At 71.5% G+C, this 55,621-nt stretch carries 54 protein-coding genes and 2 riboswitches (1 of these 56 cut by a window edge); of the genes, 17 read left to right on the top strand and 37 right to left on the bottom strand.

Annotated features, from left to right (window positions below; translation table 11 throughout):
* Positions 1–549 carry the 3' portion of a DUF4126 domain-containing protein gene (locus tag ACWDYJ_RS20500; protein ID WP_451566993.1) on the top strand. Its footprint begins 78 nt before the window's first position, so 549 of the gene's 627 nt are visible here — the last part of the coding sequence; its start codon lies beyond the left edge, outside the window; its stop codon occupies positions 547–549.
* A gap of 43 nt (positions 550–592) precedes the next feature.
* On the top strand, positions 593–2,035 hold the full coding sequence (locus ACWDYJ_RS20495; RefSeq protein WP_451566992.1) for a phytoene desaturase family protein: 1,443 nt from the start codon (positions 593–595) through the stop codon (positions 2,033–2,035).
* A gap of 28 nt (positions 2,036–2,063) precedes the next feature.
* Here the strand turns inward: ACWDYJ_RS20495 and ACWDYJ_RS20490 are convergent, their stop codons facing one another.
* The 5 genes from ACWDYJ_RS20490 to ACWDYJ_RS20470 all read right to left on the bottom strand — a co-directional run bounded on the left by ACWDYJ_RS20490 (position 2,064) and on the right by ACWDYJ_RS20470 (position 6,425).
* On the bottom strand, positions 2,064–2,993 hold the full coding sequence (locus ACWDYJ_RS20490; protein ID WP_451566991.1) for a hypothetical protein: 930 nt from the start codon (positions 2,991–2,993) through the stop codon (positions 2,064–2,066).
* 51 nt (positions 2,994–3,044) lie between these two features.
* Complete coding sequence (gene metF, locus ACWDYJ_RS20485) at positions 3,045–3,959, bottom strand: methylenetetrahydrofolate reductase [NAD(P)H] (RefSeq protein ID WP_451566990.1); 915 nt, start codon at positions 3,957–3,959, stop codon at positions 3,045–3,047.
* Positions 3,960–4,028: 69 nt separating this feature from the next.
* Positions 4,029–4,667, bottom strand: a complete 639-nt coding sequence (gene thiE / locus ACWDYJ_RS20480) for a thiamine phosphate synthase (protein WP_451566989.1) — start codon at positions 4,665–4,667, stop codon at positions 4,029–4,031.
* Positions 4,668–4,739: 72 nt separating this feature from the next.
* Positions 4,740–5,105, bottom strand: coding sequence for an Rv2175c family DNA-binding protein (locus ACWDYJ_RS20475; RefSeq protein WP_451566988.1), 366 nt, complete (start codon positions 5,103–5,105; stop codon positions 4,740–4,742).
* A 99-nt stretch (positions 5,106–5,204) separates the two neighbouring features.
* Positions 5,205–6,425: an NAD(P)/FAD-dependent oxidoreductase gene (locus ACWDYJ_RS20470; RefSeq protein WP_451566987.1), complete on the bottom strand. Its 1,221-nt coding sequence runs from the start codon at positions 6,423–6,425 to the stop codon at positions 5,205–5,207.
* Positions 6,426–6,527: 102 nt separating this feature from the next.
* Positions 6,528–6,640, top strand: a riboswitch (TPP riboswitch).
* Between ACWDYJ_RS20470 and thiO the strand changes: the two genes are divergently transcribed.
* The 6 genes from thiO to ACWDYJ_RS20440 all read left to right on the top strand — a co-directional run bounded on the left by thiO (position 6,638) and on the right by ACWDYJ_RS20440 (position 12,720).
* Positions 6,638–7,825 carry a glycine oxidase ThiO gene (gene thiO, locus ACWDYJ_RS20465; RefSeq protein ID WP_451566986.1) on the top strand — a complete coding sequence of 396 codons (1,188 nt, stop codon included), beginning with the start codon at positions 6,638–6,640 and terminating at the stop codon, positions 7,823–7,825. (Overlaps the previous riboswitch by 3 nt.)
* A complete protein-coding gene (gene thiS / locus ACWDYJ_RS20460) occupies positions 7,822–8,022 on the top strand; it encodes a sulfur carrier protein ThiS (protein ID WP_451566985.1) in 201 nt (66 codons plus the stop codon). Before thiO ends, thiS begins: the two co-directional genes overlap by 4 nt.
* Positions 8,023–8,027: 5 nt before the next feature.
* Positions 8,028–8,822, top strand: coding sequence for a thiazole synthase (locus ACWDYJ_RS20455; protein ID WP_451566984.1), 795 nt, complete (start codon positions 8,028–8,030; stop codon positions 8,820–8,822).
* Positions 8,823–9,308: 486 nt separating this feature from the next.
* Positions 9,309–11,222 (top strand): Stk1 family PASTA domain-containing Ser/Thr kinase, encoded by a 1,914-nt coding sequence (gene pknB / locus ACWDYJ_RS20450; RefSeq protein WP_451566983.1) that lies wholly within the window; start codon positions 9,309–9,311, stop codon positions 11,220–11,222.
* Positions 11,223–11,231: 9 nt separating this feature from the next.
* The gene (locus ACWDYJ_RS20445; protein ID WP_451567002.1) at positions 11,232–12,110 is read left to right on the top strand and encodes a deoxyribonuclease IV; all 879 of its coding nucleotides are present in this window, start codon (positions 11,232–11,234) and stop codon (positions 12,108–12,110) included.
* A gap of 40 nt (positions 12,111–12,150) precedes the next feature.
* Positions 12,151–12,720: a DUF4396 domain-containing protein gene (locus ACWDYJ_RS20440; RefSeq protein ID WP_451566982.1), complete on the top strand. Its 570-nt coding sequence runs from the start codon at positions 12,151–12,153 to the stop codon at positions 12,718–12,720.
* A 13-nt stretch (positions 12,721–12,733) separates the two neighbouring features.
* Here ACWDYJ_RS20440 and ACWDYJ_RS20435 read toward each other — a convergent pair whose 3' ends face one another.
* Positions 12,734–13,366, bottom strand: coding sequence for a sulfite oxidase-like oxidoreductase (locus ACWDYJ_RS20435; RefSeq protein WP_451566981.1), 633 nt, complete (start codon positions 13,364–13,366; stop codon positions 12,734–12,736).
* A gap of 173 nt (positions 13,367–13,539) precedes the next feature.
* Here ACWDYJ_RS20435 and bfr point away from each other — a divergent pair, with 173 nt between their 5' ends.
* The gene (bfr, locus tag ACWDYJ_RS20430; RefSeq protein ID WP_451566980.1) at positions 13,540–14,016 is read left to right on the top strand and encodes a bacterioferritin; all 477 of its coding nucleotides are present in this window, start codon (positions 13,540–13,542) and stop codon (positions 14,014–14,016) included.
* A gap of 19 nt (positions 14,017–14,035) precedes the next feature.
* On the opposite strand, the gene ACWDYJ_RS20425 is transcribed toward bfr, so the two are convergent.
* The gene (locus ACWDYJ_RS20425; RefSeq protein ID WP_451566979.1) at positions 14,036–14,302 is read right to left on the bottom strand and encodes a (2Fe-2S)-binding protein; all 267 of its coding nucleotides are present in this window, start codon (positions 14,300–14,302) and stop codon (positions 14,036–14,038) included.
* A 164-nt stretch (positions 14,303–14,466) separates the two neighbouring features.
* Positions 14,467–15,831: a class II 3-deoxy-7-phosphoheptulonate synthase gene (locus tag ACWDYJ_RS20420; RefSeq protein WP_451566978.1), complete on the bottom strand. Its 1,365-nt coding sequence runs from the start codon at positions 15,829–15,831 to the stop codon at positions 14,467–14,469.
* 262 nt (positions 15,832–16,093) lie between these two features.
* On the opposite strand from ACWDYJ_RS20420, the gene ACWDYJ_RS20415 reads away from it, so the two are divergent.
* Positions 16,094–18,034 carry an anthranilate synthase family protein gene (locus ACWDYJ_RS20415; RefSeq protein WP_451566977.1) on the top strand — a complete coding sequence of 647 codons (1,941 nt, stop codon included), beginning with the start codon at positions 16,094–16,096 and terminating at the stop codon, positions 18,032–18,034.
* Here ACWDYJ_RS20415 and ACWDYJ_RS20410 read toward each other — a convergent pair.
* From ACWDYJ_RS20410 to ACWDYJ_RS20385, 6 genes are all read right to left on the bottom strand, one after another.
* Positions 18,031–18,357 (bottom strand): hypothetical protein, encoded by a 327-nt coding sequence (locus ACWDYJ_RS20410; RefSeq protein WP_451566976.1) that lies wholly within the window; start codon positions 18,355–18,357, stop codon positions 18,031–18,033. The genes ACWDYJ_RS20415 and ACWDYJ_RS20410 overlap by 4 nt on opposite strands.
* A gap of 72 nt (positions 18,358–18,429) precedes the next feature.
* Positions 18,430–19,428 carry a 2-hydroxyacid dehydrogenase gene (locus ACWDYJ_RS20405; RefSeq protein WP_451566975.1) on the bottom strand — a complete coding sequence of 333 codons (999 nt, stop codon included), beginning with the start codon at positions 19,426–19,428 and terminating at the stop codon, positions 18,430–18,432.
* A gap of 107 nt (positions 19,429–19,535) precedes the next feature.
* Entirely contained in the window at positions 19,536–20,564 is a 1,029-nt protein-coding gene (locus ACWDYJ_RS20400; protein WP_451567001.1) for a 6-phosphofructokinase, read from the bottom strand.
* Between the two features lie 156 nt (positions 20,565–20,720).
* Positions 20,721–21,401 carry a response regulator gene (locus tag ACWDYJ_RS20395; protein WP_451566974.1) on the bottom strand — a complete coding sequence of 227 codons (681 nt, stop codon included), beginning with the start codon at positions 21,399–21,401 and terminating at the stop codon, positions 20,721–20,723.
* Positions 21,398–22,615, bottom strand: coding sequence for a MacS family sensor histidine kinase (gene macS / locus ACWDYJ_RS20390; protein WP_451566973.1), 1,218 nt, complete (start codon positions 22,613–22,615; stop codon positions 21,398–21,400). Before macS ends, ACWDYJ_RS20395 begins: the two co-directional genes overlap by 4 nt.
* Before the next feature lie 59 nt (positions 22,616–22,674).
* Positions 22,675–23,412 (bottom strand): lysophospholipid acyltransferase family protein, encoded by a 738-nt coding sequence (locus tag ACWDYJ_RS20385; protein ID WP_451566972.1) that lies wholly within the window; start codon positions 23,410–23,412, stop codon positions 22,675–22,677.
* A 175-nt stretch (positions 23,413–23,587) separates the two neighbouring features.
* Between ACWDYJ_RS20385 and ACWDYJ_RS20380 the strand changes: the two genes are divergently transcribed.
* A complete protein-coding gene (locus tag ACWDYJ_RS20380) occupies positions 23,588–24,367 on the top strand; it encodes an alpha/beta hydrolase (protein ID WP_451566971.1) in 780 nt (259 codons plus the stop codon).
* A complete protein-coding gene (locus ACWDYJ_RS20375) occupies positions 24,360–24,941 on the top strand; it encodes a hypothetical protein (protein ID WP_451566970.1) in 582 nt (193 codons plus the stop codon). The genes ACWDYJ_RS20380 and ACWDYJ_RS20375 overlap by 8 nt, the downstream gene beginning before the upstream one ends.
* 251 nt (positions 24,942–25,192) lie before the next feature.
* Here the strand turns inward: ACWDYJ_RS20375 and ACWDYJ_RS20370 are convergent, their stop codons facing one another.
* The 6 genes from ACWDYJ_RS20370 to ACWDYJ_RS20345 form a co-directional block, all read right to left on the bottom strand.
* The gene (locus ACWDYJ_RS20370) at positions 25,193–25,972 is read right to left on the bottom strand and encodes an endonuclease/exonuclease/phosphatase family protein (RefSeq protein WP_451566969.1); all 780 of its coding nucleotides are present in this window, start codon (positions 25,970–25,972) and stop codon (positions 25,193–25,195) included.
* 75 nt (positions 25,973–26,047) lie between these two features.
* Positions 26,048–26,989, bottom strand: a complete 942-nt coding sequence (locus ACWDYJ_RS20365) for an ROK family glucokinase (protein ID WP_451566968.1) — start codon at positions 26,987–26,989, stop codon at positions 26,048–26,050.
* Positions 26,990–27,050: 61 nt separating this feature from the next.
* Positions 27,051–27,524 (bottom strand): DUF5304 domain-containing protein, encoded by a 474-nt coding sequence (locus ACWDYJ_RS20360; RefSeq protein WP_451566967.1) that lies wholly within the window; start codon positions 27,522–27,524, stop codon positions 27,051–27,053.
* 79 nt (positions 27,525–27,603) lie between these two features.
* The gene (locus ACWDYJ_RS20355; RefSeq protein WP_451566966.1) at positions 27,604–28,737 is read right to left on the bottom strand and encodes an ArsA family ATPase; all 1,134 of its coding nucleotides are present in this window, start codon (positions 28,735–28,737) and stop codon (positions 27,604–27,606) included.
* Positions 28,738–29,312: 575 nt separating this feature from the next.
* A complete protein-coding gene (locus ACWDYJ_RS20350) occupies positions 29,313–29,750 on the bottom strand; it encodes an SRPBCC family protein (RefSeq protein WP_451566965.1) in 438 nt (145 codons plus the stop codon).
* An 82-nt stretch (positions 29,751–29,832) separates the two neighbouring features.
* Positions 29,833–30,615, bottom strand: coding sequence for a metallophosphoesterase family protein (locus ACWDYJ_RS20345; RefSeq protein ID WP_451566964.1), 783 nt, complete (start codon positions 30,613–30,615; stop codon positions 29,833–29,835).
* Positions 30,616–30,869: 254 nt separating this feature from the next.
* On the opposite strand from ACWDYJ_RS20345, the gene ACWDYJ_RS20340 reads away from it, so the two are divergent.
* Positions 30,870–32,666: an AMP-dependent synthetase/ligase gene (locus ACWDYJ_RS20340; RefSeq protein WP_451566963.1), complete on the top strand. Its 1,797-nt coding sequence runs from the start codon at positions 30,870–30,872 to the stop codon at positions 32,664–32,666.
* 134 nt (positions 32,667–32,800) lie between these two features.
* Here ACWDYJ_RS20340 and ACWDYJ_RS20335 read toward each other — a convergent pair whose 3' ends face one another.
* The 6 genes from ACWDYJ_RS20335 to ACWDYJ_RS20310 form a co-directional block, all read right to left on the bottom strand.
* The gene (locus tag ACWDYJ_RS20335) at positions 32,801–33,943 is read right to left on the bottom strand and encodes a glycosyltransferase family 4 protein (protein WP_451566962.1); all 1,143 of its coding nucleotides are present in this window, start codon (positions 33,941–33,943) and stop codon (positions 32,801–32,803) included.
* Positions 33,944–33,966: 23 nt separating this feature from the next.
* Positions 33,967–35,091, bottom strand: coding sequence for a hypothetical protein (locus ACWDYJ_RS20330; RefSeq protein ID WP_451566961.1), 1,125 nt, complete (start codon positions 35,089–35,091; stop codon positions 33,967–33,969).
* 34 nt (positions 35,092–35,125) lie between these two features.
* A complete protein-coding gene (locus ACWDYJ_RS20325) occupies positions 35,126–36,184 on the bottom strand; it encodes an NlpC/P60 family protein (RefSeq protein WP_451566960.1) in 1,059 nt (352 codons plus the stop codon).
* Positions 36,185–36,473: 289 nt separating this feature from the next.
* Complete coding sequence (locus ACWDYJ_RS20320; RefSeq protein ID WP_451566959.1) at positions 36,474–37,520, bottom strand: NlpC/P60 family protein; 1,047 nt, start codon at positions 37,518–37,520, stop codon at positions 36,474–36,476.
* Positions 37,521–37,778: 258 nt separating this feature from the next.
* Positions 37,779–39,143 carry an NYN domain-containing protein gene (locus tag ACWDYJ_RS20315; RefSeq protein WP_451567000.1) on the bottom strand — a complete coding sequence of 455 codons (1,365 nt, stop codon included), beginning with the start codon at positions 39,141–39,143 and terminating at the stop codon, positions 37,779–37,781.
* Positions 39,144–39,182: 39 nt separating this feature from the next.
* Positions 39,183–39,422, bottom strand: coding sequence for a hypothetical protein (locus ACWDYJ_RS20310; RefSeq protein ID WP_007263676.1), 240 nt, complete (start codon positions 39,420–39,422; stop codon positions 39,183–39,185).
* Positions 39,423–39,546: 124 nt separating this feature from the next.
* Between ACWDYJ_RS20310 and ACWDYJ_RS20305 the strand changes: the two genes are divergently transcribed.
* Complete coding sequence (locus tag ACWDYJ_RS20305) at positions 39,547–40,269, top strand: rhomboid family intramembrane serine protease (protein WP_451566958.1); 723 nt, start codon at positions 39,547–39,549, stop codon at positions 40,267–40,269.
* On the top strand, positions 40,266–40,547 hold the full coding sequence (locus ACWDYJ_RS20300) for an Lrp/AsnC family transcriptional regulator (protein ID WP_451566957.1): 282 nt from the start codon (positions 40,266–40,268) through the stop codon (positions 40,545–40,547). The genes ACWDYJ_RS20305 and ACWDYJ_RS20300 overlap by 4 nt, the downstream gene beginning before the upstream one ends.
* Positions 40,548–40,550: 3 nt before the next feature.
* On the opposite strand, the gene ACWDYJ_RS20295 is transcribed toward ACWDYJ_RS20300, so the two are convergent.
* The 7 genes from ACWDYJ_RS20295 to ctaE all read right to left on the bottom strand — a co-directional run bounded on the left by ACWDYJ_RS20295 (position 40,551) and on the right by ctaE (position 48,330).
* A complete protein-coding gene (locus tag ACWDYJ_RS20295) occupies positions 40,551–41,081 on the bottom strand; it encodes a ferredoxin (protein ID WP_451566956.1) in 531 nt (176 codons plus the stop codon).
* Positions 41,082–41,094: 13 nt separating this feature from the next.
* Positions 41,095–42,483 carry an aminotransferase class V-fold PLP-dependent enzyme gene (locus ACWDYJ_RS20290; protein WP_451566955.1) on the bottom strand — a complete coding sequence of 463 codons (1,389 nt, stop codon included), beginning with the start codon at positions 42,481–42,483 and terminating at the stop codon, positions 41,095–41,097.
* Positions 42,484–42,703: 220 nt separating this feature from the next.
* Positions 42,704–42,820, bottom strand: a riboswitch (SAM riboswitch).
* Positions 42,821–42,910: 90 nt separating this feature from the next.
* Positions 42,911–43,975 carry an anthranilate phosphoribosyltransferase gene (gene trpD, locus ACWDYJ_RS20285; protein WP_451566954.1) on the bottom strand — a complete coding sequence of 355 codons (1,065 nt, stop codon included), beginning with the start codon at positions 43,973–43,975 and terminating at the stop codon, positions 42,911–42,913.
* A 165-nt stretch (positions 43,976–44,140) separates the two neighbouring features.
* Positions 44,141–45,772, bottom strand: a complete 1,632-nt coding sequence (gene qcrB, locus ACWDYJ_RS20280; protein WP_451566953.1) for a cytochrome bc1 complex cytochrome b subunit — start codon at positions 45,770–45,772, stop codon at positions 44,141–44,143.
* Positions 45,769–46,827: a cytochrome bc1 complex Rieske iron-sulfur subunit gene (gene qcrA / locus ACWDYJ_RS20275; RefSeq protein ID WP_451566952.1), complete on the bottom strand. Its 1,059-nt coding sequence runs from the start codon at positions 46,825–46,827 to the stop codon at positions 45,769–45,771. The genes qcrB and qcrA overlap by 4 nt, the downstream gene beginning before the upstream one ends.
* The gene (gene qcrC / locus ACWDYJ_RS20270) at positions 46,824–47,633 is read right to left on the bottom strand and encodes a cytochrome bc1 complex diheme cytochrome c subunit (protein ID WP_451566951.1); all 810 of its coding nucleotides are present in this window, start codon (positions 47,631–47,633) and stop codon (positions 46,824–46,826) included. Before qcrC ends, qcrA begins: the two co-directional genes overlap by 4 nt.
* 76 nt (positions 47,634–47,709) lie before the next feature.
* Positions 47,710–48,330, bottom strand: coding sequence for an aa3-type cytochrome oxidase subunit III (gene ctaE, locus ACWDYJ_RS20265; RefSeq protein WP_451566950.1), 621 nt, complete (start codon positions 48,328–48,330; stop codon positions 47,710–47,712).
* 198 nt (positions 48,331–48,528) lie between these two features.
* Between ctaE and ACWDYJ_RS20260 the strand changes: the two genes are divergently transcribed.
* Positions 48,529–48,930 (top strand): hypothetical protein, encoded by a 402-nt coding sequence (locus tag ACWDYJ_RS20260; protein ID WP_451566949.1) that lies wholly within the window; start codon positions 48,529–48,531, stop codon positions 48,928–48,930.
* A gap of 84 nt (positions 48,931–49,014) precedes the next feature.
* Here ACWDYJ_RS20260 and ACWDYJ_RS20255 read toward each other — a convergent pair whose 3' ends face one another.
* The 4 genes from ACWDYJ_RS20255 to ctaC form a co-directional block, all read right to left on the bottom strand.
* Positions 49,015–50,262 (bottom strand): Ig-like domain-containing protein, encoded by a 1,248-nt coding sequence (locus ACWDYJ_RS20255; RefSeq protein WP_451566948.1) that lies wholly within the window; start codon positions 50,260–50,262, stop codon positions 49,015–49,017.
* A gap of 118 nt (positions 50,263–50,380) precedes the next feature.
* Positions 50,381–50,779 (bottom strand): cytochrome c oxidase subunit 4, encoded by a 399-nt coding sequence (locus tag ACWDYJ_RS20250; RefSeq protein ID WP_451566947.1) that lies wholly within the window; start codon positions 50,777–50,779, stop codon positions 50,381–50,383.
* Positions 50,776–52,512 (bottom strand): aa3-type cytochrome oxidase subunit I, encoded by a 1,737-nt coding sequence (gene ctaD / locus ACWDYJ_RS20245; RefSeq protein ID WP_451566946.1) that lies wholly within the window; start codon positions 52,510–52,512, stop codon positions 50,776–50,778. The genes ACWDYJ_RS20250 and ctaD overlap by 4 nt, the downstream gene beginning before the upstream one ends.
* Positions 52,509–53,483: an aa3-type cytochrome oxidase subunit II gene (gene ctaC / locus ACWDYJ_RS20240; RefSeq protein ID WP_451566945.1), complete on the bottom strand. Its 975-nt coding sequence runs from the start codon at positions 53,481–53,483 to the stop codon at positions 52,509–52,511. Before ctaC ends, ctaD begins: the two co-directional genes overlap by 4 nt.
* A 283-nt stretch (positions 53,484–53,766) precedes the next feature.
* On the opposite strand from ctaC, the gene ACWDYJ_RS20235 reads away from it, so the two are divergent.
* Positions 53,767–55,152: an aminotransferase class V-fold PLP-dependent enzyme gene (locus tag ACWDYJ_RS20235; RefSeq protein ID WP_451566944.1), complete on the top strand. Its 1,386-nt coding sequence runs from the start codon at positions 53,767–53,769 to the stop codon at positions 55,150–55,152.
* Positions 55,153–55,621: the final 469 nt, after the last annotated feature.

Below are 55,621 nucleotides of genomic sequence, written 5' to 3'. Positions count from 1 at the left end.
ATCTTCGGCGCGACGGGCCTGACCGACGAGGTCCCGGCCTCCCTCCAGCGCACCGACGTCCTGATCGTCGCGGCCGTGCTGTTCCTGTGCGAGGCGGTGGCCGACAAGATCCCTTACGTGGACTCGGTGTGGGACTCCATCCACACCGTGGTCCGGCCGGTGTCCGGAGCGGTGGTCGGCGCCCTCCTGGCAGGGCAGAGCGGTTCCCTCTCCGACATCACCGCCGGCGCCGTCGGCGGCTCCACCGCGCTGGCCAGCCATTTCGTCAAGGCCGGCACCCGGATGGCGATCAACACCTCGCCGGAGCCGTTCAGCAACGTGGTGGTGAGCCTCGCCGAGGACCTCGGCGTGGGCGCCCTCGTCACCTTCGCGATGTTCAACCCGGAGGCGGCTGCGATCATCGCGGCCGTTCTGCTGGTCGCCGGGTTGGCCCTGGTCATCTTCATATGGTCCCGGATCCGCCGCTTCCTGCGCCGCCGCGCCCAGCGCCGCGAGGAGAAGCGGTTGGCCGCCGAGGCCCGCAGGGTCACCTCGCCACCACCCCCCTGACCCCCGCCGCGCCCGTCCGACCTCGCTCGATAGGCTCGGCCGCATGGCACGAATTGCGGTGATCGGCGCCGGGATGGGCGCGATGGCGTCGGCGGCCCGGCTGGCCGTGGCCGGCCACCAGGTGACGGTGTACGAGCGCGGGTCCACGTACGGCGGTTCCGTCGGCCGGTACGAACGCGACGGCTTCGCCTTCGACACCGGGCCCGGACTGCTGCACCTGCCCGCCGTCTACCGCGACCTGTTCGTGAAGACCGGCAAGCGGCCACTGGAGGACTGCGTCGACCTGGTCCAGGTCGATCCGGCCCTGCGGCACGTCCTGGCCGACGGCCCGGACGGCACCGACGGCACCACCGTCACCCTTCCAGGGGCTTCACGCGGCGGAGTCGCCGCCGCCCTCGACGCGGCCTTCGGCGCGGGCTCGGGCGCACGCTGGAACGCCGTGCTGGGCCGCGCCCGCGACACCTGGGACGCCACCCGGCGCCCCCTGCTGGAGGAGCCGCTGCGCCCCGACTGGCAGGTGCTGGGCCGCGACCCGTACCCGGCGCTGCGCGGCAGCGGCCTGCTGCGCCGCCGTCCGCCGACCGTGGCCGAGGTGGCGCGGCGCGAGCTGGGCGGCGGGCTCGGTGAACTGCTGGCGGGCCGGGTGCGGGCGTACGGGGTCGACCCCGGCTCCGCGCCCGCCTCGGCGGCCACGCTGCCGTACATGGAGCAGACCTTCGGCAGCTGGTACGTCCGCGGTGGCATGCGGGCCCTGGCCACGGCCCTGTACGAGCGGTGCCTGGAGCGGAAGGTGTCCTTCGCCTTCGGCGCGGACGTACGGGAGGTCCTGGCGCGCGACGGCCGGGCCGCCGGGGTGCTGCTGGCCGACGGCACCGCGGCCGGCGCCGACCGCGTCGTCTGCGCGATCGACCCGAGGCAACTTCCGGGCTCCTCCGTGCCCCGCCCCCCGGACGGGGTGCCCGCCCGGGGGGCGGGGGTGCCCAGCCGGCTCACGGTCCTGCTGGCGCTGCGCGGCGCCCGCCCGGCGGACGCCGTCCACCGCACCCTGGTCCACTCCTCCGGCTCCGCCGCCCGGCTGGTGACCGTACTGCGGCCCGACGACCCGGCCACCCGGCCCGACGCGGACCACGAGGCGGTCACCGTGAGCGCCGTGTCCGGCCCGGACACGCGGGCCGGGGCCGAGGAGCTGCTCGCTCTCGCCGCCCGCGCGGTCCCGGACCTGCGGGAGCGGCTGCTGTGGCACGAGGTGCGCACCCCGGCCGACGTGGAGGCGGCCACGGGCGCGGTGGGCGGCTCCGTGCCCCCGCCCGCCCTCGCGGGGGCCGGCGGGCGGCTGCTCCACCCCGCCAACACGACGGCGCTGCCCGGCCTCTACCTCGCGGGCGGCTGGGCGCATCCCGGCGGCGGACTGGCGCACGCCGGGATGACCGGGGCCCTGGTGGCCGGTCTGATCGTGGAGGGCGCGGAGTTCCGGGGCTCCCAGTGAGCCCGGCCCCGCACCACCCCACCCCGCGTCAGTAGCGGTACTGCTCGTACTCGCCCGTGCCGCCCTGGTAGGGGTACCCCTGGTGCGGCGGCTGTTGCTGCGGGTCCTGCTGCTCCTCGGGCCCCGGGTAGTGGGCGTCGTTGGCGCGCTGCTGGGGGACCCAGACCCCGCCGGGCGGGGTGTCCATGGAGTACTGCTGCTGGGTCTGGTCGGCGTACGGCGTGTGGGACGTGTAGGACGTGTAGTCGTAGGAGGGCGCCGGGGCGACCGCGCCGCCCGTGCCGATGTACGGGTCCGAGTAGGCGGCGTAGACCTGCTGTTCGCCGGTCTGGTAGCCGCCGGTGTAGTCGTAGGCCCCCTGCCCCTGGGGGTCGTAGTACGCCGCGTACTGGTGGGCGTCCTGTTCGGCCGTGGTGTACGGCGAGGCGAAGGACGCCGTCCCGTCGGGCTGTTGGGGGACGAAGCTCTGTATCCCGTAGGAGCCGGTCTCCTCGGGCACCGGCCCGGGGGTGAAGACCTCATCGGAGCGGTCGTCGGCCTCGGCGGCCCGCGAGGCCCGGTCGTGCGGGTCGTTCCGGTCGTCCTGGTCTTCCCGGTCGTCCTGGGATCCGTACTCCAGCGCCGTGACCTCGAGCCCGGCGTCCGGGCGCGGTGCGCTCCCGCCGCGACGGCGTCGGCTCCGCTGCTGGCGTACGGGCTCTCCGCCGCGGCGCAGCGCCCAGCCGGCCACGAAGCCCTTGCGGAAGGAGAGCGTCACCAGGGTCTGGCCGAGGGCGAAGGCGGTCGCGCCGGCGGCGATCACGAGGACCGAGGGCAGCAGCACCCCCGCGACCACGCCGACGAACCCGGTGAAGGCGAGCAGACGCCAGCGCAGCCGGGCCTTGTACTGCATCAGGACCTCGGCAAGCAGCCACAACGCGACGATGCCGAACGCGATGTAGAGGACCGTCATTCCCACGCATGGCCCCTCTCGGTACGGCCGCCCGCACGGGAACGGGGTGTGGCCGAATCAGGCCCGCTGGTGCAGGCCCAGGTTCTCGTAGATTTCGAGAGTCGCCGTGGAATTGTTCAGCGTGATGAAGTGCAGCCCCGGGACACCCTCGGACAGCAGCCGCGCGCAGAACTCCGTGGCGAACTCGATGCCAATGGAGCGTACAGCGGCCGGATCGTCCTTGACGGCGAGCATGCGCTCTTTCACGGCCGCTGGGAAGACCGCGGTGCTGAGTTGTGGCAGCCGGTCGAGCTGCTTGATGCCCACAACAGGCATGACCTCGGGGATGATCGGAGTCTCGCAGCCCGCCTTCGCGACGCTGTCGCGCAGCCGCAGATAATTCTCCGGATCGAAGAACATCTGGGTGATGGCATAGTCGGCGCCCGCACGGCACTTGTCCACGAAGTGCCGGATGTCCGTGTCCCAGTCCGCCGAGCGGGGGTGCATCTCGGGGAAGGCCGCGACGCCGACGCAGAAGTCGCCGGACTCCTTGACCAGGCGCACGAGGTCGGCGGCGTAGTCCACGCCGTCGGGGTGCCGCACCCACGGCCCCATGGGGTCGCCCGGCGGGTCCCCGCGCAGGGCGAGCATGTTGCGGATGCCGGCGTCGGCGAACTGCCCGATGACGTGGCGCAGCTCGGCGACCGAGTGGTCCACGGCCGTGAGGTGCGCGACGGGGGTCAGGGTGGTGTCGGCGGCGATCTGCTGGGTGGCTCGTACGGTGCCGCCGCGGGTGGAGCCGCCGGCTCCGTAGGTCACGGAGACGAAGCTGGGGGACACCGCCTCGATCCGGCGGAGCGCGTTCCAGAGGTTGCGCTCGCCCTTCTCGGTCTTGGGGGCCCAGAACTCGAAGGAGTACGAGCTCCCGGACGCGAGGAGATCGCGGACCGTGTGCGCACGATCCGACCAGGTGGAAGCGGTACCAAAGGCCATACGGGCAGGTTAGACGCGGGTCGTCGGACGTCGAAGCTGCGTCCATCCCTTGGACACGTTTTTGGACACCTACGCGCCGCGTGCCCGGACCCTCTTGGCCAGCTCGGCCGCGGCCTCGCCGGGATCGGAGGCCTCGGTGATGGCCCGTACGACCACGACCCGGGTGGCTCCGGCGTCCAGGACCTCGTCCAGATTCGTGCTGTCGATGCCGCCGATGGCGAACCAGGGGCGGTCCTGGCGCAGGGAGGCCGCGTACCGGACGAGCCCGAGGCCGGGGGCGTAGCGGCCGGGCTTGGTGGGGGTCGGCCAGCAGGGGCCGGTGCAGAAGTAGTCCACGCCGGGCTCGGCGACGGCGGCGTCGACCTCGGACTCGCCGTGGCAGGAGCGGCCGATGAGGACCCGCTCGCCGAGGATGGCGCGGGCGGCGGGGACGGGGATGTCTCCCTGGCCGAGGTGCAGGACGTCGGAGCCGATGGCGTGCGCGACGTCGGCGCGGTCGTTGACGGCGAGGAGCTTGCCGTGGCGGCGGGCGGCCTCGGCGAAGACCTGGAGGTGGTCGAGCTCTTCGCCGGCCTCCATCCCCTTGTCGCGGAGCTGGACGATGTCGACGCCGCCCGCGAGGGCGGCATCGAGGAAGTCGGGGAGGTCGCCCTGCCGCTTGCGGGCGTCCGTGCACAGGTAGAGCCGGGCGTCGGACAGCTGCTGCATGGGTGTACCCCCCGTGGTGGTGGCGGTGCACGGCCGGCGCGGCGGCCGCCCGTGCACCTGTGGATCAGCTGGTCAGAGGGCGAGCGCCTGAGCGCGGCGCTTCACCTCCGTGCCGCGATTCTCGCTCAGCGCCTGCGCGGGGGTGCCGGGCAGGGTCTCGTCGGGGGTGAACATCCACTCCAGGATCTCCTCGTCGGAGAAGCCGTCGTCGCGGAGCACGGTCAGCAGGCCGACCAGGCCCTTGACGATCTTGTCGCCGTCGATGAAGGGGGCGGGCACCTGGAGGGAGCGGTTCTCGCCACGGCGCACGGCGAGCAGCTGACCTTCCTTGACCAGCTGGCGGACCCGGGTCACTTCGATGTCGAGCATCTCCGCGATGTCGGGGAGGTACAGCCAGGCGGGAACAAGGGCATCGATCTTTGCGTCAATCTCGGTCACGGGCACAAGCCTGCCATCTCGGACTCCCGGCCGGTACCTGACCCCGTCCGTCCGTGGCCTTTGCCCTGGCCGGGCGGGGCGTCGTGGGGGCGCTGCCGGTCAGGCCAGGGCGGACTTCAGCGGGATCGCCGGGTCGGAAACCTTGGCCGGGTTCAAGGTGGCCGAACCCTCGATCAGCTTGCGGCCCTGCGCCAGGTCCCGCGGGCGCCCCACCGCGAGCACCGCGACCAGCGCGCCGTCCCGCAGCCAGCACACCGACCAGGCCGGCCCGGCCGGGTCTCCGCGCCACAGCAGGGTGTCGGCCCCGCCGTGGTACCCCGCGTACTGCACGAAACGGCCGAACTGCTCCGACCAGAAGTACGGCACCGGGTCGTACGCCCGGACGGGCTCGCCCGCCAGGATGTTCGCCGCGACCACCCGGGGACCCTGGAGCGCGTTGTCCCAGTGGTGGACCAGCAGCCGGGTCCCGTAGCGGGCCGACGGGAAGGAGGCGCAGTCGCCCACCGCGTACACGCCCGGCAGTGACGTGTGAAGGTACGCGTCGGCGGTGACCGACCCGTCCGGGCCGAGGTCGACGCCGGTACCGGCCAGCCATCCCGTGGCGGGCCGGGCGCCGATGCCGACGACCACCGCGCCCGCCGCCAGCTCCCGCCCGTCCGCCAGCAGGACCCGGCCCTCCTCGACGGCGGCCACCTTCGACCCGGTCAGCAGTGTGGCCCCGGCCTCGGCGTACCAGCGCCCCATCGGCTCGGCGACCTCGGCCGGCAGGGCGCCCGCCAGGACCCGGTCCGCGGCTTCGACCACGGTCACGGCGCAGTCCGCCTCGCGCGCCGCCGTGGCGAACTCGGCTCCGATCCAGCCCGCCCCGACGACCACGATCGCGGGGGCCGCCGCCAGTACGGGCCGCAGCCGGGCGGCGTCGTCCAGGGTGCGCAGCAGGTGCACGCCGGGGACGCCCTGCGAGCCCGGCAGGGTCAGCGGCTGGGCGCCGGTCGCCAGTACGAGGACCTCGTACGGCACCGGACCGGCCTCGGTGTCCAGCACGCGCTCGGCGGCCCGTAGCCCGGTGACCTCGGTCCCCAGCCGCAGCTCGATGCGAAGCTCCTCGAAGTCCACGTCGAACGCGGAGTCCTCGGCCTTGCCGAGCAGCACCGCCTTGGACAGCGGAGGCCGGTCGTAGGGCTGGTGCGGTTCGGCGCCCAGCAGGGTCACGGGGCCGGTGAAGCCCTGTTCCCGCAAGGCCACGGCGGTCTGCACGCCGGCCATTCCGGCTCCGACGATCACGACGCCGGTCTCTGTCTGTTCCGTCTGCTCGCTCACCCGGCCCAGCCTAATGACCTGACGCCCCGTCAGGAACAGCGACCGTCCCTGGCGGAGGGAGGCAGCCTTACCCGGCCTCGGCAGCGGGGTTAGGCTGGCCACCGTACCTATCGCGGGAGTCCGGGCGCACCGGGCTGAGAGGGAGGCTGGCCGGCCTCCGACCGTACGAACCTGATCCGGGTCATGCCGGCGAAGGGAGGGGCTGGACACTCATGCACGCATCACGACCGCGCCCGTCACGCACGGCGGGCTTCGACGTCCTCGTCATCGGGGGCGGCATCATCGGCCTGGTCACCGCCTGGCAGGCGGCCGGGCGCGGACTGCGCACCGCGCTGGCCGATCCGCACCCCGGCGGGGGCGCCGCCCAGGTCGCGGCCGGCATGCTCGCCGCCGTCACCGAACTGCACTACGGCGAGGAAACCCTGCTGGGCCTCAATGTGGCCTCCGCCGCCCGCTACCCGGCCTTCGCCGCCGAGCTCGCCGAAGCCAGCGGCGGCCTGGACATCGGCTACCGCGCCTGCGGCACCCTCGCCGTCGCCCTCGACTCCGACGACCGCCTCCACCTGCGCGAACTGCATGCCCTCCAGCGCCGCTGCGGCCTGGAGTCCGACTGGCTCACCGGCCGCGAGTGCCGCCGCCTGGAGCCGATGCTGGCCCCCGGCGTACGGGGCGGACTGCGCGTCGACGGTGACCACCAGGTGGATCCGCGCCGGCTCGCGGCCGCGCTGCTGGCCGCCTGCGAGCGGTCCGGGGTCGCCGTCCACCGGGCGAGCGTCTCCCGGCTGCTCACGACCAGCGAGCGGGCCACGGGGGCCCTGCTCGACGACGGTACGGAGCTGCGCGCCGACCAGGTGGTGCTGGCCGCCGGCTCGCTCAGCGGGCGGCTGGCCGGCGTACCGCCGGAGGTGACGGTTCCGGTCCGCCCGGTGAAGGGGCAGGTGCTGCGGCTGTCGGTACCGACGGCGTACGCGCCGTTCCTGTCGCGGACCGTACGGGCCGTCGTACGCGGCAGCCACGTCTACCTGGTGCCGCGCGAGAACGGCGAACTCGTCGTCGGCGCCACCAGCGAGGAACTCGGCTGGGACACCACCGTCACCGCGGGCGGGGTGTACGAACTACTGCGCGACGCCCACGAGTTGGTGCCCGGCATCACCGAACTCCCCCTGGTCGAGACCCGGGCGGGACTGCGCCCCGCATCACCCGACAACGCGCCCCTGCTCGGCCCGACCGAGCTCCCCGGCCTCCACCTGGCCACCGGCCACTACCGCAACGGGGTGCTGCTGACCCCGCTCACCGGGGACGTGATGGCCGAGCTGCTGGCCACCGGCGCCCTGCCGGAGATCGCCCGCCCCTTCACCCCACGCCGCTTCTCCACCACGTGTCAGGAGTCCTACGCATGACCATCTCCGTCAACGGCGAGCCGCGCGAGATCGCGGCCGGCACCACCCTCGACGCGGTGGTCGCGACCCTGACCCAGGCGCCCAAGGGCGTGGCCGCCGCCCTCAACGAGACCGTGGTACCGCGCGGGCAGTGGTCGCACACACCGGTGGACGACGGCGACCGGGTCGAGGTCCTCACCGCGGTCCAGGGAGGCTGACGGCAATGGCGGACGACCTCTTCACCCTCGGCGGCCGGACCTTCTCCTCCCGCCTGATCATGGGCACGGGCGGAGCCCCGAGCCTGGACATCCTCGAACGCGCCCTGATCGCCTCCGGCACGGAGCTGACCACGGTGGCGATGCGCCGGCTCGACCCCACGGTCCAGGGCTCCGTCCTCTCGGTGCTGTCGCACCTGGGCATCTCCGTCCTCCCCAACACGGCGGGCTGTTTCACCGCGGGCGAGGCCGTGCTCACCGCCCGGCTGGCGCGGGAGGCACTGGGCACGGACTGGATCAAGCTGGAGGTCGTCGCCGACGAGCGGACCTTGCTGCCGGACGGCGTCGAGCTGCTGGACGCCGCCGAGATCCTGGTCGACGAGGGCTTCACCGTGCTCCCGTACACGAACGACGACCCGGTGCTCGCCCGCAAGCTGGAGGACGTCGGCTGCGCGGCGATCATGCCGCTCGGGTCCCCCATCGGGTCGGGGATGGGCATCCGCAACCCGCACAACTTCGAGCTGATCACGGAACGCGCCGGGGTCCCGGTGATCCTGGACGCGGGGGCCGGTACGGCGTCGGACGCCGCCCTGGCCATGGAACTGGGCTGCGCGGGCGTGATGCTGGCCTCCGCCGTGACCCGTGCGCAGGAGCCGGTCCTGATGGCCGCCGCCATGCGCGACGCCGTCTCGGCGGGCCGCCTGGCCTTCCGCGCGGGCCGCATCCCCCAACGCCGCTTCGCCGAAGCCTCGTCTCCCACCCAGGGCCGCGCCACCCTGGACCCCGAACGCCCAGCCTTCTGAGCCGCCCGTCCGCCCGTCCGCCGCGGTGCGGGCCCCCGCCCGCGGACCCCTCCCGGGGCCCCGCCCCGGACCCCGCGCCTCAAACGCCGGCGGGGCTGGATTTGGCGGAGCTGCGTCAGCATGTGCCGCCCGCGGGCTGGATTGCCGCGCAGCGGCAATTTCAGCCTCGCCGGCGTTTGAGGCGCGGGGTCCGGGCAGAGCCCGGGGAACGGAGGAAGGGCGGGTAGGGGACCAGCCCCGCAGGGCACCCCCGCCCACCCACGGCCCGGCGGACGGAGATCCGAGACAGCGGCCCCCGAGCACCGGCCCGGGACACCGCCCGACGAGCCGACGGACGGAGTCCGGCGCAGCGGCACGAAGCCGGAGAGGCCCGCCAGGGCCGAGCCGCGCGAGCGGCGCGTCAAGAAATGGTGGCCCGCGTCACAGCTGGGCTGCAAGCCCAGCCGCCCGGCGCAGGACAATCGGCGGCGCTCGTAGAATCGCCGGGTGGATACGACCCTGGATGACCCCCTCGTCGGGCGCGTGCTCGACGGCCGCTACCGCGTCGACTCCCGCATCGCGGCCGGCGGCATGGCCACGGTCTACCGGGCCGTCGACACCCGCCTCGACCGCGTCCTCGCGCTGAAGGTGATGCATCCGGCGCTCGCCGCCGACGCGGCCTTCGTGGACCGGTTCATCCGCGAGGCGAAGTCCGTGGCCCGCCTCGCCCATCCCAACGTGGTCGCCGTCTTCGACCAGGGCACGGACGGTCCGTACACCTACCTCGCCATGGAGTACGTCTCCGGCTGCACCCTGCGCGACGTGCTCCGTGAGCGCGGCGCGCTCCAGCCCCGGGCCGCCCTCGACATCTTCGAGCCGGTCCTCGCCGCGCTCGGCGCCGCCCACCGGGCCGGTTTCGTGCACCGCGACATGAAGCCCGAGAACGTCCTGATCGGCGACGACGGCCGCGTGAAGGTCGCCGACTTCGGGCTGGTCCGTTCCGTGGACTCCGCCACGAACACCACCGGCTCCGTCCTCGGCACCGTCTCGTACCTCGCGCCCGAGCAGATCGAGAACGGCGTCACCGACACCCGCGTGGACGTCTACGCCTGTGGTGTCGTCTTCTACGAGATGCTCACCGGCTCCAAGCCGCGCACCGGCGGCAGCCCCGCCCAGGTGCTCTACCAGCACCTCCACGAGGACGTGCCGCCCCCGTCGGCCGCCGTCCCGGGGCTGGCTCCCGGGTTCGACGAGCTGGTCGCGCGGTCCACCGCCCGCAGCCCCGAGCTGCGCCCCTTCGACGCCGCCGCCCTCCTCGGCCTGGTGCGCGAGGCCCGTGCGCTGCTCGGTGACGCCGAGTTGGACGCCGTTCCGCCGCAGGCGCGGGCCGAGGTACGCAGCGCGGCCGAGGACCGCACCGGCGTGATCCCGCGCCCGGTGACGGCGGCCCACCAGTCCGTGCACCACACCTCCCGGCTGGAGACCCCGCCGCCCCCGGCGCCCCCGCACCGGCCGCGCCGGCCGCGCCGGCTCCCCCGGCGTGGCGTCCTCCTCGTCGTGGCGGGGGTCCTGCTCGCCCTCGGCCTCGGCACCGGCGTCTGGTACATCAACTCCGGCCAGTTCACCAAGGTGCCGAACCTGCTCGGCAAGACCGAGGAGCAGGCCCGGTCCCAGCTGTCGGCCGCCGGCCTCGGCGTGAAGCGGATCGAGCACAAGTTCAGCGACGCCTTCGACCGCGGGACGGTGATGAACACCGACCCGGCGGGCGGCCGGCGGATCCGCGGCAACGACGCGGTGACGCTCACCGTCTCCCGCGGCCCCGAGGTGGTCAGCGTGCCCGACCTCAAGGGCCGGCCGCTGGAGGAGGCCAAGGCGGAGCTGACGAAGACGGGGCTGGCGCCGGGCATCGTCACCCTGGCGTTCAGCCAGGACATCGCCCAGGGTTCGGTGATCACCACCAACCCGGCGGGCGGCCAGAAGCGGGCTCCCGACACGGCGATCGCGCTGGTGGTCAGCAAGGGCCGGCCCGTCCAGGTCCCGAGCGTCGCCGGCAAGCCCCTGGACCAGGCCCGCTCCGCGCTGGAGGGCCTCGGCCTCAAGGTGGAGACGGCGGCCGAGCAGGTCAACTCCCTCTCCCCCGCCGGTACGGTCGCCAACCAGTCGGTCGGCGCGGGCACTCAGGCCGCCGCGGGCGACACGGTCATCCTGACCGTCTCCAAGGGACCCCGCCAGGTCCAGGTGCCGGACGTGACCGGCCAGGACGCGGACGCGGCCCGCAAGACTCTGGAGGCCCTGGGCTTCAAGGTGAAGGTGGACCGCCCCTTCCTCTCCTTCAGCAACACCGTGGACACCCAGTCGGTCCCCGGCGGCCAGGGCGCCCCCGAGGGCAGCGCCATCACCCTCAAGACCAAGGGTCTGTGACGAACAGTGATACGCAATCCCGTGGGCGGCCACGTCCCGGTGGCCGGCGGGCTCGCTTCGGTCGGCCTGTCCTACGCCCGCGAGATGGGCGCCGAGGCGGTTCAGGTCTTCGTGGCCAATCCGCGCGGCTGGGCGACCCCGACGGGCAACCCGGCGCAGGACGAGCTGTTCCGCGCCCAGTGCGCCGAGCAGTCCGTCCCCGCGTACGTGCACGCGCCCTACCTGATCAACTTCGGCTCCCACACCGAGGCGACGGTGGAGAAGTCGGTGGAGTCCCTGCGCCACTCCCTGCGCCGGGCCCGTGCGATCGGCGCGCTCGGGGTGGTCGTGCACACCGGCTCGGCGACCGGGGGGCGCCCGCGCGAGGCGGCGTACGCGCAGGTCAGGGAGCACATGCTGCCGCTGCTGGACGAGCTGACGCATGACGACGACCCGTTCCTGCTGCTGGAGTCCACGGCCGGCCAGGGCTCCTCCCTGTGCTCGCGGACCTGGGATTTCGGTCCGTACTTCGAGGCCCTGGACCACCACCCGAAGCTCGGCATCTGCCTGGACACCTGCCACATCTTCGCGGCCGGGCACGACCTGGCCGAGCCGGGCGGCACGAAGCAGACGCTGGACCTGCTGGTGGACACGGTCGGCGCGGGCCGGCTGAAGCTGATCCACGCCAACGACTCCAAGGAGGGCGTCGGCGCCCACAAGGACCGGCACGCCAACATCGGGCAGGGCCACATCGGGCGGGAGGCCTTCGGCGAGCTGTTCTCGCATCCGGAGACGGCGGACGTGCCGCTGATCATCGAGACGCCGGGCGGCAAGGAAGGGCATGCGGCGGACGTGGCGCTGCTGAAGGAGCTGCGGAATACCCCAGGGGGGTATACGGTTCTGTCGTAACGGCAGAACCGCTATCCGCGTTTCCACCCTGGGGGTCGTCATGGAACAGGAACAGGCGCACACGAACCACGCCCATCACCAGCACCCCGGCCACCAGCACCCCGGCCAGGAGCAGCAGGGCCATGAACACCACCGCCACGAGTACCACGGCCACGCACACGGTGGCGGTGGCAAGGTCAGTTGGGCCATGGCCGCCAAGGCCACCCTCCACTGCCTCACCGGATGCGCCATCGGTGAGGTGCTCGGAATGGTCATCGGGACCGCGCTGGGCTGGGGCAACGTGCAGACGATGGTCCTGGCGATCGTCCTCGCGTTCTTCTTCGGCTACGCGCTCACCCTGCGCGGCATCCTCTCGGCGGGCGTGAACCTGCGTACCGCCATCCGGGTGGCGCTGGCCGCCGACACCCTTTCGATCGCCGTCATGGAACTGATCGACAACGGAGTGATCGCCCTGTGGCCCGGCGCGATGGACGCGCACCTGTCGGCGCCGCTGTTCTGGATCGTCCTGGCCATCGCACTCGTGGCGGCCTTCGTGATCACGACCCCGGTCAACAAGTGGCTGATCGGCCGCGGCAAGGGTCACGCGGTGGTCCACCAGTACCACCGTTGAGCACCGGCGGGCCCTACAGCTCGGGCCCGTCCCCCGGCTCCTCCTGGTACGAGTAACGCTGCTCGCGCCAGGGGTCGCCGACGTTGTGGTAGCCGCGCTCCTCCCAGAAGCCGCGGCGGTCGGCGGTCATGTACTCGATGCCGCGGACCCACTTGGGGCCCTTCCACGCGTACAGGTGCGGGACCACGAGCCGCAGCGGAAATCCGTGCTCGGCGGTCAGCAGTTCGCCGCCCATATGGGTGGCGAAGATGGTCCGCTCGGCGGCGAAATCGGCCAGTCTCATGTTCGAGCTGAAGCCGTACTCGGCCCACACCATCACGTGCGTGACCTGCGGGGCCGGAGGCGCCAGTGCCAGCACGGTACGCGCCGGCACCCCGCCCCATTCCGCGCCCAGCATGCTGAACTTGGTGACGCAGTGCAGGTCCGCGACGACGGTCTCGAACGGCAGGGCCGCGAACTCCTCGTGGTTCCAGCAGTGCTTCTCACCGTCGGCCGTCGCGCCGAAGACCCGGAACTCCCAGCGGTCCGGCTTGAACTTGGGCACAGGACCGTAGTGGGTCACGGGCCAGCCTCGCTGCAACCGCTGCCCCGGAGGGAGCTCAAGCTGCTCTGCTCCCGGAGATTCCCGGTTTTCCGGCTGACCCATGCCTCCATGGTGACAGACTGGGCAGGGTGGTCATGACCAGGTCTGGGCCTATTCGGGCAAGTCGCGGCAACTCCCACTAAGGAGGCACTTACTGGACGGCCTCCGGCGGCGGTGCAAGGATGCGCCCACCTGCCCCGTCACATAGCTGACATTGCCTGGAAGGAGCCTCTGCGATGCAGGGCGACCCCGAGGTCCTTGAGTTTCTGAACGAGCAGCTGACCGGCGAGCTTACGGCCATCAACCAGTACTGGCTGCACTACCGCATCCAGGACAACAAGGGCTGGACCAAGCTCGCCAAGTACACGCGTGAAGAGTCCATCGATGAGATGAAGCACGCGGACAAGATCACCGAGCGCATCCTGATGCTCGACGGCCTGCCGAACTACCAGCGCCTCTTCCACGTGCGCGTCGGGCAGACGGTCACGGAGATGTTCCAGGCCGACCGCCAGGTGGAGGTCGAGGCCATCGACCGGCTGAAGCGCGGCATCGAGGTCATGCGCGGCAAGGGTGACGTCACCTCGGCGCGGCTCTTCGAGGAGATCCTGGCGGACGAGGAGCACCACATCGACTACCTCGACACCCAGCTGGCACTCATCGAGTCGCTGGGCGAGCCGCTCTACATCGCGCAGCTGATCGAGCAGCCGAGCTAGGCCGGGCCGGGCCGGGCACTCAGGCGACTTCCGCCAGGGCCGGCTCGGGAGCGGCGGACCGCTCCGTGTCGGAGGCCAGTGCGGTCACCGCCGTGTTGCCCTTCTCCAGCAGTTCCCGGCGCGGGCAGGCCCCGCGGCCGAGGATTCCCTGGATGGTGCGCACGCAGGAGCCACAGTCCGTGCCGGCCTTGGTGGCGGAGGCTATCTGGCGAGGGGTGCAGGCCCCGGCTGCCGCGTGGTCCTTCACCTGCTTGTCGGTGATCCCGAAGCAAGAGCAGACGTACACGCGGTTCACCTCCCTGAAGCGGAACGGTTCGGCGGGCCATCCCCTATTCGGTGAGGCTTACCTAACCTTACCCAAACTTAGGGTTCCCTAAAAGCCCCGGGTACGACGATGGGGCGCGGATCACATCGATCCGCGCCCCACTGTCGTGCGTGCTGTTTGATCCCCTACTGGTCGCGGTACATCTCGGCGACCAGGAACGCCAGGTCCAGGGACTGGCTGCGGTTGAGCCGCGGGTCGCAGGCCGTCTCGTAGCGCTGGTGGAGGTCGTCGACGAAGATCTCGTCGCCGCCGCCCACGCACTCGGTGACGTCGTCACCGGTGAGCTCGACGTGGATGCCGCCCGGGTGCGTACCCAGCTCCTTGTGGACCTCGAAGAAGCCCTTGACCTCGTCGAGCACGTCGTCGAAGCGGCGCGTCTTGTGGCCGGAGGCCGCCTCGAAGGTGTTGCCGTGCATCGGGTCGGTCACCCAGGCCACCGTGGCGCCCGAAGCCGTGACCTTCTCGACCAGCTCGGGGAGCTTGTCGCGGACCTTGTCGGCGCCCATGCGGACGACGAAGGTCAGCCGGCCCGGCTCCCGCTCGGGGTCCAGGCGGTCGATGTACGTCAGCGCCTCGTCCACCGTGGTGGTGGGACCGAGCTTGATGCCGACCGGGTTGGCGATCTGCGAGCAGAACTCGATGTGCGCGTGGTCCAGCTGGCGGGTGCGCTCACCGATCCAGACCATGTGGCCGGAGGTGTCGTACAGCTTGCCGGTGCGCGAGTCCGTGCGGGTGAGCGCGCCCTCGTAGTCGAGGAGCAGCGCCTCGTGGGAGGCGTAGAACTCGACGGCCTTGAACTCGGCCGGGTCGGTGCCACAGGCCTTCATGAAGTTCAGCGCGTTGTCGATCTCCCGCGCGAGCTGCTCGTAGCGCTGCCCGGACGGGGAGTTCTTCACGAAGTCCTGGTTCCAGGCGTGCACCTGGCGCAGGTCGGCGTAACCGCCGGTGGTGAAGGCGCGCACCAGGTTCAGCGTCGAGGCCGACGCGTGGTACATGCGCTTAAGCCGCTCGGGGTCCGGGATCCGGGCCTCTTCGGTGAAGGCGAAGCCGTTGACGGAGTCACCGCGGTAGGTCGGCAGGGTGATGCCGTCGCGGGTCTCGGTGTCCTTGGAGCGCGGCTTCGAGTACTGACCCGCGATGCGGCCGACCTTGACGACGGGCACGGAGGCCGCGTACGTCAGGACGGCGCTCATCTGGAGCAGGGTCTTCAGCTTGGCGCGGATGTGGTCGGCGGACACGGCGTCGAAGGCCTCGGCACAGTCGCCGCCCTGAAGCAGGAACGCCTCGCCCTTGGCGACGGCTCCCAGACGGGCGCGCAGCTGGTCGCACTCACCCGCGAACACGAGGGGAGGATACGACTCGAGGTCCGCGACGACAGCGCGCAGGGCCTCGGCATCGGGGTACGAAGGCTGCTGCGCCGCGGGAAGGTCTCGCCAGGTCGCCTTGGAGGCGGGGGCTTGGGTTTCAGCGTTCACGGTCACCTCGTACACATTACGGCGTAACCCGACACGTCCAGCCCTGCGCCCACGAAGTGAGACGGATCTTGCGCCACCCTTCTCGGACACGGGGCGTGGGCTAAGGTGCACGGTATGTACGCGCACACGAACCAGAACTGGTGGTGGCCCGCTCCCGGCGGCCCACTCCTCGCGCGTACCTGACGACACGCACGACCGACGCGAAGGCCGCCCCGAGGGGCGGCCTTCCGCGTGTGCGGGATGCGGCTGCTCCTCCCACCGGAAGGACGCCCGCCCCATGGACCTCAGCCCGCTCAGCCGACTGCTCGACGACTCCTGCCCGCCCTTCGCGCTGCTGCGCCGGCGAACTCCCGGCCGCGACCACGACACCGTCGAGGTGCTCCTCGGCCCCGTCCACGAGGCCGAGCGCCTCGCCGACCTGCCCGTCGGGGAGCTGCCCACCCTCGCGCTCGTGCCGTTCCGCCAGATCCGCGAGCGCGGTTTCGACGTACGCGACGACGGCACGCCGCTGAGCGTGCTGGTCGCCGAGGAGGCGTACGAGATCCCCCTCTCCGCGGCGCTGGCCGCGCTGCCGGACCACGCGGTGCGGGTCGAGGGCGGCGGCTTCGACGTCCCCGACGAGGCGTACGCGGCCACCGTCGAGCGCGTCATCCGCGAGGAGATCGGCCGCGGTGAGGGCGCGAACTTCGTCATCCGGCGCACCTACGAGGGCCGGATCGACGGCTTCGGCCGCGCCGACGCGCTCGCCCTGTTCCGCAGGCTGCTGGTGGGCGAGCGGGGCGCGTACTGGACGTACGTCGTCCACACCGGGGACCGCACGCTGGTCGGGGCCAGCCCCGAGGTGCACGTCCGGATGTCGAACGGGAGGGGCGAGCGCGAAGCGCTCCCGTTTGAGGGTGGTGGCGGGAGACGGGTGGGCGGCACGGTGGTGATGAACCCGATCAGCGGAACCTACCGCTATCCCGCCGAAGGGCCGACGGCCGACTCGCTCCTCGCCTTCCTCGGCGACCGCAAGGAGACCGAGGAGCTGTCGATGGTGGTCGACGAGGAGCTCAAGATGATGTGCACCGTCGGCGACATGGGCGGGGTCGTCGTCGGCCCCCGGCTGAAGGAGATGTCCCACCTCGCGCACACCGAGTACGAGCTGCGCGGCCGGTCCTCCCTGGACGTGCGGGAAGTACTGCGGGAAACGATGTTCGCGGCGACGGTGACCGGCTCGCCCGTGCAGAACGCCTGCCGGGTGATCGAGCGGTACGAGAGCGGGGGCCGCGGCTACTACGCGGGCGCCCTGGCCCTGCTCGGCCTGGACTCGGCCGGGGCGCAGACCCTGGACTCCCCCATCCTGATCCGCACCGCCGACATCGCGCCCGACGGCGCCCTGCGCGTGCCGGTCGGCGCCACCCTGGTCCGGCACTCGGACCCGGCGGGCGAGGTGGCCGAGACGCACGCCAAGGCCGCCGGGGTGCTGGCCGCGCTGGGCGTACGGGACGCCGCGCCCCGGCCCGCCTTCGAAGGCGCCGGGCTGGCGGACGACCCCCGGGTCCAGGCGGCCCTGGCCTCACGGCGGGCGGACCTGGCCCCCTTCTGGCTCCGGATGCAGGAGCGCCCGGCGGAGGTCACCGGCCACGCCCTGGTCGTGGACGGGGAGGACACCTTCACGGCGATGCTGGCGCACGTCTTGCGCGTGGCCGGGCTGGAGGTGACCGTACGCCGCTACGACGATCCGGGGCTGCGGGCGGCGGCCCTGGCCTGGGACGGCCCGGTCGTACTGGGCCCCGGCCCCGGCAACCCGGCGGATTCCGGCGACCCGAAGATGCGGACGCTGCGCGCGCTGGCAGGGGAGCTGCTGGCCACGCACCGGGGCGGGATCCTGGGCGTCTGCCTGGGCCACGAACTGCTGGCGGCCGAGCTGGGCCTGCCGCTGATCCGCAAGGCGGAGCCGGCGCAGGGGGCGCAGACCCGGATCGACCTGTTCGGGGCCGAAGAGGTGGTCGGCTTCTACAACACGTACACCGCGCACTGTGACACTTCAACGGCCGCCCGCCTCGCCGTGGCCGGTGTGGACGTCTCCCGCGACCCGTCGACGGGCGAGGTCCACGCCATCCGCTCCGCGTCGGGCTTCGCGGGGGTCCAGTTCCACCCGGAGTCGGTGCTGACCCTGCGCGGCGCGGAGCTGGTACGGGACCTGCTGGCCGGGGTCAGGGTCGGCGTCGTCTAACCGCTGTCGGTGGTGGCTCCCGCGCCGGTCGCGGGGGCCGCCTTCACCGCGCGGCGGGACCAGGCGCCCCGGACGTCCCTGACGCCCTTCCACGTCAGCACCGTCAGAATCACCGGCGCGGCGGACACGAGGACCGTGATGCTGCCGAAGCCCAGCGCGGTGACCACGACCACGCTCACCGAACTGTCCACGGCGTCCAGCCACCGACCCGTGCGCTCACCGGGCTCCGCGCCGCGCAGCGACCGCACGGCGCGGTAGGCGAACAGGAGCTGGATCGGTGCGAACGCCAGGAAGATCCAGCGGGCCCAGTCGGGTATGGTCACGCCGCGAATCTACGCCCCCCGGCCGGGTCCCGGACTGACCGCCGGGTGAACGCGGACCGAACTCGCGGGGCGTCAGGCCGGCGCGGGCACCAGGGTGTTCTCGGAGCGGCGGCCCGCCAGGTAGTCCGCGACGTTGGCGACGGTGGTGTCGATGATCTGGCCCACCGCGTCGCTCGTGTAGTACGCCTGGTGGGAGGTCACGACCACGTGCGGGAAGGTGACCAGCCGGGCCAGGGTGTCGTCCTCGACGGCCTCCAGGGACTTGTCCAGGAAGAACACCCCGGCCTCCGCCTCGTACACGTCCAGCCCGACCCCCGAGAAGCGGCCCGCGCGCAGCTCCGTGACGAGGGCGTCGGTGTCGACCAGTCCGCCGCGGCTGGAGTTCACCAGGATCGCGTCGTCGCGCATGGTCTTCAGCGCGGCCGAGTCGATGAGGTGGTGCGTGGACTCCATCAGGGGAAGGTGGAGGCTGATCAGGTCAGAGGAGGCGAACAGCTCGTCCTTGTCCACGTACTTCATGCCCAGCCCCCGGCAGGCCGGGTTCTCCGCGACGTCCCAGCCCAGCAGGTTCATGCCGAAGCCGTGCGCGATCCGGGTGAAGGCCTCGCCGATCTTGCCGGTGCCCAGGACGCCGGCCGTGCGGCCGCGCATGTCCCGGCCCATCAGCCCGTTCAGCCTGAAGTCGAAGTCGCGGGTCCGGTTCGAGGCGCGGACGATCCGCCGGTTGACGGCCATCGCCAGGGCCCAGGCGAATTCGGCGACCGAGTACGGGGAGTAGTACGAGACGCGGCTGACGGTCATGCCCAGCCGGCGGGCCACGTCCAGGTCGATGTTGTTGAAGCCGGTGGACCGCTGGGCGATCATCTTCGTCCCGCCGGCCGCCAGCGTGCGCAGGACCCGGCCGTTCAGGTCGGCGTTCACGCCGCAGGAGACGACCTCGTACCCGGCGGCGATGGGCGCGGTGTCCTCGCTCATGAAGACGTCGAGGCAGCGGATCTCGTGCTGCCCCGCGAAGGCGCGCTCCAGGAGCGGCCTCTCGTCGGCTGTCACTGCGAAGGCCAGGATCTCCACGCTTGCTCCCGTACGTCTCCGTCGAACCGTGGGTCGTTTCGTCACGATACGACCCACGGTCGACGGGCGCCGCCCAGCGATCGACGGACAGCGCTGGACACACCGCCTCAGCCGAAGAAGACCCCGACCTCCTCGTACAGCGCGGGGTCCACCGTCTTCAACTTGGAGGTCGCCTCCGCGATCGGCACCCGGACGATGTGCGTGCCCTGGAGCGCGACCATCTTCCCGAAGTCGCCGTCGCGCACCGCGTCGATCGCGTGCAGCCCGAAGCGCGTGGCCAGCCAGCGGTCGAAGGCGCTCGGCGTACCGCCGCGCTGGATGTGCCCGAGGACCGTCGTACGGGCCTCCTTGCCGGTCCGCGCCTCGATCTCCTTCGCCAGCCACTCGCCCACGCCCGACAGCCGGACGTGCCCGAAGGAATCCTTGGTGGCGTCCTTGAGCACGAGCTCGCCGTCCGTCGGCATCGCGCCCTCCGCGACCACCACGATCGGCGCGTAGCTCGCCTTGAACCGGGAGGTCACCCAGGCGCAGACCTTGTCCATGTCGAAGCGCTGCTCGGGGATGAGGATGACGTTGGCCCCGCCCGCGAGCCCCGAGTGCAGGGCGATCCAGCCGGCGTGACGGCCCATCACCTCGACGACGAGGACCCGCATGTGGGACTCGGCCGTGGTGTGCAGCCGGTCAATGGCCTCGGTGGCGATGCCGACGGCCGTGTCGAAGCCGAAGGTGTAGTCGGTGGCCGACAGGTCGTTGTCGATGGTCTTGGGCACTCCGACGCACGGGATGCCGTACTCCTCGTACAGTTTCGCGGCCACGCCCAGGGTGTCCTCGCCGCCGATCGCGACGAGGGCGTCCACGTCGTACTTGGCGAGGTTCTCCTTGATCCGGCGCACCCCGTCGTCCGTCTTGAACGGGTTGGTGCGCGAGGAGCCGAGGATGGTGCCGCCGCGGGGCAGGATCCCGCGGACGGCGGGGATGTCCAGCGGGACCGTGTCCCCCTCGACGGCGCCCCGCCAGCCGTCCTTGAAGCCGACGAACCCGTAGTCGTACTCCTGGACGCCCTTGCGGACGACGGCCCTGATCACCGCGTTGAGCCCCGGGCAGTCGCCGCCGCCCGTGAGCACTCCGACCTTCATGGATTCTCCCTTCACCATGACGGCCACGCTAGTGGTGACCCAGGTCACAGCAAGGGGTCAGGAGAGGGTGATTCCGGTGAAATCACGGGGCGTCGCGTACCGCCGTTCACTCGTACGAAGACGTAAGTACGATCGACGCCGCGCCCGCGGGTGCGACTACACGTCGTCGAGGCCGCGCTCTATGGCGTACCGGACGAGCTCCACCCGGTTGTGCAGCTGGAGTTTGCCCAGGGTGTTCTGAACGTGGTTCTGCACGGTGCGATGTGAAATGACAAGGCGTTCCGCGATCTGCTTGTACGAGAGCCCCTTGGCCACCAGCCGCAGCACCTCGGTCTCCCGGTCGGTCAGCTGCGGGGCCTTCGGCTCGTCGGAAGCGGTCGGCGCCGGGTCGGTGGCCAGGCGCCGGTATTCGCCGAGCACCAGACCCGCCAGGCCCGGGGTGAACACCGGGTCTCCGGCCGCCGTGCGGCGGACCGCGTCGATCAGCTCCTGGGCGCCCGCCGACTTCAGCAGGTAGCCGGTCGCGCCCGACTTCACCGCCTCCAGGACGTCGGCGTGCTCCCCGCTGGCCGACAGCACGAGCACGCGCAGCGCCGGATCGGCGCCGACCAGCTCCTTGCAGACCTGGACTCCGGGCATGCCCGGCAGGTTGAGGTCGAGGACCAGTACGTGCGGGACGACGGCGCGGGCCCGGCGTACCGCTTCCGGCCCGTCCCCGGCCGTGGCCACGACGTCGAAACCCGCGGCGGCCAGGTCGCGGGCCACCGCGTCCCGCCACATCGGGTGGTCGTCGACCACCATCACCTTGATGTCCTGAACCTGCGTCGTACCGCTCATCGGTGCTCCGTCCTCCCCCTCGGTACTGTCAGTTCCACTTCGGTGCCCTGTCCGGGGACGGACACCAGCTCGGCGGTGCCGCCGAGGTCACGCAGGCGGCCCCGGATGGACAGGGCCACGCCCATCCGTCCTTCGCCCTCCGCCTGGTCGAGCCGTCCGGCCGGGATGCCCGGCCCGTCGTCACGGACCGTGACGATCACCTCGTCGCCCCAGTCCTCCACCAGGATCCACGCCCTGGCGCCCTCACCCGCGTGCTTGCGCACGTTGTCGAGGGCGGCCCCGACGGCCGCCGCCAGCTCCCGCGCGGCGGGCGCGGGCAGCGGCACCGGGGTGCCCGGCTCGGCGAAGCTCACCTTCGAGCCGGCGTGCGGGGCGAGGAGCGAGCGCAGATCCAGTTCGCCCGCGTCGGCGTCCGGCTCCTCCACCTCGTACGCGTCCACGAACGCGCCGAGCGACTCGTCACGGGAGACCCGGGAGGGGTGCACCAGGCCGCTGGAGACCAGGGTGCGCAGCGCGACCTCCTGCTCGCCCGCCATCCGGCCGAGTTCGGCGGCCTCGCCGCCCAGCTCGGTGCCGCGCCGCTGGACCATGGCGAGGACCTGGAGGACCCCGTCGTGGATGTCGCGGGCGAGGCGTTCGCGTTCGCGGGTGGCGGCCTCGATCTCCAGGGCGCGGGCGAGGGTCGCCTCACTGGCCCGCGCGACCTCGACGACGTAGCCGATGGCTATGGAGGCGACCCAGACCAGCAGGACGTTGTGCAGGGTGTCCCGCGTCGGGTCGCCGCTGTGGATGACGATGTTGGCGACGGCCACGAAGGACGAGGCGAAACCGGCCCAGCGCCAGCCGCCCTTGATGGCGAAGGCGAGGACCGAGCCCGCCGTCCAGATGGTGGGGAGCGTGGGGCCGCCGTCCGCGATCCGCTCCTGGGTGTCGACGAGCGGGGTGAGCAGGATGCCGGTCAGCGCGACGGCGAGGTCGGCGCCGAGGAAGCGCTTGGTGCAGCTGGCCGCGTTCGCCACCTTGGGGTGGGTGGCCAGCGTCCAGGCCGCGAGGACGGCGAGGTAGCCGGCCGCGATCCAGGGGCGGTCGAACTTCTTCCAGGCGGAGGCGAACAGCAGCACCGCGTAGACCATGGTGAGCAGCCGGTACGCCGTCAGGGCGCGCCACAGCGGCTGCTCGACCGACATGCGGACGACGCGCTCGCGTTTCGCCATCTCCCCCACCACCCACCCAGCCGACCCGCGCCTTGCGGGCGGTACCGCCGCCGCCCGCGCTACTCGGCGTTCTTGTCGTTCTTGTCGTTCTTGGCGGACTTCTCGGCCCGCGCCTTCTCCGCCTTCTCGGCGTCGGCGATCTGCCGCTTGGCCGCCGTCGCGTAGATGTCGACGTACTCCTGGCCGGAAAGCTTCATGATCTCGTACATGACCTCGTCGGTCAGCGAGCGGAGGATGAAGCGGTCCCCGTCCATGCCGTGGTAGCGGCTGAAGTCCAGCGGCTTGCCGATCCGGATGCCCGGACGCATCAGCTTCGGGACCACCTTGCCGGGCGGCTGGATCTTCTCCGTGTCGATCATCGCCACCGGGATCACGGGGGCGCCGGTGGCGAGCGCCACCCGGGCCAGACCGCCGGGCTTGCCCCGGTAGAGGCGGCCGTCGGGTGAACGCGTCCCCTCGGGGTAGATACCGAACAGCTCACCGCGCTCGATGACCTCGATACCGCTCTTGATCGCGGCCTCACCCGCCCCGCGCGCACCGGAGCGGTCCACGGGGAGCTGCCCGACGCCCTTGAAGAAGGCCGCCGTCAGCTTGCCCTTGACCCCCGGGGAGGTGAAGTACTCCGCCTTCGCGATGAAGGTGACCTTCCGGTCCAGCACGGCTGGAAGGAAGAAGGAGTCCGAGAAGGACAGGTGGTTGCTCGCGAGGATCGCCGGCCCCTCCGCGGGAATGTTCTCGAGGCCCTCCACCCACGGCCTGAAGGCGAGCTTCAGGGAACCGCCGATAGAGAACTTCATTGCGCCGTAGATCAACTCGAAAGCCTTCCTGTGTCTGTCGAACAGACCCTATCCCGTGGCTCCGCTGGCAGCGGCCCTACGACCCTGGTCGGTGCCACCCCCGTCGCGTACGGTGAAGTCACACAGCGCGACACTCCCGTACCCCCGCGCATCCTGATCGACTAAGGAGACTCTGGTGCCCGTCCTCCCTGGAGCAGAGCCGTTCCGCCACGAGGGCGGAGAGGTCGGCGTGCTGCTCTGCCACGGCTTCACCGGTTCGCCGCAGTCGCTCCGCCCCTGGGCCGACCATCTTGCCGCGCGCGGGCTGACGGTGTCGCTGCCGCTGCTGCCCGGGCACGGGACGCGCTGGCAGGACATGCAGCTCACGGGCTGGCAGGACTGGTACGCCGAGGTCGACCGCGCGCTGCGGGAGCTGCTGGACCGGTGCGAGCAGGTGTTCGTCTTCGGGCTGTCGATGGGCGGCGCGCTGGCCCTGCGGCTGGCGGCCAAGTACGGGGACGCCATCAGCGGCCTCGTGCTCGTCAACCCGGCCAACAAGGTGCACGACCCGCTGGCCGTCGCCCTTCCGGTGGTCAAGCACTTCATCAGGTCGACGCCGGGCATCGCCAGCGACATCGCCAAGCCGGGCTCGGAAGAGGTCGGCTACGACCGGATCCCGACGCGGGCCGCGCATTCGCTGCGCACGTTCTTCCAGCTGGTGGACGCCGAACTGCCGCAGGTGACGCAGCCGGTGCTGCTGCTGCACAGCCCGCAGGACCACGTCGTCCCGCCGGCCGACTCCGCGCGGATCCTGGCGCGGGTGTCGTCGACGGACGTCACCGAGACCCTGCTGGAACAGAGCTACCACGTCGCGACGTTGGACCATGACGCGGAGCGGATCTTCGAGGACAGCTTCGCGTTCGTCGGACGGCTCGCGGAGAGCGTCGGCAGGGAGGGGGCGGCCAGCGGTGGCTGAGCACGAGGAGTCGTCGGGGGGTGTTCCCCCGCTGGACGAAGAGGCGGCATGGGCCGCGATCGTCGCCGGGTACGGGCAGGAACCGCCGGACCCGCCGGGGGCGAGGCCGTTCCGGCCGATCGAGAATCTGATGCTGCCCGAGGAGGACGTCAAGCCGGCCCCGCCGGTCGCCGAGCCGGAGCCGGAGCCGGAGCCCGACTCCGCGCCGCCGGAGCCGCCGACGCCGGCGCTGGGCAGCTCGGTGATCTTCGCCCCGGGCGTGGGTGGCGCCGGTCCGCGTGACCACTCGCTGGCCGAGCCGAAGGACGACGACCTGACCCCGGCGGAGGAGGGCCACTTCATCCCGCCGGAGCCGGAGCTTCCGCCGTCCGACGCGACGGCGAAGTTCGCGTGGCTGGCGGTGATCGGCGGCCCGGTGCTGCTGTTGCTGGCGGTGCTGCTCCAGTGGGACATGACGTGGTGGCTGACCACCCTGAGCATCGGCGGCTTCCTGGGCGGCTTCGCCACCCTGGTGGGCCGCATGGCGCAGGGCGACGACGAGGACGACGACCCGGGCCGCGGCGCGGTGGTGTAGCCCGGAGCCCGAAGGCCTCGAGCCCCGCCAAGGGGTATCCCCGGACGGAGTCCGGGGGGATGGAGGCACGGCGGCCGGGGGCCGGTCGACGGCTAGTGCTGTGGCCGGGAAGGTTTGCCGGGTCGCGGCGCCCGGTGCGGTGCATCGCAAGGCGGAGGGCCGGCTCGTACTGGACGTACTTGCGTGGTCCGACAACGCGGCGAGGTGCCGTGCCGGGCGCCGCGACTCGGTGAACCTTCCCGGTCACAGCACTAGGGGGTCGCCGGGAGGCGGAGGGTGGCCAGGACCGGGAGGTGGTCCGTCGCCGCGCGGAGGTCGGCGTCGGTCACCCCCGGCAGCCCCGCGGGGACACCGCAGGCCAGGATCTCCACCCCCCGCGAGGCGAAGACGGCGTCGACGCGGCGGTCCGGCTTCGGCGCCGATGCCGGGAAGGTGTGTTCCCCGCCCCAGGGGGCGGCCGTCCAGCAGTCCTGCAGGGCCTCGGACAGGCGGCTGAAGGCAGGGCCGTCCGGAGGTTCGTTCACGTCGCCCGCGGCGATCAGGTACGGGGCGTCCAGCGCCTCGGCCCGGTGCAGCAGCTGCTCCGCCTGGGCCAGCCGCTCCACCCGGTCCAGCGACAGGTGGGCGCTGATCACCCCGACGCGGGCGGCCCCGAAGCGGACCACCGCCGTCGCGAAGCCCCGCCGGTGCCGCCCGGGGGTGAGCGGCAGCAGAACGTCCTGCGTCTGCTCCACGTAGGCCCGTAGCGAGCACAGCAGCAGCGGCCCGGCGGCCGTCGCGCCTCCGCTCAGCACCACCAGCTCGCTCTTCGCGGCCAGCCTGGCGGCGTGCTTGCGCCAGCGGAAGAAGCGTGGGGCCTCCTGGGCGAAGACCAGGTCGGGGGCGCAGGCCCGGATCACGCGGGCCAGCGCGTCCTCGTCGTCGCGCATCGAGCGCAGGTTGTAGGTCAGCACCCTGATCACGGCGGAACCGTCCGGCTCCGTCCGGGACTTGGGCAGCAAGGGCAGCTCAGGCATCGAAGACACGTCCATGCCTCGCAACATACGCAGCCGCCCGCCGCTCTCCCAGGGGGCGCGGCGGGCGGTCACGACGAACGGCGCGGCGGCTCAGCCCTGGCGCGCCAGGTCGGCGGCGCCCACCAGGCCGGCCTTGCCGCCGAGCTGCGCGGCCAGCACCTGCGCGTGCGGGCGCCACGCGGCGCCGATCAGCCAGCGCTTGAAGGACTTGCGGATCGGGTCGAGGACCAGGTCGCCCTCGTCCGAGACCCCGCCGCCGACGATGAACGCCGACGGGTCGAAGAGCGAGGCCAGGTCGGCCAGCCCGGCGCCGGCCCAGCGGGCCAGTTCGCGGAAGGAGTCGATGGCCACCAGGTCACCCTGGCGGGCGGCCTCGCTGATGTGCTTGCCCTCGATGCCCTCGGGGGTGCCGTCGCCGAGCGAGAGCAGGAGCGTCGCGTTCTCGGGGGTGGCGTTGGCGCGCTGCTTCGCGTACCGGACGAGCGCGCGCCCGGAGGCGTACTGCTCCCAGCAGCCCTGGCTGCCGCAGCCGCACAGCAGGCCGTCCGGGACCACCCGGATGTGCCCGAACTCGGCGGCGACACCGAAGCGTCCGCGCCGCAGCTTGTTGCCGATGATGATGCCGCCGCCCAGGCCGGTGCCGAGGGTGATGCAGATGACGTCCTCGTGGCCCTGGCCGGCGCCGAAGCGGTACTCGCCCCAGGCCGCGCAGTTCGCGTCGTTCTCGACGACGACCGGCAGGCCGATGCGCTGCTCGACCTTGTCCTTGAGCGGCTCGTGCCGCCAGTTGATGTTCGGCGCGAAGAGTACGGTCGCGCGCTTGTCGTCCACGTATCCGGCGGCGCCGATGCCGACGGCGTCGATGGTGTGGCCGCTGCTGACCTCGGACACGGCGACGCAGATCGCGTCCGTCACTCCGTCCGCGGTCGGCGGGGTGGGCACCTTGTACGTCTCAAGGATGGTGCCCTCTTCGTCGACCACGCCGGCCGCGATCTTCGTGCCGCCGATGTCGACGCCGATGGTGAGTCCCATTAGTCCCTCGGTTTCCGGTCAAACCCCGCCACGGCCAACCGTACCCGAGGCCGACGGAGGATCAGTCGAGATCGATCCGCTCGGCCGGGCCCGCTTCGGGGCCGTCCGGACCGTCGTCGCGCGGGTCGCTGTCCTTGCGCGGGGCGGACGGCTCGTTCCGCGTCCAGCGGCGCTCGTGGCCCTCGACGGCCGAGCGGTAGGCGGCGAGGAGTTCCGAGCCGGCGGCCGCGAGGTGGTCGAAGACCTCGGGGTTGCGTTCGATGACGGGCTTGGCGGCGGTCTTGGCCTGGTTGACGAACTGGCGCACGGCACCCTGGGCGGCGCCGCCGAGCAGCGGGTTGTTCAGGGCGGAGACCTTGTCGGCGACCGCCTCGAAGAGCTTGAACAGCTCCTCGGAAGCGGTACCGGTCCCGGTCCCGCTTCCGGCTGCGCCGTCCTGGGCTGCCCGGCGGCGCGCCTTCTCGGCGGCGAGGTCCTCGGCGCAGGCCTTCGCCCAGGCGTCGTCGTCGGTGGGGCGGTCGGTGGCCTCGCTCATGGCGGACTCTCCTGCGGCGGATACGGGGCGGCGTCGGTACGGCCTGCTTCGACCTTACCCCCGAACGGCGGTACGAGGATCAGCGCGTCCGGGGCCACAGCCGCGGGTCGGGGGTGAAGCGGACGCGGAGCACGTCGTCGGCGAGGGCGGCGCCGGAGACGGTGCAGCGGCGCAGCGCCGAGGGCAGGGAAACGATCCGCCGGTACGGGCCGACCGTGAGCAGCAGCTCGTCCCCGCGCCGGACCAGGTCGAGCTCGCTCTTGCGGGCCCGGGGCAGCGGGATCGCCCAGACCAGGACGCCGTCCTCGGCGAGCCGGTCCTCCACCGCCCAGTCCGGACCGCGGCGGCGCGGCGCCGGAGCGAAGCCCTCGGTGGCGGCGAGGGCGGCCAGATCGTCGGCGCCCTGCGGGTCCCGGCCGAGGTGGGCGAGCCGGGATATGGGCAGGTCCTGGCCCCACTCGGCGAGGAACTTGTCCTGCTGGGCGGCGATCTGGCCCACCCAGGGGTCGGGCGAGCTGTGCGGCACGAGCCGGTTGGCGACCAGGTCGCCGATGGTCAGCCGGTGCAGGGCCAGCCCCAGCACGCCGGTACGCAGGGCGGTGTCGGAGGCCGGCCCCGGCTCGGCGACCAGTCGGACCACGGTGGAGTCGGCCTCGACGACGGCCTGGACAGCGGCCAGCTCGGCGTCCCAGCGCGCGGCGGCCTCGTACAGCCACTGCGCGGGCATGGGGACCCCGGCCAGTTGGGCGAGTACGGGCCGCAGGGCGCGGGCGGCCTGCCGCTCGGGGGGCAGCAGCCGGGCGAGGTACCGGCGCAGCTGGGCGGGGAGGGCGAGGGTGGCGACGGCCTGGTGCAGCGGAGGCATGTCGACGACGACGAGGTCGGTGTCGGGGGCGGTGGCCGCCCGGCGCAGCGCCCGGAGCAGCGCGAACTGCTCGGCGCCGGGCAGCTCGGTGACCTCCTCGGCCCCGAGCGGCCTCCCGCCGAGCATCCCGATGAGCGCGGAGCCGCGTTCCTGGAGGGCGACGATTTCGGTACGGAACTCCTTGCCGGAATCGATCCGCACGACCCGCACCCCCGGCCCGGCCTCCGCCCCGGCTTCGGCGGACACCAGCACGACCCGCTGCCCGTCGCGGGCCGCGGCGTACGCGGTGGCGGCGGCGACGGTGCTCCGCCCTGCCCCTCCGGGGCCGGTGATCAGCAGGGTCTGCATGGTGGGGGTGCTCCGGATCTGGGGTGTTCCCGCCTCCGCAGCGGGGCGGGGCGGGTACGGGAGTGTCGCTGCGCGGTGGCGCGGAGCGGGTACGGCTGGTCGGCATGCCGCACCGCTGCGCGGCGGGACGGGGTACGGCTGGTCGGCATGCCACACCGTTGCGCGGCGGAGACGGCTGGCGGCACGCGCGGCGCACCGCCGAGTGCGGCCGGACCGCTGCGCGGCGGGGCGGGCTCTGCCCGGACCCGCGCCGCAAACCCCCGGACTCCGTCCGGCGATACCCCCTTGCGAGGCTGAAATCGCCATCCGGGCACAGCCCGCCGGACATTGCGGCGCGGAGCCCGTGCCGGGTCGGCGCAGCCGCAGGGCGCCGGGGCCGCACCATCCAGCCCCGCCAGGGGGTATCCCCAGACGGAGTCGTGGGGGGGTTTGCGGCGCGAGGCCCGGGGAAGAGCCCCGGCAACGTCGCAGGCCCCCGCCCGGTCGGCGCGGCCACCAGGGGGTGTCCCGGACGGCGCCGGGCCGGGGGCAGCGCCCCGGCGGCGGGGTCGGCCCGTCAAACGCCCGGCCAGGGCCTACCTGGACTCCACGCGCTTCTTCAGGCCCGCCAGCGCGCGGTCGATGATGACCTTCTCGGCCTTGCGCTTGATCATGCCCAGCATCGGGATCTTGACGTCCACGGTCAGCTGGTACGTGACCTCGGTGCGCCCACCGTCCAGCGGGGCGAGCCGGTAGGAGCCGTCCAGCTGTCGCAGCATCTGGGACTTGTCCAGCGTCCAGCTGACCTCGTCCGCGCCCTTCCAGGTGTAGGCGAGGGTGTGGTCGTCCTTGATCGCGCCCGCGTCGAGCAGCAGCCGGACCATCGCCGCGCGGCCCTCGGCGTCGGTGGAGAGCACCTCGGCCTCCTTCACCTCGCCGGTCCACTCGGGGTAGCGGGCGAAGTCGGCGATCACGGCCATGACCTCGGCCGGCGAGGCCTCGATCGTGATGCTCGAGCTGGTGTGTTCCGCCATCGCGGTCGCTCCTCCGGGGAGTGTTCGACAAGTGTGCGGGCGGCCGCCGGCCGCCGCGTGAAGGCTACCGCGCGTGCGGGTCTCACCACTCCAGCGCCCATGGCCTGCCCGTCGCCGCGAAGTGCCCGACGTTCACGCACTCCGTGCCGCCGATGCGGACGCGCCGCGCCAGCGGCTGGTGGACGTGTCCGAACAGGGCGTACCGCGGCCGGGTCCGGTGGATGGCGGCCAGCAAGGCCTCGCTGCCCCGCTCGAAGCGGCGGGCGACGGTGTCGTAGCAGAGCTCGGGCACCTCCGGCGGGATGTGCGAGCACAGCACGTCGACCTCGCCCAGGGCCTCGACCTTGGCGGCGTACTCCTCCACGTCCACCTCGTAGGGCGTCCGCATCGGCGAGGGCAGCCCGCCGCCCACGAAGCCGAAGACGCGGCCGCCGATCTCCACCCGCTGCCCGTCGAGCACGGTGGTGCCGGGGCGGGCGTATTCGCGCCACAGCTGCGGCATGTCGACATTGCCGTAGGTGGCGTAGGTGGGGCTGGGGAAGGCGGCGAACATCCCGGCGTACTGGCGTCGTACCGCGTCCTCGATCAGCCGTTCCCGGTCGAGTCCGTCCCACAGCCGCCGGCCGAATTCGCGGGCCTCCTGGAACCGCCGCTCCGTGCGCAGTTCCACGATCCGGTCGGCGTTCTCGACGCCGAAGAGGTCGGGGAAGATGCCGCGCGAGTGGTCGGCGTAGTCGAGGAAGAGCACCAGGTCACCGAGGCAGATCAGGGCGTCGGCCCCGTCACCGGCCCGCGCCAGCGCTTCGGTGTTGCCGTGGACGTCACTGACGACGTGGATCCGCGTACGCGTTTTCCTGCCACCCATGCCCGTCACCCTAGGGCCGCCCGGGGTGTGGCCGGTAGAGGGGGTCGGGCAGCCAGCGGACCTGCGGTTACTTCCGAGTCGCGAGGGGGGTCGACTAGTGTCGGCCTGACCGTGCGGGGTCGTGCAATGCAGTGCGATGTACAGAATGTGACGCACGGAACATCTGGCCGGTTCCCTCTATCCGGAACCCACTACCGGTGGGTAACGTCCGGTCGGTCCACACGGTGGCGATGGCGCCCAGAGGAGCAGCAGTCTTGCGCGAGTTCAGCCTTCCGGCCCTGTACGAGGTCCCGTCGGACGGGAACCTGACGGATCTCATCCGGCGCAACGCCGCCCAGCATCCCGACACCGCCGTCATGAGCCGCAAGGTCGACGGCCGGTGGCAGGACGTGAACGCCACGGAGTTCCTCGCCGAGGTGCGGGCCGCCGCCAAGGGCCTGATGGCCGCCGGCATCGAGCCCGGCGACCGCGTCGCGCTGATCTCCCGCACCCGCTACGAGTGGGTGCTGTTCGACTTCGCGATCTGGAGCGCGGGCGCGGTCACCGTCCCGGTCTACGAGACCAGCTCGCCCGAGCAGGTCCAGTGGATCCTCGGCGATTCGGGAGCCGTCGCGGTCGTCGTGGAGAGCCCGGCGCACAGCGCGACCGTGGCCGCTCTGCGCGACCGGCTGCCGGAGCTGCGCGAGGTGTGGGAGATCGACCAGGACGCCCTGGGCGCGCTGAAGAGCGCGGGCGCGCAGGTCACCGACGCCGAGGTCGACGCGCGCAGCGCGCTCGCGTCCGCCGACGACGCGGCCACCATCGTCTACACCTCGGGAACCACCGGCCGCCCCAAGGGCTGCGTGCTGACCCACCGCAACTTCTTCGCCGAGTGCGGCAACGTGGTGGAGCGGCTCAGCCCGCTCTTCCGCACCGGCGAGTGCTCCGTGCTCCTCTTCCTCCCCGCCGCGCACGTCTTCGGGCGCCTGGTGGAGGTGGCGTCCGTGCTGGCGCCGATCCGCCTCGGCTGCGTACCGGACATCAAGAACCTCACCGACGAGCTGGCGTCCTTCAAGCCGACGCTGATCCTCGGCGTGCCGCGCGTCTTCGAGAAGGTCTACAACTCGGCGCGCGCCAAGGCGCAGGCCGACGGCAAGGGCAAGATCTTCGACGCGGCGGCCGAGACGGCGATCGCGTACAGCCGCGCGCTGGACGCCCCCGGCGGCCCGTCCTTCGTTCTGAAGCTCAAGCACAAGATCTTCACGAAGCTGGTCTACAGCAAGCTGCACACGGTCCTCGGCGGGCGCGGCGAGTACGCGATCTCCGGCGGGGCCCCGCTGGGCGAGCGGCTCGGCCACTTCTTCCGCGGCATCGGCTTCACGGTGCTGGAGGGCTACGGCCTGACCGAGTCCTGCGCGGCCACGGCCTTCAACCCGTGGGACAAGCAGAAGATCGGTACGGTCGGCCAGCCGCTGCCCGGCTCCGTGGTGCGCATCGCCGACGACGGCGAGGTACTGCTGCACGGCGAGCAGATCTTCAAGGAGTACTGGAAGAACGAGACGGCCACCGCCGAGGCGCTGACCGACGGCTGGTTCCACACCGGCGACGTCGGCACCCTCGACGAGGAGGGCTTCCTCGCGATCACCGGCCGCAAGAAGGAACTCATCGTCACCGCGGGCGGCAAGAACGTCGCGCCCGCCGTCATCGAGGACCGGATCCGCGCGCACGCGCTGGTCGGGGAGTGCATGGTCGTGGGTGACGCGCGGCCGTTCGTGGCCGCGCTGGTCACCATCGACGAGGAGTTCCTCGGCCGGTGGGCCGCGGAGAACGGCAAGCCGGCCGGTGTCACGGCCGCGGAGCTGCGCGAGGACGCGGACCTGATCGCCGCCGTCCAGAAGGCCGTGGACGATGGCAACGCGGCGGTTTCCAAGGCGGAATCGGTGCGGAAATTCCGCATTCTGCCCGCCCAGTTCACGGAGGAGTCGGGTCACATCACGCCGTCGCTGAAGCTCAAGCGCAATGTGGTGGCGAAGGACTTCGCGGACGAGATCGAGGCCCTCTACCAGGGCTGAGGAGCCGGGGGCCGAGGAACCGGAGGGGCCGGCGTTTCAGCCCCTCCGGGCGTATCCCCAGATGGAGTCGTGGGGGGGTTCGAGGAGCGGGGTTGCGAGGGCAGAGCCCCCGCGACGGCGGCGCGGCCGGGCCGTTACAGCAGCTCCCGCAGCCGGTCCGCCAGCAGGTCCCAGCGCCACTTCTCCTCGACCCAGGCGCGTCCGGCGGCCCCCATGCGCGCCCGCAGCTCCGGATCCAGCAGCAGGGTGCTGATGCGGTCGGCCGCGTCCTCGGGGTCGCCGCCCCGGACCACCCAGCCCGTCTCCCCGTCCAGCACCGCGTCAGGGGCTCCGCCCGAGTCGCCCGCGACCACCGGCAGGCCCGTCGCCGAGGCCTCCAGGTAGACGATGCCGAGCCCCTCCACGTCCAGCCCGCCCCGCCGGGTCCGGCACGGCATCGCGAAGACGTCCCCCGCGCCGTAGTGGGCCGGGAGTTCGGACCACGGGACGGCCCCGGTGAAGACCACCGAGTCCGTGACCCCCGTGGACGCCGCCAGCTTCCGCAGGTCACCCTCGTACGGACCGCCGCCCACGATCAGCAGCACCGCGTCCGGTACCGCCGCCAGGATCCGCGGCATCGCCTCGATCAGCGTGTCCTGTCCCTTGCGCGGGACCAGCCGGGACACGCACACCACCACGGGGCGGTCGGTCAGGCCGAGCCGGTCCCGTACCTCCGCGCCGCCCGAGTCGGGGTGGAAGGTCTTCTCGTCGACCCCCGGCGGGAGTTGGGTCATCCGCGCCGCCGCCCGCTCCGTCACCGCCGAGGCGATCCGCGAGCGCGTGTACTCCCCCAGGTAGGTCAGGGTGTCCGTGCCCTCGCCGATCCGCCTCAGCAGCTGCCGCGCGGCCGGCAGCTGCGCCCAGCCGGCCTCGTGCCCGTGCGTGGTGGCGACCAGCCGCCTCGCCCCCGCCCGGCGCAGCGCGGGGCCCATCAGGCCCAGCGGGGCCGCCGCCCCGAACCACACCGACTCGCAGCCGTGTTCGCGCAGCAGACCCACCGCCCGCCGGGTTACCCGGGGCGTGGGCAGCAGCATCGTCGTACGGTCGCGCACGACCTGGAACGGCTGGTCCGCGTCGAAGGCGGCGGTGGCCTCGCGGCCTTCCGCACCGTGCTTCCAGGTGGAGGCGTAGACGACGATCCGGTCGGGATCCAGCCGCAGCGCCATGTTGTGCAGGAAGGCCTGGATGCCGCCCGGTCGCGGCGGGAAGTCGTTGGTCACGATCAGCGTCTTGTGCATCGCTGCCAACGTACCGGACCCGCTCAGCGCAGTTCCTCCCGCAAGGCCGTCCGCCAGGCCCGCGTCAGGGCGGCCAGGTCCACGTCCAGGGCCGCGTCCAGCGCGGCGGGCAGCGGCGCGCGCCCCGCGTCTTCGTAGAGCCGGACCAGCGCCGCCTCGCCCCACCGGTCGGCGATGAGCCGGCAGGCCAGCCAGGAGCCCTCGTACGCGCGCGCCGACGCCTCGCCGTCGCCGCCGAAGGCGAACGCCCCGTCCGCGGGCAGCTCGCCCGGCACCTCGCCGCGTCGAACGGCGCGGGCCAGCGCGGGCGCGGCCAGGTCCGGGCTGCCCGAGGTTCCGGGGACGCCCCGGTACGCCACCCAGTCCGCGAAGCCCTCCGAGAGCCACAACGGGGTCGAGGCGGAGGTCGCGGTACGGGTCGCGACGTGGGTGACCTCGTGGGTCAGGACGATCCGCCTGCCCGATTCCGTCAGCTCCCGGTAGCCCTCCGGGTTGACCACGACCCGGTCGGCCGGGGCCGGTCCGGTCCCGGTGCGGCCCGTGGTGACCGCCCCCATGCCCCGGTACGCGTCGGCCGGCTGCCCCAGCAGCGCCGCCATCGCGTCCAGGGTGCCGGGCACCAGGACCACGACCCGCCCCGCCCAGGGCCCCGGCCAGGCCGCGCTCACCGTCGCCGCCGCCCGGTCCGCCTCGGCGGCGATCCCGGCCAGGGTGCCGGGCGCCGGGCCGACGCCGAGCACCAGGGCGTGCGCGCCCCGGACCACCTCGACGGCGCCCTGGTCCCACAGCTGCGCCGGCGCCCCGGGAGCCGGCCGTTCGCCGGAGACCCGCCAGGCCTCGCCGACCCGGGTCAGCTCCACCTCGCGCGCCGACCCGGTGGGGGCGGCGTCGTAGCCGCTGAGCCGGTAGCGCAGCTCGGCCCGCGCGAGGGCCCGTACGCCGTCCCGCCGGACCGAGGTGACCTCGTACGCCCAGTCCTCCAGCGGGATCCCGGCGAGCCGCGCGGGCGGCGCCGCGGACCAGTCGGCCACGGCCCGCCGGACGTCGCGCTCGACGCGGCCTGCGTCGGGGGCGGGCGCCGTGCATCCGGCCACCGCGAGCAGGCACGGCAGCAGGAGGCGTACGACGGCACGACGAACCGGATGCATCAGCCGATCGTACGCACGGCCCGCGCCGGAGCTTCTACGGCCGGGTCACCGAGGACACCGGCATCATCCCGACCGGGTCGTAGCGCACCCGCGCGCCCGGGTAAGGGGCGTGCACCACTTGGCCGTTGCCGACGTACATGCCGACATGGCTGGCGTCCGAGCGGTACGTCACCAGGTCCCCGGGCCGGGCCTGCGAGAGCGGCACCTGCCGGCCCGCGTGCCGCTGGGCCTGCGAGGTGCGGGGCAGCGCGACACCCGCCTGGCGGTAGGACCACACCATCAGCCCGGAGCAGTCGAAGCCGGAGGGGCCGGTGGAGCCCCACACGTACGGGCGCCCCACCGCGGCGCGGGCGGCCAGCACCGCGGCCAGGGCGCGGCCCGAGGCGGCCCCGGCGGCGACGGGCGGTTCGGGCAGCGCGTCGGGGCGGTCGCCGGAGCGGGAGGCCCGCTCGAAGTCGGCCCGCTCCTCGGAGGGCATCGCGTTGAGCAGCCGCCGGGCGGCGGCGAGCTTCGCGGTGACGGAGCGCTTGTGGCGGGCCACGTCGGAGCGCAGCGCGTCGAGTTCGGCGAGCTTGCGGGAGGCTTCCTCGCGCTGCTGGCCGAGCCGGCGCTGCTCCTCGCGGAGTGCGCCGAGCTGGTGGGCCTGGCGGCCGCTGAGCCGGTTCAGGACGGCGGCCTTGTCGAGGTAGTCGCTGGGATCCTCGGACAGCATCAGCTCGACGGTGGGGTCGATGCCTCCGGAGCGGTACTGGGCTCCGGCGAAGGTGCCGAGGACGCCGCGCATGGTGTTGATGTGGTCCTGGCCGCGGGCGACCGCGTCCTGGGCCCGGCTGATCTCGGCCCGGAGCTTGTCGGCCTTCTCGCCCGCCTCGTTGAACTGCTCGGTGGCCTGCTCCGCCTCCTCGAAGAGCCGGTCGACCTGGGCGCGGGAGCCTGCCCTGCTCCCGCCGCCCGGGTCGTTCGGGAGGCCGGGGGCCGCGTTCGCGGGTGCGCCCGTCATGGCCACGGCGGCGGTGGCCGCGGCGGCGGTGAAGACGGTGACCTTGGTGTTCCGGTCGAGGCTGGTGAGCCCGGGCCGGCGATGGGACGCCACGTGGAACCGCTCCCTTCCGCTGGGCGGGGCCCGGGTCCGCCCTCCGTGGGCGGCCGTGTGCCGGGTTCCGCGCTGGCAGACAGTAGCCGCGCCACCACGCACCGGCCAACGACCGTCGTGGGGCACACACGGTGACGCCCCACCGGAGACGCAGGTCACCGGCGGGGCGTGGGGGCAGAGCGCGTCCGTGTAATTCGCCCGGATGGGCGGTGTACGGCGCGCCCTCGCGCGCGGGCGGCCCGTCGGAACCGGGTCGCAACCAGGAGGCGGAACCGGGGGCCGGGACGGCTCAGATGCGGACGCCGAACTGGAAGGGCATGTTGTCCATCGACTCGTACTTGACGCCGCCGCGCGGGTTAGAGGCGTGCAGTGTCATGTTGTTCCCCGCGTACAGGCCGACGTGGTGCAGGTCGCTGTAGAAGAAGACCAGGTCACCGGGCTGGAGCTGGCTGCGACTGATGCGGGTGCCCTCCTCCGCCTGCGTGTAGGTGGTGCGCGTGATGCCGACACCGGCCTGCTTGTAGGCCCACTGGGTCAGTCCCGAGCAGTCGAAGGCGCTGGGACCCTCGGCGCCGGATATGTACGCGCTGCCCACCTTGGTCTTGGCGGCGGAGAGCGCGGCCCCGGCCCGGCCGGAGGCGCTCGCGGGGGCGGTCGTCGGTGTGACGTCGGTGCGCTCGCCCTCGCTGCGGCTGGCCCGGCTCTGCCTGGCCTCCTCGTCCTTCAACTGCGCGCGCTCCTGCGCGGTCAGCGTGTTGAGGAGGGCCTGGGCCTCGCCGAGCTTGTCCTGGGTCTCCTTCTTCTTCTCGCCCAGCTCCTTGCGGGTGGCGTCGAGGTCGGCGAGCTTGCCCGCGGCCTCCTGGCGCTGCTGCGCGAGGGCGCGCTGCTTGGCCTGGATCTTGCCGATGGCCTCGACCTGCTTGCCGCTCAACTGCTGGAGCGTGGAGGCCTTTTCGAGATAGTTCTCGGGGTCGTCGGAGAGGAAGAGCGCCACGGACTGGTCCAGGCCGCCGCCGCGGTACTGCGCGGTGGCCATCGCCCCGAGCGTGTTGCGCAGGGTGTTGAGCTCGTCCTGGCCGCGGGCGACCTGGTCCTGGAGCTGCCCGATCTCCTTTTCGAGCTTCTCCTGGCGTTCCTTGGCCCCGTTGAACTTCTCGGTGGCCTGCTCCGCTTCCTCGTAGAGCGCGTCGACCTGGGTCTTGACCTCGTCCTTGCCCGGCTTGTCGGGCGCGGCCATGGCCGACTGGGAGGAGAGGGCGACGGCCGCGGCGGCGGTGGCGGTGAGCACGGTCACGCGGGCGCGGGTCGGCTGCTTGGGTCGACGGTGGGACGCCACGAAGGCGAGCTCCTTCTTTCCAGAGCCGCCGAAAAGGCACGCGCAGACTCGGCAGCACCTCCGCCGACACCCCGAATGGGTGATCTACCGCACGAAGGTTTGAACAGACCCTAGTGACACGCCGGTGATCAGTTCAAATCCCCGTGGGAAAAAATCTGTCCCTCTGCCCGCTTCTTTACCTACGGCGCACGCTGTGTGCCGACCACTTGACGGTACGTTCTCTCCGCGCACCGTCAAATGCGGCATTGCACCCAACAGTTAGGAAACGCGCGAAAGCCGCTTCAGCAACAAGGCGGACGTCACGGGCCTGGCTCCCGCCTTCGCCACCCCGTCGGCCACCTCGCGGTCGGTGGAGACCACGACCACGGGCCGGCCCGGCGGCTCGGCGCGCACCAGCTGGCGGATCAACTCGTCCGCCGTCACCCCGGCCTTGGAGAACAGCACCCGCACCCCGCGCGGCGGCGCGAGCAGCACCGGGGCGGCCAACTCCGCCCCGTCGAAGACACAGGTCATCTCCGCGCCCGTCTGCGCGGCCAGCATCGACAGCCCGCCCAGCAGCCGCAGCCGCTGCTTCTCCAGCGGCATCGTCGGATAGCCGGTCTTGGTCACGTTGTACCCGTCGACCACCAGGTGCGCCTGCGGCAGGGCCAACAGCTGGTCCAGGAGCGCGGGATCGGTCTCCGACAGAGCCCGTGCCGCGATGTCCTTCGGAGTCATCCGGCCCGGCTCCACGGCCTCCACGGTGTCCGCGGGCCGGGTGGAGAGCGGCGGCAGCGCCAGCTCACGGCGCAGCCCCGCCGCCGCGTCCAGCACCGTGTCCAGCAGCAGCCGCAGCCGCATGTCCTCGATGCTGCGCCCCTCGCGGGTGGCCCGGCGCGAGGTCTCCAGCGCCGACTCCACCTCCGCCAGACGGGATTTCAGACGCCGGGCCTCGCTCTCGGCGCCGGCCACCCGCGCGGCCGCCTCACCGCGGATCCCGTCGATCTCGGCATTGACCTTGCGCAGGGCCGCCTCGCCCCGCTTGACGTCGTTCAGGGCGCTGCGCAGTTTGCGCTGAAGCGATTCCGCTTCCTTGCGGGCGGCGTCCAGCTCGACGCGTACCTGCTCACCGCCGGAGCGCTGCAGTTCCCGTACCTGGGCCAGCTCCTCGCGCAGCCGCTCCAGCTCGCGCCGGGTCTCCTCGTCCGCCCGCTCGGCGTCGGCGCGCTGCGCCTCCTCCCCGGCGGCGGCCACCAGCTTGACCCAGCCGGCCGGACGCAGCACGTACGCGGCGGCCGCCACGTCCAGCGGCTCGGCGGCGGCGGGCGGGGCACCGGACTCCAGCGCCCCGGCCAGCTCCGGCTGCGACTCGCGCAGCTTCTCCCCGACGCGGCTGCGGAAGACGCCGTCCGTCTCCACGGCGGCGGCCATGGCGTTGCCGGCGAACTTGGCCCGTCGGGTCGGGGTGAAACGGGCGTACTGGCGCAGCTGCGCCGGGAGGTCCGCGACCGTCAGACCGCCGAAGGCGTCCGAGACGAGCGCGATGACCCGGCGCCGCACGCCTTCCGGCAGCGGGCGGTCGAGCGCCTCCGCGGCGTCGCCGGCCGCGTCGGCCGGCTCAGCGCCGCTTGCTGGCTCCACAATCCGTCACCCCTACCGTGATCTACTGTGGGCCGGGCTCCGTCAGGAGTCCGTGCCCGGCCTGTCCACGAGCTCGATCTGGTCCACCGCGTTGCACCAGCGGCAGCGGACCGACTCGATGGTCTCACTGACCACCTCGCGCTCCTCGACCTTGGGCTCCCCGGCGAGGTCCAGGTGGACGTACTCCACTACCTTCGACGAACGGGTGACGTCGAACCGCGTGAGGTTGCCGCACAGCGTGCAGCGCCACCGGGTGGTGTCGGTCGGCAGGGGAACCGTCATCAGGGCGCTCTCTCCTTCGTAGCTCATTCAATTAAAGCCTTTCGCGGCCGTCACAGACCGCAGCACGTAACCCTACGGCCTGCCACCACCCTCAGGTGGGCCCGTCTGCGTCATGCTCTGTCGCATGATCGTAAGGTGGCGGACCGTCCGCGAGGCCGCCCGGGGCCCGGTGATCACGTACGCGCTGATCGCCGGCTGCTGCGTGGCGTTCCTGTTCAGCCCTGCCTCGGGCCTCAACCCGGCGTACGGGACGGGAGAGCGGCTGCTGGTGACGGGAACGGCGTACTTCCGGCACTGGGGCGTGGTCCCCGACGAACTCTTCTCCGGCGGCCCGCGCCCGCTGCTGACCCCGCTCACGGCTCTCTTCGTCCACGGCAGCTGGCTGCACCTGCTCGGGAACATGCTCTTCCTCTACGTCTTCGGCGCGATGGCCGAGGAGCGGATGGGCCGAGCGGAGTTCCTCGTCTTCTACCTCTGCACGGGCTACGTGGCCCTGGCGGCGTACGCGGCCGCCAACGCGGAGTCCGCGCAGACGCTGGTCGGCGCGTCCGGAGCCATCTCGGCGGTGCTCGGAGCCTTCCTGTGCCTGCTCCCGCGCGCCAGGGTGACGAGCCTGTTCCCGTTCCTGTTCTTCCTGCCGCTGCGCTTCCCGGCCTGGATGGTGCTGCTGTTCTGGTTCGCGCTCCAAGGGGTGGCGGCGCACCGCGCGGGCAGCGGCCCCGGAGTGGCCTACCTGGCCCACCTGGTGGGCTTCTCGCTCGGCTTCCTCTACGCCTGGGTGCGGTATCGGCGTACGACTAGAGTGAGTCGACCAGTGATGGCCAGCGAGGGAGACAGCCAACCGTGATCACCGCCATCGTGCTCATCAAGACCAGCGTGGACCGCATCCCGGAGATCGCCGAGTCCATCGCGCAGCTGGACAGCGTCAGCGAGGTCTACTCCGTCACGGGTACGTACGACCTGATCGCTCTGGTCCGCACGGCCCGCCACGAGAACCTGGCGGACATCATCCCCGGCCGCATCAGCAAGATCCCCGGCGTGGAGGCGACGGACACGCACGTGGCGTTCCGGACGTACTCGCAGCACGACCTGGAGGCGGCGTTCGCGATCGGCCTCGACGCGTAGCGTTCAGAGCCGGGGCAGCGCCTCGTCGGCCCGGGCCGGGCGGCCCTCCGCGAGCCAGAAGACGTACCCGCGCAGGTATCCGGCGAGGCCGCCGTCGAGGTGGGCGACGTAGTCCCGGGCGCCGGCGGCGTTGTCCCGCCGCCACTCGTGGTCCGAGGTCGCCCAGGCGCCCCACCCCATGCCGAACGCCCACTCCCGTACCCGGGCGCGGTCCCGCCACCACTCGCGGACGGAGTCCGGGGTCCAGTGGGCGTCGCCATCGCGCCCGTAAGCCTCGAAGGCCTCCTCCTCGGCGGCCCACAAGACGGCCCGGGCCTCCGCCTCGGTGAGGGGCTGGCGGTAGACGAACTCCTGGCCGTACGTGTCTTCGTAGAGCACATGACCAGGTGCCTCCAGCCGTCCAGTCAGGCAGGTGTCCGTCTCCGCGCCGTAGAACGGCCCCGGCACGTTGCGCCAGTCGCGCTCTTCCCACCGGCCGCGCCACGGCTGTTCGGCCGCCGCGCGGACGGTCGGTATCGGGTCCCAGTACGTCATGGCCGGGATCCTGTCAGACGGCGGGCACGCAGCGGCCTTCCTCGGTGCGGTACTGCCACTTCGCGCCGTCCGTGACGAGTTCCCTCACCGCGCGGACGAAGCGCTCCACGTGCTCGTCCGGGGTGCCCGCGCCGAAGCTGACGCGGATGGCGTTCAGGGAGCGCTCGCCCGGCGCCGTCTCGGGGGCTCCGCATTCGCCCTGGGCCTGGGGCTCGCTGCCCAGCAGGGTGCGGACCAGGGGGTGGGCGCAGAAGAGGCCGTCGCGCACGCCGATCCCGTACTCGGCGGACAGCGCCGCCGCGAAGTGGGAGCTGTTCCAGCCGTCGACCACGAACGAGATGACGCCGACGCGCGGGGCGTCGTCCCCGAAAAGGGACAGGACGCGGACCGCCGGGACATCGGCCAGGCCCTCGCGGACCTTGGCGATCAGCTGCCGCTCCCGCGCGACCAGGGTCTCGAAGCCCGCCTCGGTCAGCGCGCGGCACGCGGAGGCGATGGAGTAGACGCCGATGACGTTCGGGGAGCCGGCCTCGTGGCGGGCGGCCGTGGTGTGCCACTCGACGTCCACGCCGCCGGCATCCTCCCCGCTGACGCGTCGCGTGACCTTGCGGGAGGCCCCGCCACCGGCCAGGTACGGCTCGGCCTGCTGGAGCCAGTCCGCCCGGCCGGCGAGCACGCCCGAGCCGAAGGGGGCGTAGAGCTTGTGCCCGGAGAAGGCGACCCAGTCCACGTCCAACTCCTGGACGGAGACCGGGTGGTGCGGGGCCAGCTGGGCGGCGTCCAGCACGATCCGCGCGCCGTGGGCGTGTGCGGCGGCGGCGAGTTCCTTCACGGGCCACAGTTCACCGGTGACATTGGACGCGCCCGTGACACAGACCAGCGCCGGGCCGTAAGGGTCCCGGTCGGCCAGCGCCCGCTCCAGGGTGGCGACGGCCTCGTCCGGCGTGCGCGGGGCGTTGAGGTAGGTGACCCGCGCATCGACCCAGGGCAGGAGCGAGGCGTGGTGCTCGGTCTCGAAGACGAAGACCTGGCAGTCGGCGGGGAGCACGGCGGCGAGCAGGTTGAGCGAGTCGGTCGTGGACCGGGTGAAGATCACCTGGTCGGCGGGGCGGCAGTCGAGGAACTCGGCGACCGTGACCCGGCTCTGCTCGAAGAGGTCCGTGGAGAGCTGCGAGAGGTATCCGGCGCCACGGTGCACGCTGCCGTAGTACGGGGCGTACGCGGCCACGTCGTCCCAGACCCGCTGGAGGGCGGGGGCGCTGGCCGCGTAGTCGAGGGCGGCGTAGGTGACCTCGCCGCCGGTGACGAGCGGGACGGTGACGTCCCGGCCGAGGACGGCCAGCGGCTCGGTACACACGACGTCGGCGGTGGCGAGGGAGGCGGTGTTCAGGGTTGCGGACATGGCGGAATCTCCCGGCAGGCAGGGGTGAATGGCTTCGGTGTGCCCGTACGCGGCTACGGCGAGGCCGCCGTGCGTGGGGGTACGGGAAGTCCTCGGAACGCAACGGGGGTACACGGAAGTGACCCTGTTCCGAGGGTTGAAGAAGGGGCGGAGTCGCCCTATCGCATTCGCTTGCTCACGGAAAACGCTCCTCGAGAGACCAGGACCCCTGGTGTCGAGGGATCCGCGCTTGCCGTAGACCTTTCTGCCTACGGCCTGGTCATCACCCGGGGCACCCCGCCACGGAAGGAGGGTTGCCGGACAGCAAGCCGGGGCCTAAACGCTGTCACTCGTGACCTGCTGAGCATCCTGCCACAAGATCTCCCACGCGCAAGCCCCCCGTCCGCAATGCGGACGGGGGGCCATCGACGCTCACCGCCGCGCCGTGCTACGCGTTGCTCGCCGCCACCCAACGCGCCAGCGCCGCACGGGCCGAACCCGAGTCGATCGCCTCCGCCGCACGGGCGATACCCGCGGCGAGCTGCTCCTCCAGCGAACCCGGCCCCGGATCCAACGCCACCAGCGCCGCCGCCGCGTTGAGCAGGACGGCGTCCCGCACCGGGCCCGTCTCCCCCGCCAGCAGGCGGCGGGCGACGTCCGCGTTGTACGAGGCGTCCTCGCCGCGCAGCGCCGATACGTCGACGATCGGGATCCCGACGTCGCGCGGGTCGAACGGCAGCTCGGTCGCCGAGCCGTCCCGGACCCACCACACCCGGGAGGTGGCCGTCGTGGTCAGCTCGTCGAGGCCGTCGTCGCCGCGGAAGACCAGGGCCGAGGAACCGCGCTCCGCGAGGACGCCCGCCACGATGGGGGCCATCCGGGCGTCGGCCACACCGGTGGCCTGGGCGCGCACCCGCGCCGGATTGGTCAGCGGGCCGAGGAAGTTGAAGGTGGTCCGGATGCCCAGCTCCTTGCGGGCGGCCGCCACGTGCCGCAGCGCGGGGTGGAACTTGACCGCGAAGCAGAAGGTGATGCCGGCTTCCTCGGCGACCTGCGCCACCCGCGCCGGGGGCAGGTCGAGGTTGACGCCGAGCTTCTCCAGGACGTCCGAGGACCCGCTCGCCGAGGACGCGGCGCGGTTTCCGTGCTTGACGACCTTCGCGCCCGTACCGGCCACCACGATCGCGGACATGGTCGAGATGTTGACCGTCTTGGCGCCGTCGCCGCCGGTGCCGACGATGTCCACCGTCCGGCCCGGCACCTCGATGAGGTTGGCGTGTTCGTACATGGCACGGACCAGGCCGTTGATCTCCGCGACCGTCTCCCCCTTGGCCCGCAGCGCGACCGCGAAACCGGCGATCTGCGCGTCGGTGGCCTCTCCCCGCATGATCCGGTCCATGGCCCAGGCGGTGTCGTCCGCGCCCAGGTCCCGGCCGGTGAGCAGGGCATCGAGGACGCCCGGCCAGCCACGGGCCGCCACGCTGTCGCCGCCTGCCGGGGTCACAACGTTCATGGTCCGCTCCTGCTGCTGGTCAAAGATTCCACGTCGAATGGGGAGGCTCACAGCCTATCCAGCGCGGATGACGGCAAAGAGCCCCGTCCAGACACTGGACGGGGCTCTCACCGTGGCGACACCAGGATTGGCCGAAACCGATCCCTCAAGCTGTCGTGCCGGAGATCAGTGGTGGCCGTGGCCGCTCTGGATCTCCTTGTACTCCTCCACCGTGGGCTTCGGAATCTGGTTGTTCTCCGCGTAGAAGCCCTTGCTGAGCTTCACCCGCAGCTTCTCGCCGAGCTTCGGCTTGCGCTCGACACCGTTCTCGTCGACCGTCGGGCCGGCCGCGAGCGGCTTGTACTGCTCGTACGAGGTGAGCGTGTGCAGCTTGTCCTGCGAGAGCGGCTCGTGGACCTCGACGAACTCACCGTGCGGCAGGCGCTTGATGATGCCGGTCTCGCGACCGTGCAGCACCTTGTCCCGGTCCCGGCGCTGGAGGCCGAGGCAGATCCGCTTGGTGGCGATGAAGGCGAGGACCGGGACGGCGAAGAAGCCGATCCGGACGAACCAGGTGAGCGAGTTGAGCGACAGGTGGAAGTACTGGGCGAACATGTCGTTGCCGCCGCCGATGAGGAGCACGATGTACTCCGCGATCCAGGCGACACCGAAGGCCGTACGGGTCGGCACGTTGCGCGGGCGGTCCAGCAGGTGGTGCTCACGCTTGTCGCCGGTGACCCAGGACTCGATGAACGGCCAGACGGCGATCGAGCCCAGGACCAGCGGGAAGAGCAGCAGCGGGATGAACACGCCCAGGACGAGCGTGTGGCCCCACAGGTTGATCTCCCAGCCGGGCATGGCCCGGATCAGGCCTTCCGGCATGCCCATGTACCAGTCGGGCTGCGCACCGGTGGACACGTGGTCCGGGCGGTACGGGCCGAGCGCCCAGATCGGGTTGATCGAGGCGATCGCCGAGACGGCCGCGATGATACCGAAGACCAGGAAGAAGAAGCCTCCGGCCTTGGCCATGTAGACCGGCAGCAGCGGCATGCCGACGACGTTGTTGTTCGTCTTGCCGGGCCCGGGGAACTGGGTGTGCTTGTGGTAGAAGACCAGGATCAGGTGGGCCACCAGCAGGCCCATCATGATGCCGGGCAGCAGCAGGATGTGGATCGAGTAGAACCGCGCGACGAAGTCGCCGCCCGGGAACTCTCCGCCGAACAGGAAGAACGACAGGTACGTGCCGACGACCGGCACGGACAGGATCGCGCCCTGCATGAAGCGGACACCGGTACCCGAGAGCAGGTCGTCCGGCAGCGAGTAACCGGTGAAACCGGTGAACATGCCGAGGACCAGCAGGAGGAAGCCGAAGATCCAGTTGATCTCACGCGGCTTGCGGAACGCGCCGGTGAAGAAGACGCGCATCATGTGCACCATCATGGCCGCGACGAAGATCAGCGCCGCCCAGTGGTGGATCTGCCGGATGAGCAGACCGCCGCGGACGTCGAAGCTGATGTCCAGGGTCGAGGCGAAGGCCTCGGACATCAGGACGCCCTGCATCGGCACGTACGAGCCGTGGTAGACGACCTCGTTCATGCTCGGGTGGAAGAACAGCGTCAGGTACACACCCGTGAGGATGATGATGATGAAGCTGTAGAGCGCGATCTCACCGAGCATGAAGGACCAGTGGTCCGGGAAGATCTTGCGCATGTTGGCCTTGGCCATGCCGTAGATGCCCAGGCGGCTGTCCGCCCAGTCGGCTACGCGCTCGCCGGCCGGCGCTTTGCGCGCCGCGTTCGAATCAGTGGCAGTGCTCATCCGCGCTCCCAGAATGCAGGACCGACGGGCTCTTCGAAGTCGCCGTGCGCTTCGAGGAAGCCTTCGCCATTCACGCCGATCCGCAGCTGCGGAAGCGCGTGACCAGCCGGGCCGAAAATGACTCGGGCGCCGTCGGAAAGGTCGAAGGTGGACTGGTGGCACGGGCAGAGCACGTGGTGCGTCTGCTGCTCGTACAGGCTGATCGGGCAGCCGACGTGGGTGCAGATCTTGGAGAAGGCCACGATCCCGTCGTGGGACCACTCCAGCTCCTGCTTGTCCTTGATGTCCTCCGGCTGAATCCGGACGATCATCAGGGCGGCCTTGGCGATCTGCGTCTGGAAGTCGTGCTGGTGCTCGTCCAGGCCTTCCGGCATGGCGAACGTCAGCGAACCGACCAGGACGTCCTCGGGACGCAGAGGCTCCATCGTGTTCTGGTTGATGAGCAGCTTGCCCCTGGACCACAGGGTCTTGCGCAGCTTGTCCTCGGGCAGCGGGCCCGTGTCGCGCAGGATCATGACGGCGGACAGCGGCAGCATCGCCAGCGCGCCCAGCATCGTGTTGCGGATCAGCGGGCGGCGGCCGATGCCGGACTCGTTCGCACCATCGGCGAAGTCCTGCATGACCTGCGCCTTGACCTCAGGCGGCGATGCGATCTGGTGGCGCTCGGCGGCGACCTCCACATCGGACATCAGGGTGCGGGCCCAGTGGACCGCGCCCGCGCCGATGCAGAAGAGGGCCACGCCCAGGGTCATGCCGAGGGCGAAGTTCAGGCCGCTCACCTTCCCGATGGGGAAGATGTAGACGATCTTGTCGACGGGGATGGTCACGTACGCGGCGATGAAGCCGACCGTGGCCAGCATCGACAGCGTGAACAGCATCGCGACCGTGCGCTCGGACCGCTTGGCGGCCCGCTCGTCGATGTCCTGGATGCGCGGCTTGTGGACCGGCAGGCCGGGGTCGGCGAACGGGTCGTCCGCGACCACCACACCGGCGTGGTGCGCGTCGCCCTGCTCGCTCGGCAGGTGCTTCTCTTCGGGAATGTCTTGGCTACTCATGACTTCTTGGCCTTAGCGGTGTGGGCCGCGACCCAGACGGCGACAGCGATCAGCGCACCCAGACCGAAGATCCAGCCGAACAGACCCTCGGCGACGGGGCCGAGGCCACCGAGCTTGAGACCACCGGGGCTGGACGACTTCTCGCCGTTGACGTTCTCGAGGTACGCGATGATGTCCTTCTTCTGCTTCTCCGGCATGGTGCTGTCCGGGAAGGAGGGCATGTTCTGCGGGCCGGTGAGCATGGCCTCGTAGACGTGCTTCGGCGAGACGCCCCCGAGGTTGGGGGCGTACTTGCCGTTCGTCAGCGCGCCGCCCTCGCCGGTGAAGTTGTGACACTGCGCGCAGTTGTTGCGGAACAGCTCACCACCCTTGGCGATGTCGGCGCCGGCCGGGTCGTACTGCTTCTCGGTCGGCGTGATCGGACCGGCGCCGAGGGACGCGATGTACGCGGCGAGCTGGTCGATCTGGGCCTGGGTGTAGATGTTCGGCTTCTTCGGCACCTGGGCGCCGGGCTGCTGGGCGGGCATGCGGCCCGTGCTCACCTGGAAGTCGACGGCCGCGGAGCCGACGCCGACCAGACTCGGGCCGTCAGAGGAACCCTGACCGCCGGTTCCGTGGCAGCTTGCGCAGCCGACGGCGTAGAGCTTCTTGCCCTCCTCGATGGCGAGGGACTGGGCGGCTTCGTCGGCCTGCGCCTTGCCCGCGGGCGCGAAGGCGGCGTACAGCCCCCCCGTGACCGCCAGCGCGAAGAGTAGAACGACGACCGCCGCCAGCGGATGGCGTCGTCGTGCGGAGAGCTTTTTCACGGATTACCCCGGTGTCAGGATCTTCTGCGTCGGTGTTTCTGGATGGAGTGCCGAGTCGTGCTCGGCGACGTGTTCGCTACTTGATCAGGTAGATCGTCGCGAAGAGGCCGATCCAGACGACATCGACGAAGTGCCAGTAGTAGGACACGACGATGGCCGACGTGGCCTGTTCGTGGGTGAACCTCTTGGCCGCGTACGTCCGGCCGAGGACCAGCAGGAAGGCGATGAGACCGCCCGTCACGTGCAGACCGTGGAAGCCGGTGGTCAGGTAGAAGACCGAGCCGTACGGTCCGGACGAGAGAGACATGCCCTCGTGCTTGACCAGCTCGGTGTACTCGAACACCTGGCCGCCAATGAAGATCGCACCCATGACGAACGTGATGATGAACCACGACCGGAGCTTCTTCACATCACCGCGCTCGGCGGCGAATACGCCGAGCTGGCAGGTGAGCGAGGAAAGCACCAGGATCGTTGTGTTCGTCGCCGAGAAGGGCAGATTCAAGGCCGAAGCCTCTGCTGTCCAGTACTCGGCGCCTGTCACGGATCGCAGGGTGAAGTACATCGCGAAGAGGGCCGCGAAGAACATCAGCTCGGAACTCAACCAGATGATGGTTCCGACGCTGACGAGGTTCGGCCGGTTGACCGTCGGGTGCGCGTGCCCGGTATCTACTGTCGTTGCTGTCGCCACGACCGACATTATGTCGGTCGCTTATCCCGCCCTCACCCCGGGGGGTGCCGTTCGGAGTGTCCGAGGGGTGTGCAAGGCCCGAACGGCCCATCAGATCGGCCTGTGGCGGCCGCGAGCGGGGCTGTGCGAACCGATGTTGACAGCGGGTCGGACGGAGTAGCATCCCGCGCATCATCAGCGTGAGTCACGGACACGTGGAGGAACGAAATGCGGGCGACTGCGCGGGTTCTGGTCTACAGCGACGACGCGGGTACCCGGGAGCAGGTGCGGCTGGCGGCCGGTCGCAGGCCGGCGGCGGACCTGCCGCCGGTGGAGTTCCTGGAGTGCGCCACGCTTCCGGCGGTCCTCAAGGAGCTGGACGCGGGCGGCATCGACCTGTGCGTGCTGGACGGCGAGGCGGTTCCGGCCGGGGGCATGGGTGTGTGCCGGCAGATCAAGGACGAGATCTTCCGGTGTCCCCCGGTGTTGCTGCTGATGGGACGCCCTCAGGACGCCTGGCTGGCCACCTGGAGCCGCGCGGACGCGGCGGTGACCCTTCCGGTGGACCCGGTGGAGTTCCCGGACGTCCTGGCGGGCCTCCTGCGGCCCCGCCTGTCCCTGGACGCCTGACAGGTCACTTCGGCCCCACGGGCGCCCGTACGGGCGCCCGTGGGCCGCTTCCGGCCGCACCGGGCCCCTTTTCGACGAGAGCACCTAGACCGTGGGCCGCAGGCGGGCCTGGTCGATCGCGCTGCGGCCTTCCTGGGTGCCCTTCAGGAGGGCGCTGCCCTCGCGCCAGTCCTTCCAGTCCATGTTCCAGTCGCCGAAGCCGTTGCCGAAGATGTCCATGTCGTCGCCGATGCTGTTGATCACCTGGACGATGTCGCCCTCGGTGATGTTCTCGTAGAACCAGGCGGCGTTGCCGGTGCTCATGCCCGTGCAGCCGTGGCTGACGTTGGCGTATCCGTGCGAGCCGATCGACCAGGGCGCGGCGTGGACGTATTCACCACTCCAGGTGACACGGGTCGCCCAGTAGACGGGCAGGTTGTAGGCCTCGCTGCCGCCGATGCCGACGGAGGATCCGCGCATCCGGACGTAGTACTCCTTGCCGAGCACCACCTTGATGCCGTTGCGGGTGGAGAAGCCCGGCTTTCCGGTGGTCACCGGGATGCTGGTGACGACTTCTCCGTTCCGCCGGAACGTGAGGTAGTGCGAGGAGGCGTCGGTGGTGACCTCCACCCGGTCGCCGATCTCCAGCTTCAGCGGCTTCGAGGCGGCTCCGTGGAGCTCGTCGGAGACCCGGATGCCTTCCAGGTTGCTCCGTACGGAGACGGAAGTGTTGGCGGGCCAGTAGTCCTTGGGCCGGTAGTGGAGACGCTTGTCGTCCACCCAGTGCCAGGCGCCCTCGACGCCGGCGGGGGCGTCGACGACCAGGGCCCGTTCCACGACCGCGCGGGCGGCCTTGTCCTTGACGGGCTCGTTGAGGTCGGCCGTGAGGGGCTGTCCGACGCCGTACTTGCCCTCCTCCGGCCCGAATTCGACCTTGAGGACCTTCCTGGCCGGGGTGGTGTCGAAGGCCATCGTGCGCTGCCCCGGGGCGCCGCGCTGGTCCTCGGTGTTCACGGTGACCGTGTAGCGGACGCCCGCGGCCATCGGGGCGGTGCTGTGCCAGCGGTCGCCCGTGGCGGAGAGTTCGCCGGCCAGGCGGCGTCCGTGGGTGTCCACGACGGTCACATCGGTGATCCGGGCCTCGGAGCCCTTGGCGGTGACTTCCAGGGGCCGGTTCGAGTCGACGGGTCGGCTGCCGGTGGCCTGGTTGAAGGCGACGTGAGCGCCCGCGTCGTACGGGCGGGCTGACAGCGGGTTGTTCTCGCCGGACCCGCATGCGGTGGCGCCGGCCCCGAGGGACGCGACCAGCAGGGAGCAGCTGAGTACCGTCCAAAGACGCGGTGAGTGGCTCATGACGTCAACGCTATGAAGATATGACTGTTACGGCGCGCGGGGTGACTGCAAACGAGGGGCCCGGACTCCTCCGAAAAGGTGTCCGGGCCCCAGGTCTCACGCGAAGGTGCCGCTACCGCTACTGGTTCTGGTTCTCACCGCGGTAGTACTCGTACACCCAGCCCCACAGGCCGATCAGGATGATCGGGGCCGAGAAGTACATGAGCCACCAGCCGAAGATGACCCCCATGAACGCGAGCGCGCCACCGATGGCCAGGGAGAGCGGCTGCCAGCTGTGCGGGGCGAAGAACCCCAGCTCGCCCGCCTCGTCGGCGACGTCGGCCTCCAGGTTGTCCTGGGCCATCTCGTCGACGCGCTTGGCCGTGAAGGCCAGGTAGTAGCCGATCATCACGCTCAGGCCGAAGGCCAGGAAGAGCGCGGTGGTGCCCACGGGCTCCTTCGACCACACGCCGTACACGACGGCCATGATCAGGATGAAGAAGGCGAGCCAGAGGAAGAGTTTGCCCTGGATCTTCACTTGCCTGCCTCCTTGTCACCGGTGAGGGCCATCTTCCCGCCGGCCGCGTGGTCCTCGAGGTGGTCGAGGGCCGCGATGTCCGGGTGGTGCAGGTCGAACGCCGGGGATTCGGAACGGATCCGCGGCAGGGTGAGGAAGTTGTGCCGCGGCGGCGGGCAGGAGGTCGCCCACTCGAGCGAACGGCCGTAGCCCCACGGGTCGTCGACCTCGATCTTCTTGCCGTACTTGGCGGTCTTCCACACGTTGTACATGAACGGAAGCATCGACAGGCCGAGCAGGAAGGAGCTGATCGTGGAGATCGTGTTCAGCAGGGTGAAGCCGTCGGCCGCGAGGTAGTCCGCGTAACGACGCGGCATGCCCTCGGCACCGAGCCAGTGCTGCACCAGGAACGTGCCGTGGAAGCCCACGAACAGCGTCCAGAAGGTGATCTTGCCCAGGCGCTCGTCCAGCATCTTGCCCGTGAACTTCGGCCACCAGAAGTGGAAGCCGGAGAACATCGCGAAGACCACGGTGCCGAAGATGACGTAGTGGAAGTGCGCGACGACGAAGTACGAGTCGGAGACGTGGAAGTCCATCGGGGGCGAGGCCAGGATGACGCCGGTCAGACCACCGAAGGTGAAGGTGATCAGGAAGCCGACGGCCCAGAGCATCGGGGTTTCGAAGGACAGCGAGCCCTTCCACATGGTGCCGATCCAGTTGAAGAACTTCACACCGGTCGGTACCGCGATCAGGAAGGTCATGAAGGAGAAGAACGGCAGCAGCACACCACCGGTGACGTACATGTGGTGGGCCCACACCGTCACCGAAAGGCCGGCGATCGCGATCGTCGCGGCGATCAGGCCGATGTAACCGAACATCGGCTTGCGCGAGAAGACCGGAATGACCTCGGAAATGATTCCGAAGAACGGCAGCGCGATGATGTACACCTCTGGGTGTCCGAAGAACCAGAAGAGGTGCTGCCACAGCAACGCGCCGCCGTTGGACGCGTCGAAGATGTGCGAACCGAACTTGCGGTCGGACTCCAGCGCGAAGAGCGCGGCGGCCAGGACCGGGAAGGCGAGCAGGACCAGAACACCGGTCAGCAGCACGTTCCAGGTGAAGATCGGCATGCGGAACATCGTCATGCCGGGCGCGCGCATGCAGATGATCGTGGTGATGAAGTTGACCGAGCCGAGGATCGTACCGAAGCCGGAGAAGGCCAGACCCATGATCCACATGTCGGCGCCGATACCGGGCGACCGGATGGCGTCGGACAGCGGGGAGTAGGCGAACCAGCCGAAGTCGGCCGCACCCTGCGGGGTGACGAAGCCGGCGACCGCGATGGTCGAACCGAAGAGGTACAGCCAGTACGCGAACATGTTCAGCCGCGGGAACGCCACGTCGGGCGCGCCGATCTGCAGCGGCATGATCCAGTTCGCGAAGCCGGCGAACAGCGGGGTGGCGAACATCAGCAGCATGATCGTGCCATGCATGGTGAACGCCTGGTTGAACTGTTCGTTCGACATGATCTGCGTGCCCGGCCGGGCCAGCTCGGCGCGCATGAAGAGCGCCATCACCCCGCCGATGATGAAGAACACGAACGACGTGATCAGGTACATCGTGCCGATGGTCTTGTGGTCGGTGGTGGTGAGCCACTTCACGACGACATTACCCGGCTGCTTGCGCCGTACCGGCAGCTCGTTCTCGTACGAGACGGCTGCGGCGGCACCCTGAGATTCGTTGAGGATGCTCACAGTGTGTTCGTCTCCGCATTCCGGGCCGGGTCGGTCTGCTTGATGCCGGCCGGGAGGTAGCCGGTCTGGCCCTTCTCCGCCAGCTCCTTCAGGTGCGCCCGGTAGTCCTCCGGCGAGACGACCTTCACGTTGAAGAGCATCCGGGAGTGGTCGACACCACAGAGTTCGGCGCACTTGCCCCTGAAGGTGCCCCGCTGCGACGGGGTGACCTCGAAGACGTTGGTGTGGCCGGGGATGACGTCCTGCTTGAACAGGAAGGGCAGCACCCAGAAGGAGTGGATGACGTCGTTCGACGACAGGATGAAGCGGACCTTCTCACCCTGGGGCAGATAGAGGGTCGGCCCCGGGTTGTCGGTGTCCTGGTCCCGGTCGCTGGGAACGCCCTTCTGGTAGACGCCTTCGGCGCCCGCCGGGAATTCCTTCGCGAAGCGGTCCGGGATGGAGGCGAGCTCCTTCGGAACCGCGCCGGCATTGGGAGTCGCCGAATCCCCATCAACGTTTTCGATGTAATTGAAGCCCCAGCTCCACTGGAAGCCGACCACGTTGATCGTGTGCGCCGGCTTCGAGGAGAGGGCGAGCAGCTTCGACTCGTCACGCGCGGTGAAGTAGAAGAGCACCGAGACGATGATGAGCGGGACCACGGTGTACAGCGCCTCGATGGGCATGTTGTACCGGGTCTGCGGGGGGACCTCGATCTTCGTCCGGCTGCGCCGGTGGAAGATGACGCTCCACATGATCAGGCCCCACACCAGGATGCCCGTGATGAGAGCGGCCGCCCAGGATCCCTGCCACAGGGAGAGGATGCGAGGCGCCTCCTCCGTGACCGGGGTGGGCATTCCGAGGCGGGGGAAGTCTTTCCAGGTGTACGAGCAACCAGTGGCGGTCGCCAGGACCACGCCCGCAGTCAGCGCCTGCAGCAGCTTCCGCCGCATCGGGCGCCGCGGCGAGCGGTCGGAGCCGTAGGGACTCACGTAGCGCCTTCCCGAGAGTCTCGGCCCGCGCGGCCGGCCGCGGCCGTGTTCGGGTCGGTCGCCGGCCCTGACGCAGGCAGGGGTTTGGATGTTTATGCGGACCAAACCCTACTGGACGCTATTTGGGGTCGCGCGGGGAGGGTGCCCAACGCGCCGCTACTGACCCCGAAGGGATGGATCCGCCGTACGGGGGACGAGCCATCCGGCCCTGAATGGCGGGCTCCGGACGACATCTGACGGCCCCTGACCCCGGCCCGCCCCGGGCGGCGGTTAGCGTGGCCCGATGCCCTACTTCGACACCGCGTCCGCCGCCCCGCTGCACCCCGTGGCCCGGCAGGCGCTGCAGGCCGCCCTGGACGAGGGGTGGGCGGACCCGGCCCGGCTGTACCGGGAAGGGCGGCGCGCCCGGCTGCTGCTGGACGCGGCGCGCGAGGCCGCCGCCGAGGCCGTGGGCTGCCGCGCCGACGAGCTGGTGTTCACTCCTTCGGGGACGCACGCCGTTCACACGGGCATCTCGGGGGCCCTCGCGGGGCGCCGGCGCGTCGGCGGCCACCTGGTCGTGTCGGCGGTGGAACACAGTTCCGTCCTGCACGCGGCGGACCTGCACGCGGCCGCCGGAGGCACGGTCACGGAGGTCCCGGTGGACCGGCTCGGCGCGGTGACACCCTCCGGGTACGCCGACGCACTGGGCCCGGACACCGCCCTGGCCTGCCTCCAGTCGGCCAACCACGAGGTCGGCACCGTCCAGCCGGTGGCGGAGGTGGCCGAGATCTGCGCGGCCGCCGGGGTGCCGCTGCTGGTGGACGCGGCGCAATCACTGGGCTGGGGCCCGGTGGAGGGCGCGTGGTCCCTCCTCGTCGCGAGCGCGCACAAATGGGGCGGACCGCCGGGGGTGGGGCTGCTGGCCGTGCGCAAGGGGGTCCGCTTCTCACCCCAAGGCCCCGCCGACGAAAGGGAGTCGGGCCGCTCCCCCGGCTTCGCCAACCTCCCCGCGATCGTCGCGGCGGCGGCGTCGCTGCGGGCCGTACGGATGGAGGCGGACGCGGAAGCGGCCCGGTTGCGGGTCCTGGTGGACCGGATCCGGCGGCGGGTGGCGCGGCTGGTGCCGGACGTGGAGGTGGTGGGCGACGCCGAGCGCAGGCTGCCGCACCTGGTCACCTTCTCCTGCCTCTACGTCGACGGCGAGACGCTGCTGCACGAGCTGGACCGGGCAGGCTACTCGGTCTCGTCCGGGTCCTCTTGTACGAGCTCCACCCTGACTCCGAGTCATGTCCTGCGGGCGATGGGGGTGCTGTCGGAGGGCAACGTACGGGTGTCCCTGCCGCCGGGCACCACGGCGGAGCAGGTCAACGGCTTCCTGGAGGTGCTGCCGGGGGCGGTGGCCGGGGTCCGGGAGAAGCTCGGCGTACTGGAGCCGGCGGCGGCTCCGCCGGTGGCCGACGCGGTCGAGGTCGACGCGCTCGGTCTGCGGTGCCCGCAGCCGGTGATCGAGCTGGCCCGGGCGATCGTCACGGTCCCGATCGGGGGGACGGTGACGATCCTGTCCGACGACGAGGTGGCGCGGCTGGACATCCCGGCGTGGTGCGCGATGCGGGGCCACGAGTACGTCGGCGAGACCCTTCGCTCCGCGGGGGTGGGGGTGGCGTACACGGTCCGCCGCCTCGTCTGACCCCGACCCCGGGCGCCTCAATCGCCGGCGGGGCTGAAGGACCCCGGGGCTCCGCCCCAGACCCCGCGCCTCAAACCCCCCCCACGACTCCGTCTGGGGATACCCCCTGGCGGGGCTGGATTTGCCTGAGCTGGGCGCGCATGTGCCGGCCGGCGGGCTGGATTGCCGCGCAGCGGCAATCTCAGCCCCGCCGGCGCTTGAGGCGCGGGTCCGGCAGCGCCCGCCCCTTCCAGCCCCGCCGGCGCTTGAGGCGCGGGTCCGGGCCCGCCCCTTCCAGCCCCGCCAGGGGGTATCCCCAGACGGAGTCGTGGGGGGGTTTGAGGCGCGGGTCCGGGCAGCGCCCGGCTGGGGGTCCCCCCGGACGGAGTCTGGGGGATGGGGGAAGGGCGGGTAGGGGACAGCCCCGCGCAGCGGCCGGCCCCGCGGTTCGAGGCGACCGCCGTGTACCGGGCCCCCTCCTCGGAGCGGG

The sequence above is a fragment of the Streptomyces sp. NPDC003042 genome, assembly GCF_053591315.1.
The sequence above is the reverse complement of the archived record's forward strand: the minus strand, read 5'-3'. Positions and strand labels throughout refer to the sequence as shown.

What these genes read in the sequence shown, in the direction of transcription:
- ACWDYJ_RS20360 (WP_451566967.1), bottom strand. Translation starts at nt 27,524, where the DNA reads ATGAGCGAGGCCACCGACCGCCCCACCGACGACGACGCCTGGGCGAAG.
- ACWDYJ_RS20495 (WP_451566992.1), top strand. Translation starts at nt 593, where the DNA reads ATGGCACGAATTGCGGTGATCGGCGCCGGGATGGGCGCGATGGCGTCG.
- macS (WP_451566973.1), bottom strand. Translation starts at nt 22,615, where the DNA reads ATGGCGAAACGCGAGCGCGTCGTCCGCATGTCGGTCGAGCAGCCGCTG.
- ACWDYJ_RS20395 (WP_451566974.1), bottom strand. Translation starts at nt 21,401, where the DNA reads ATGAGCGGTACGACGCAGGTTCAGGACATCAAGGTGATGGTGGTCGAC.
- ctaE (WP_451566950.1), bottom strand. Translation starts at nt 48,330, where the DNA reads ATGTCGGTCGTGGCGACAGCAACGACAGTAGATACCGGGCACGCGCAC.
- ACWDYJ_RS20365 (WP_451566968.1), bottom strand. Translation starts at nt 26,989, where the DNA reads ATGGGACTCACCATCGGCGTCGACATCGGCGGCACGAAGATCGCGGCC.
- metF (WP_451566990.1), bottom strand. Translation starts at nt 3,959, where the DNA reads ATGGCCTTTGGTACCGCTTCCACCTGGTCGGATCGTGCGCACACGGTC.
- ACWDYJ_RS20310 (WP_007263676.1), bottom strand. Translation starts at nt 39,422, where the DNA reads ATGACGGTTCCCCTGCCGACCGACACCACCCGGTGGCGCTGCACGCTG.
- ACWDYJ_RS20370 (WP_451566969.1), bottom strand. Translation starts at nt 25,972, where the DNA reads ATGGACGTGTCTTCGATGCCTGAGCTGCCCTTGCTGCCCAAGTCCCGG.
- ACWDYJ_RS20330 (WP_451566961.1), bottom strand. Translation starts at nt 35,091, where the DNA reads ATGCATCCGGTTCGTCGTGCCGTCGTACGCCTCCTGCTGCCGTGCCTG.
- ACWDYJ_RS20400 (WP_451567001.1), bottom strand. Translation starts at nt 20,564, where the DNA reads ATGAAGGTCGGAGTGCTCACGGGCGGCGGCGACTGCCCGGGGCTCAAC.
- ACWDYJ_RS20260 (WP_451566949.1), top strand. Translation starts at nt 48,529, where the DNA reads ATGCGGGCGACTGCGCGGGTTCTGGTCTACAGCGACGACGCGGGTACC.
- ACWDYJ_RS20355 (WP_451566966.1), bottom strand. Translation starts at nt 28,737, where the DNA reads ATGCAGACCCTGCTGATCACCGGCCCCGGAGGGGCAGGGCGGAGCACC.
- ACWDYJ_RS20235 (WP_451566944.1), top strand. Translation starts at nt 53,767, where the DNA reads ATGCCCTACTTCGACACCGCGTCCGCCGCCCCGCTGCACCCCGTGGCC.
- thiS (WP_451566985.1), top strand. Translation starts at nt 7,822, where the DNA reads ATGACCATCTCCGTCAACGGCGAGCCGCGCGAGATCGCGGCCGGCACC.
- thiE (WP_451566989.1), bottom strand. Translation starts at nt 4,667, where the DNA reads ATGCAGCAGCTGTCCGACGCCCGGCTCTACCTGTGCACGGACGCCCGC.
- qcrA (WP_451566952.1), bottom strand. Translation starts at nt 46,827, where the DNA reads ATGAGTAGCCAAGACATTCCCGAAGAGAAGCACCTGCCGAGCGAGCAG.
- ACWDYJ_RS20415 (WP_451566977.1), top strand. Translation starts at nt 16,094, where the DNA reads ATGGACCTCAGCCCGCTCAGCCGACTGCTCGACGACTCCTGCCCGCCC.
- trpD (WP_451566954.1), bottom strand. Translation starts at nt 43,975, where the DNA reads ATGAACGTTGTGACCCCGGCAGGCGGCGACAGCGTGGCGGCCCGTGGC.
- ACWDYJ_RS20350 (WP_451566965.1), bottom strand. Translation starts at nt 29,750, where the DNA reads ATGGCGGAACACACCAGCTCGAGCATCACGATCGAGGCCTCGCCGGCC.
- ACWDYJ_RS20290 (WP_451566955.1), bottom strand. Translation starts at nt 42,483, where the DNA reads ATGTCCGCAACCCTGAACACCGCCTCCCTCGCCACCGCCGACGTCGTG.
- bfr (WP_451566980.1), top strand. Translation starts at nt 13,540, where the DNA reads ATGCAGGGCGACCCCGAGGTCCTTGAGTTTCTGAACGAGCAGCTGACC.
- ACWDYJ_RS20255 (WP_451566948.1), bottom strand. Translation starts at nt 50,262, where the DNA reads ATGAGCCACTCACCGCGTCTTTGGACGGTACTCAGCTGCTCCCTGCTG.
- ACWDYJ_RS20440 (WP_451566982.1), top strand. Translation starts at nt 12,151, where the DNA reads ATGGAACAGGAACAGGCGCACACGAACCACGCCCATCACCAGCACCCC.
- qcrB (WP_451566953.1), bottom strand. Translation starts at nt 45,772, where the DNA reads ATGAGCACTGCCACTGATTCGAACGCGGCGCGCAAAGCGCCGGCCGGC.
- ACWDYJ_RS20345 (WP_451566964.1), bottom strand. Translation starts at nt 30,615, where the DNA reads ATGGGTGGCAGGAAAACGCGTACGCGGATCCACGTCGTCAGTGACGTC.
- ACWDYJ_RS20295 (WP_451566956.1), bottom strand. Translation starts at nt 41,081, where the DNA reads ATGACGTACTGGGACCCGATACCGACCGTCCGCGCGGCGGCCGAACAG.
- ACWDYJ_RS20385 (WP_451566972.1), bottom strand. Translation starts at nt 23,412, where the DNA reads ATGAAGTTCTCTATCGGCGGTTCCCTGAAGCTCGCCTTCAGGCCGTGG.
- ACWDYJ_RS20335 (WP_451566962.1), bottom strand. Translation starts at nt 33,943, where the DNA reads ATGCACAAGACGCTGATCGTGACCAACGACTTCCCGCCGCGACCGGGC.
- ACWDYJ_RS20455 (WP_451566984.1), top strand. Translation starts at nt 8,028, where the DNA reads ATGGCGGACGACCTCTTCACCCTCGGCGGCCGGACCTTCTCCTCCCGC.
- thiO (WP_451566986.1), top strand. Translation starts at nt 6,638, where the DNA reads ATGCACGCATCACGACCGCGCCCGTCACGCACGGCGGGCTTCGACGTC.
- ACWDYJ_RS20435 (WP_451566981.1), bottom strand. Translation starts at nt 13,366, where the DNA reads ATGGGTCAGCCGGAAAACCGGGAATCTCCGGGAGCAGAGCAGCTTGAG.
- ACWDYJ_RS20305 (WP_451566958.1), top strand. Translation starts at nt 39,547, where the DNA reads ATGATCGTAAGGTGGCGGACCGTCCGCGAGGCCGCCCGGGGCCCGGTG.